This is a genomic window from Rhodococcoides fascians NBRC 12155 = LMG 3623, assembly GCF_001894785.1.
Classification (GTDB): domain Bacteria; phylum Actinomycetota; class Actinomycetes; order Mycobacteriales; family Mycobacteriaceae; genus Rhodococcoides; species Rhodococcoides fascians.
Genome location: NZ_BCWW01000003.1, coordinates 340,963 through 398,633, shown reverse-complemented (window position 1 = coordinate 398,633; position 57,671 = coordinate 340,963). Strand labels below are relative to the sequence as shown.

Genomic DNA, 57,671 nt, shown 5'->3' with positions numbered 1-57,671 from the left:
ATCCAACGCTGGTCCGGCCCGACGAACCAGCGCACCATGTGCGGCACCATCAGCCCCACGAACCCGACCGGTCCCGCCGCCGCAGTCGCTGCTCCGGCCAACAGGGTCACCGCAACGACCCCGACGGTCCGCGTCCGAAGCGCATTGGCTCCCAACGACCGGGCCAGCTCGTCGCCCAGTGCGATCGCATTGAGCGGACGCGCGACGAGCGCCGCAAGACACAGTCCGAGTACGACGAACGGGCCGGTCGCCGCCGCGATGTCGAGGCCTCGACCCGCCAACGAGCCTGCGCCCCAGAACCGCATCCTGGCGAAGGCGTCCGGGTCCAGCAGCAGCATCCCGGAGGTGACGCCGCCGAGCACCGCACCGAGGGCAATACCGGAGAGCGTCAAGCGAATCGGAGTGGCACCCGCTCGTCCCACCGAACCCAGCGCGTACACCGCGACGGTGGCGAGAACGGCACCGACGAACGCGAACCACACATAGAACCGAACGTCGGTCACGCCCAACACCCCGACTGCGAAGGCGACGAAGAGTGCCGCTCCGGCATTGACGCCCAGAATGCCCGGGTCGGCCAACGGGTTGCGCGTCATCGCCTGGATCAGCGCGCCCGCGACGCCGAGCGCGGTACCGACGAGCACACCGAGCACGGTCCGTGGAACTCGGAGCTCGCGGACGATCACCGCGTCGGTGGAACCGTTCGAAGACCACAGTGCGTGCCACACGTCACCGACAGCGATGTTCTCGGCTCCCACAGCGATACTCACCAGGCACAGAATCGCGAGGACGACGACGACGAGAATCAGACCGGCGGTCCTGCCGGCATCGGTTCGGGCCAGACCACCGACGAGAGCCGGAACATCGCTCTGTTCCGGCTCGTCGCCCGCAGTGATACCCCGCCGTTTCACACCACCGAACGCACCCTCGCACCCACCGCGGACTTGACGATCTCACCGCTGCGCACAGCGATGTTGGACAGCAGAGAGGACGTCAGACCGTGGGTGTGCTCGGTGCCGCCCTGCAGGTAGATCGAACCCGCTGTCGATCCGCGCGTGACGAGCCGGTAGTCCCGCGTCACGCGAGGACCGTGCGCATCGAATTCGACGGCGTCGAACAACGGCCCGAGGATGTCGGGCAGATCGAGGGACGTGAAGCCGGTGGCATAGACGACAGCGTCGCACAGCACGTCCTCGGCCAGTCCTGTCGGCCCGTGTTCCACCGATGCCCGCACGCCCGACGCCTCCTCCGTGACATCGGCCAGTCGGGAGGCTCCGTGCACGAACAACCGGCGCTGTCCGCTGACCCGCTCGGCATACTCGCGCGCGTACAGCTCCTCGATCAGGGGCAAGTCGACGGCGGAGTAGTTGGTTCCGCGGTGATAGTGCAGCAGCTGATCGCGCAGAGAATGCGAGGACGAGTAGAAGTCGTCGACGGCGGTCGGATCGAAGATGCGGTTGGCGTAGGGGCTGTCGTCGGCCGGACTGTACCCGTACTTGCGCAGTACCGCATGCACGGACGCGTCCGGATAGGTCGAATGCAGGTAGTCGACCACTTCGGCTGCGCTCTGCCCGGCACCGACGACGACGAACGTGCGGTGAGTGCGCGACGGCAGCCGGTCGAGGTGGCCGAGCAGGTCGTGATTGTGGAATTGCCGCGCCGACGCGCTGACTCCGTCCGGCAGGGCCGCGGTCAGGCCGCCGGCGAGCACGATGTTGCGGCCGCGGACGGTCCCGGTGCGCCGCCCCTCGGTGCGGACGCCGTAACCGTCACCGGTGTCGACGACCGCGGACGCCCGCGTGCCGTAGTGCACCGCGGCGTCGACTTTGCCCGCGGCCCAGGACAGGTAGTCGTGGAACTCGAGCCGGCTGGGGAAGAACGTCTGCAGATTGATGAAGTGGTTGAGCCGGCCCCGTTCGGCGAGATACGACAGAAACGTGTACTCGCTGCTCGCATTGCGCTGGGTGGCAAGGTCTTTGAGGAAGGAGATCTGCATGGTGGTTCCCGGCAGCAACATTCCGGGGTGCCAAGCGAACTCGTCCTTCGACTCGACGAAGCACGACGTCAGGCGCTCGGCCGGAGCACACTGTCGATTGTGTTCCTCGATCGCGATGGCCAAGCCGAGGTTGGAGGGCCCGAAGCCGACCCCGACGATGTCGTATTCGCCGTCGAGGTCGCTGCTGTAGTCGTCGCTCGGGCTCATCGGATGCTCGCCCCCGACATCTGATCGAGCGCACCGGGGACCGGTTCGGCAGGGTCCACTCCGAGGGCAACGATGCTGTTGTCCGAGTCGACGTGCACCACGGAGGGACTGTGTGTGGGCAGCTCGGCGTTCTCGACCTGACGGAACGACATGATGATCACCAGATCACCCGGAGACACCAGATGGGCCGCGGCACCGTTGATTCCGATCACGCCGGATCCCGGATGGCCTTCGATCACGTAGGTGACCAAGCGAGCGCCGTTGGTGATGTCGACGACGTGGACCTGTTCGCCCTCGATCAGATCGGCCGCCTGCATCAGAGTCGAATCGATCGTGATGGACCCGACGTAGTGCAGATCGGCGTGAGTGACAGTGGCACGGTGGATCTTTCCACCCAGCATGGTGCGGTGCATCAGGCGTCGTTCTCCTTCTTACGGACGAGATATGGGGCAACGCTGGCGAGCTTCTCGCAGGTCTCGTCGAATTCACGTTCGGGCTTGGACTGGCCGACGATGCCGGCTCCGGCACGCAGCCATGCGGAACCCTGCTGCTCGTAGACGGCGCGCAGCACGAGTGCTGCTTCGAATTCTCCCGTCGATGATGCCTTCACGACGGCACCGGAGTACAGGCCGCGCGGTGAGTCGTCGAGCCGACCGATGGCGTCGATGGCCTCCTTCTTCGGGATCCCCGACGCCGTGACGGCCGGAAACAGGGCACCGAAGGCATCCCAGCAGGACAGGTCCTCGCGCAGGCGTGCGCGCACGGTGGACGCGAGATGTTGGACACTTCCCCGTTCGCGCACGCTCATGAAGTCCGAGACGGCCGTCGACCCCGGGCTGGCGATCGATTCGAGTTCCTCGAACGAGGTACGCACGGACACAGCGTGTTCGGTGATCTCTTTCGGATCCTGTTCGAGATCGGACTTCGCTGCCGAGTCGGCATCGGAACCGAGTCCGAACGCTCTCGTTCCCGCGAGCGGCTCGGTGGTGACGATCCCGTGTGCGTCGACGGAGGCGACCAATTCCGGGCTGAAGCCTGCGGCACGCAGATCGCCGAGATGCAGCAGAAAAGAGCGGGCCGGAGTGTTCGCCGTACGCCCGGCGCGGTAGGTGCCCGGCATGTCGAGATCGAATGGGATACGCACGCTCCGGGACAGAATGACCTTGGCGTAGTCGCCCCGTCGGATTTCCGTTACGGCCTGTTCGACGCGGCCGCGGTAGTCGTCGAGATCTCCGCCGACGTCGAGAGCGTGCACGGTCGGCAGCTCGTCGCCGCCGATCGCGTCGAGCGCGGCCAGTACCGAGGCGCGGTCCTCGTCGCTGCCGGTCACCTCGACGGCATCGTGTTCGCGGCCGAAGCGGACCTCGACGCGGGGCACCACCAGGTGCGCGAGGATGTCGTCGGCGTCGCGCCCGGCGGCAGTGGACCGATCGACGTCGTGCAGGTGCTCCGCGAACCCGAAACCGACGAATCCGTAAGCGTTCCACTGTTCTCGGGTCAGGCCCGTGCACGCTTCGCTCAGAGCCGCTGCCGGGTTACCGGACCAGCTCCGCTCGGTCGGTTCTCCGGCCCCCCAGGTGGTGGTCACGAGGTGGGGCCGAAGCACGATGCGAGCGACCACGCCGCCCGCGAACACCCAGCGTCCCCGGTCCTCGTACACGACGTACTCGTCGAACAATCCGGACTCCGCCAACGCGACGACCGTACGCAGTCCCCGCTGCAGTTCGGTCCCCTCGGCCGTGTCCATCGTCGTTTCTTCGACAACGGTCATTGTGTGTGCACTCCTGACGGTGAATCGGTCCGTGACCGCGCATTGCGCGCAACGTCTGCGGTCGGCATCGGCGCGCGCCTTCGATAGGGAACGCTAACCTAACCGACTCGGCAGCACAACGGCTTCCTCGGTGTCAGCGAACACGGCGTAGATCGAGCACCGAGATACCCCAGCCGACCAGCGTCGACGCCGCGACCTCGAGGCCAGCATCGGCTGCTACGCAGGCAAATTCGGCTTTCGTTCGTACACCGCTGCCGTGCATGCAGAGCATCAGCAGATCGAATTCCGACTGGTCCTCGTTGAACGACCCGTCGTTGGACAGTCGCTCGACGACCACCAATTTTCCGTTGTCGGCCAATCCTGTTGCCGCGTTGCGCAACAGCAGTGCGAGATCGTCGTCTCGATAGTGTCCGGTGACCTCGAGCAACAGATACGCGTCGAATCCGTTCCCGTGCTCCACATGCGGCTCGGACATCACGCTCTGCGGGTGATTCACCACTCGCCCTTCGAGTTCGGGCCATTTCCCGAGGTCGCGTCGAATCAGGTCGAGTTCGCTGGGCAACCCGAGCACACCCGCCGATACTCCGTCGTACCGGGAGAGAACGGAACCGAGCACCACTCCGGATCCTGCCCCCGCCACCAACAGGGTCGAGACCCCGTCGAACGAATAGTCCTGCACCAGAGCAGGACCCAGGAACGCGGCCTCGTCGGCGATGTGGTTGTGATGCAGTTCGGCGAGCCGCGGGGACGCCTCGAGGTCTTCGGTCAACGTGTTGCCGGTCAGCAGGCTCGCGCTGGCGGTACCGGTCCGCAGGCTGTCCACCAGACCTGTGATCGACAGTTCCACCCGTGCCTCGATCCCGTCCAGGTCCAGCCAGTGCGAGATCCAGTCGTCGCCGAGCATCGCCTCACCGATATCGCCGAGAATCAGATCACCGGTGGAGTTCTCGGCGAGGACGTCGACGGCACGCAGATAGCGCACGAATTTCGCGAGGGCGCGCGCGTCCGTCTCGGTGGCTTCCGCCAGCGATTCGACGGAGCACGCCCCTCGGGACACGTGCAACGGGATACGTAACGTGTTGGCCGCCCTGAAAGCGAAGGGCGACAGTATTTCCGCACGTTCGGCGAGCCTGTCGAACGGCTCGGACTCACCGCCGCTGAGGTCGGGCACCTCGGGATCGTCGGCGCGGGTCAGAACCTCGGCGCGACGCCAGTACCCGGTTACGTCGACCATCTCCGGCGGCAGGCCGCGGTCCTCGCGCAGATACCGACGGATTCCCTTGAGAGCGGTCGCTTCCCCTGCCACCCAGGCGAACACCGTTCCGTCCCACCAGGGTGCCGCCCGCACCGCACTGTCGAGCAAGTCGCCGGTGCCGGCGGTGACGCCGTCACGGTGGACCCACGTGATCTCGGCGTCGGCGGCCGTCGGCAACGGCAACTCTCGCTCGACGTCGGCGACCTCGACGAACACCCGAATTCGCCGGCCCGGCAATGCCTCTTCGAGATACCGAGCGATAGCAGGTAACGCGGTCTCGTCGCCGACGAGCAACACCCAGTCGACATCGGCCGGAGCATGGCCCGACCGCACCGGTCCGAGCAGGCTGATGGAATCGCCGACGCGGCAACGCCGACCCCACGTCGACGCGATGCCGGTGTCGTGGGTGACGAAGTCGAGAGTCACCTGCGCGGTCTCGGGATCGACGCTGCGCACGGTGTAGTTGCGGGTCACCGGACGCGGATCACGCGGCCATTCGACGGTGCGCTCGTGCTGGGCCGGAAGCACCACCGTGCCGTCGGTCTCCGCCGGGAAGAACAACCGAACGAAGTCGTCGAATCCTTCGCTGCGCAACGCCGGGAACCGGTAGTCGCCGCGCGAGAACTCGCGCAGCTGCGGCCCACCCAACACGATTCGGCGCATACCCGAACCCAGCTGACGTGTTTCGATCACCGTTGCCGTGCGCAGGACTTCGGGAAAGACGACCTGAAGTCGATGGGACCTTGCCACGGTGGAACACGCTCCTGTCGTCGAAAGTGAATACGCCTGTGCTCGCGTCGAGTGGGCCGCCCGAGTGTTGTCAGCCCTGAACGTTCTCGGCGGCAGTGTTCAGCGCCGAGGCCACGTCGTCGAGGATGTACGGGATCGTCAGCACCGTCAGGCCACCGAACGCGAAGTTCTTGTCGGCGCTGAGGGCCTCGGTGGAGGCGGTACGCCCCTGCGAAAGTACGGGCTGCGAGGCCACGGCGGGTTCGGCCAGGAACCCGGCGAGAGATTCCTTGTCGTACGCCACGACGAACAGCACGTCGGACTTCAGCAACGACGCCTGTTCGAGGCTGAGCTCGAAGTACACGGCGTCGGGGTCCTTGGCCGGGTCGGCCTGTTGGATGGTGGGCTCGTTGACGAGACCGAGCTGCTCGAGGAACTCGACTCGTACGTCGTTGTCCTTGCTGACGGCGAAAGTGCCGGGTGCGTTGGGCAGCGCGACGGTGACCGTCTTGCCTTGCAGCGCAGAGTACTTCGTCGCCGCATCGGCAATCGAGCCCTCGACTCCGGAAACCAGGTCGGCGGCCTCCTTCTCCTTGCCCAGCGCCTTGCCCGCGATGGTCAGCTGGTCCTCCCACGACGTGGTCCACTGCTTGTCCGGGTACGCGACGACGGGCGCGATGTCGGAGAGCTTGTCGAACTCCTCCTGGCTCAACCCCGAGTACGGCGCGAAGATCAGATCCGGTGCGGCGGCAGCGAACTGCTCGACCGGAACCGCTCCGGTGCCGTCACCGGAGAGCAGTGTCGGCGCGTCGCCGCCCAGGTCGGCAAGAGCCTTCGCGTCCCACGGCAGAACGCCGCGTTCGTCCGCACCGTACTGGGCACCGTCGAATGTAGGCATCGCAACGGGTACGACTCCGAGGGCGAGAATCGCGTCCTGGTTCGACCAACCCCAGGTCGCGATCCGCTTCGGTGCCTCGGGGATCGTCGCGGATCCGAGTGCCGAGTCGATCGTGACCGGAAATGCGGACTCCTGCGCAGACGTCGTGGAGTCGGCGGCAGGCGTCTCCTCGGTGTCGCTGCTGCATCCGGCGGCGAGGGCGATGGTCAGCCCTCCGGCGAGCGCGATCGACGCGGCGCTCCTCATCCACTTCGTACGAACCTTCATCGTTCTTCGGAACCTCTCGACTCGACCACGCACTGACTGCGTCCACACCCGACCGGGCGAGGCGACTGACAAGGTAGCACTAATGAGGTTACCCTTGCCTCATTAGCCCGTCCTCGGACTCCCTGTCCTACACGATTCGACACGCGGCCGACAGGGCCTCCCGCCAGAGCCCGGCCAGGTCCTCCACACCGTCGAGCACTCCTGCCGGCCACGTGTACGTCACACCGAGTACCGACGCCCCGTCCTGTTCGTGCACGTAGCTGTCGACGACCAACGCATAGCCGCAGGGCGTCTCGGTGCCGGGCGTGGTGTCGAGACTGCTACGCAGTCGGCTGGCCCCGAACGGACCGCCTGTCGCGGTGTCGAAACGGCCCAGATAATTGAATTCGATGTCGGCCGTGGGCATGTGCCGCAGCACCGCACCCGCCTCACCGCTGCACCACCGCAGCATGCCGTACGTCGACCCGTCTCCCGGCACCGAATCCCTCGACCTAGCCGCGTCCGTCGCGATCGTACGCAGAACCGATTCTGCGGCAACAGGATCGGACCGGTGCGACATCAGGGCGCGATGGTCGGTCGCGTCAGCGGTCAGGCGGAGCGGGAACACAGCCGTGAGCCATCCGACCACGGAAGTGCCGTCCACCCGATCGGACGCGATTCCCGACCGCCCGTGCCCCTCCACGTCGACGACGAACGACTGCGGACCCGCCGCACCGCTGTCCATCCACTCGACTGTCGCGGCCGCGAACGTTCCCAACAACAGATGTTCGACGGACACCCCGAGCCGCGGGCGGGCTGCGGCGAGAATCCGCGCGCTTTCCTGAGGGGACAGCGCGAACGTGGTGGTGCGTACGCCTGCACCGGTATCGATCGACGGATCGACCGAACGCACCATCGGAACCCGTTCCGCCCCGTCGCCGACGCGTGTCCAGTACTCCAGATCGGCGAGCACCTCGACAGAGCCGGCGAGGCGGTGGATCTCGTGCGCCCACTGCCGCATGGAGGGCCCGATCGGGCCGCGATCCGCCGACAACCGCTGCTGCCACGCAGTCGTGATGTCCGGCAGCAGTATTCGCCAGCTGACCCCGTCGACCACGAGGTGATGCAGCGTGATCAGGAGCTCACCCGAGGAGTCGGTGTCACCGTGGTGGCGCAGCCACACCACATCGACCATCCGGCCGATCCGGGGATCGAGCCGACCACGTGCCGCGCGTGACTGGGCGGCAACACGCTCTGCGAGCAGCGATTCGGTGAGCCCGTCCACATACTCGGTACGGACCCACTCGGCCACGTCGGCAGTACCGTCCGGCAACACGGTGAACACGGACTCGGAGCCGGGACGACGCTCGAAACTCGAATGCAGGATGGGGTGCCTGGCCACCACGAGATCGAGAAGCTCGATCAGCGAGTTCTCGGTCAGATCGGCGGGAGCCTCCAGCAACACCGCCTGCGAGATCTCGTCGACGGACCCATCGAGGCTGTCCATCCAGCGGAGGATCGGTGTCAACGGGACTTCTCCGTACGGCGACAGTTCCTCGACGCCGGAGGCCATCGGTTGCGCCGACTCCGCTTGCTGAGCAAGTGCTTCCGGCGTGCGCCGAGCGACGATGTGACGGGGCGAGACCGCCATGCCCACCGTCCGCAGCCGCGCCGACAACTCCATGGCCATGATGCTGTCGCCCCCGAGATCGAAGAAGTCGTCGTCCGCGGAGACCTCCGGCACATGCAGCACAGCGGCTACTGCGCGGCATATCTCCCGCTCGACGTCGGTGCGCGGCGCGCGCCCGGAACCGAGGGTCGGGACGGGGTCGGGTAACGCGGCCGCATCGAGCTTTCCGTTCGGCAGCACAGGGAACGCATCGAGCACGGTCACCGACGATGGAACCATGTACGACGGAAGGAGTTCGCCCAGACCCGCGCGCACGGCGCTCACGTCGATCGTCCGTCCCGGCGCAGCAACGACGTATCCAGCGAGGGTCGCCTGCCCGGTACTGATACCCGACGTATGCACCAGCACCCGCGCGTCTGCGACGGCATCGATCTCTCGCAATCGACTTTCGACTTCCCCCACTTCGACGCGGTGCCCGCGGATCTTGACCTGGTCGTCCGCGCGACCGGCATACCTCAATGTGCCGGATTCGGTCCACGACACGAGATCCCCGGTCCGATAGAGCCGAGTACCGTCCGCGGCGAAGGGATCGGCAACGAAGCGGTGCGCGGTGCGCCCCGGCGCGTTGCGATACCCGCGCACCACGCCCGGACCGGCCAAATAGAGCTCGCCGAGCGCCCCGGGAGGCGCGAGCCGAAGACAGGCGTCCAACACGTATGCCTTCAGGTTGGTCACCGGCCTACCGATCACGGGCTCGGGCGACAGATCCGTCGATGTGAACACCGCATCGACGGTGGCCTCGGTGGGTCCGTAGAAGTTGTAGGCGACCACAGATTCGTTCGCGCGCAACCTGTTCCACAGGTCGACCGATACCGCCTCGCCGCCGACCCCGACCGACGTGAGTGTGTCGATCGATCCCGACCGCATCATCTGTTCGAGCAACGAGGGTACGACCTCGATGAAATCCACCGACAGCGTTCGCAGTCGCTCGGTGAGTTCTCTCGGGTCGAGAACGACCTCGGGATCGATGAGATGTACTGTGTGCCCGCCGAACATCCACAACTGCGGTTGCCAGGATGCGTCGAAGGCCATCGACCAGGCATGCGCCACGTTCAGAGTGTCCGTGCCCGCGCGCGCCGCCGTCGGCAGATGCACGCTCTCGCGATGGGAGTGATAGAGATTCGCCAGTCCTCGGTGCGGTACCGAGACTCCCTTGGGCACACCGGTCGTACCGGAGGTGTAGATGAAGTACACCGGGTGGTCGGGATGCAATGCGGACCGACGCTCGGAATCGGTGACGGCAATCCTGTCCATCGACGACGGCGTCAGGGCCTCGACCGCCGATGCCGTCACCGTGATCACCGGCTGCGCATCGTCGAGAATCTGCCGCGCGCGTTCGGTGGGCCAGTTCGGGTCGATCGGGAGGTAGGCGGCCCCGGACTTCATGACCCCGAGGATCGTCGCCATCGTCGTCACGGTTCGTGGGGCCTCGACGGCCACGATATCTTCCGCGCCGACACCGAAACCGAGGAGCCATCGCGCAATTCGATTGGAGACGCGATCGAGCTCGGCGAACGTCAGAGCCGTGGCGGCGTCTGCAACAGCAACGGTGTCCGGTTGCAACGCGACGCGGTCGGCGAACAGGTCCACCATCGTCCCGTCCGGATACCGACGCTGCGAGCCGGCGTACTCGGTGCGGAGAATCCGAGTCGTCGTCTCGTCGACGAGAGACAGTGCGGCGATCGGCGGGTCGCCTTCGTCGGCGAACGCACCCAACACCGAGGTCAGTGCGGACGCCACTGCGCGGGCGCGAGCCACGGGCACCGAGTCGCTGCGGTATTCGACCACCAGCCGCATCCGTTCGCCCGGATGGACCGTCAACACGAGCGGGTAGTGCGTCACTGTGTGGAATCCGGCGACCGACACCGAGAAGTTCTCGGCATCGACACCCGAAGTGTCTGCAGCAGCGAAGTTCTCGAACACCACGAGTGTGTCGAACAGCGTTCCCCGCCCGACGGCCTTCTGAATGTCTGCCAGGCCCACGTGATGATGCGGAGCCACGGCGATCGAGAAGTCCCGCAGACCAGCGAGCACGGTCGACAGACGTGCATCGGGTCCGACGTCGACACGGACGGGAACGGTGTTGATGAACAGTCCGACCATGTCTGCGACGCGATCGAGGTCGGTGGGACGCCCCGAGACCGTCGAGCCGAACACGACCGACGGGGAATCCGTGAATGCCGAGAGCACCACGGCCCATGCTGCATCGACCAGTTCGCTCAGCGTCGACGATCGACGACGCGCCGACTCGATGAGCCGGGCGGTGTCCTGCGCACTCCACTCGAGGTCGATCTCGTGCGCCTCGGAACGTACCGACGACGATGCCGATGCCGATGCCGATGCCGACGCTGCCACCATCGTCGATGCCACGTCCGCGCCGAGCGCGCGACGCCACGCGTCGACGGACGAGTCGTCGCGGCCCGCGAGCCACCGCAGGTAGTCGTCGAACCGCGCAGGTTCCGGCAGTGCCAGGCCTCGGTAGAGCTTGAACAGCTCGGTACCCACAGTGCCCATGGACCACCCGTCCACGAGAAGATGGTGGACGGTCAGCACCACCCGGTGACGATCGTTCCCGCAGTCCAGCAGCAGAATTCGGACGAGTGAGTCCTGCTCTATGTCGAACGCACGCCTGTCCTGGTCGATCAGGTCACGGGCGGTAGGCGATGTCGGATCGTCGACGACATGACGACGGAGTACGACTCGACCCGTATCGCGGATCGCGACGGTCGCCCCAGTGCTCAACGTCAGAAAGCGCGAGCGCAGCGCTGGATGACGGTCGAGGAGCGCATCGAGTGCGCCCTCGAGACGTCGCGGATCCAGCAGCCCGTGCACCTCGAATTCGGTGGCGATGACGTAGATTTCCTCCACTCCGTCGCCCGAGGCTACGGACTGGAATGCCAAGCCCCGCTGCAGCGGAGTGGCCGGGCGAGCTGCCTCTGGATCGATTCCATGAGAGCGCAATTCGGCTACATCGGCATCGGTCAGCAGCGCTACCGAACTGTCGGGCCGGTCGACGATCGCAACGGCCCGGGCGCTTCGGCCCCGCTCCACCAGCCCTGCGACCGTTCGACACTCGAAGACGTCTGCGGTGGTGATCGGAAGTCCGGCGGTGCGCGCGTGATGGACGAGGGTGATGGCGGTGATGCTGTCGCCGCCGAGCGAGAAGAAGTCGTCGTCGACGCCGATGGACTGGGCGCTCTCCGCACGGGTGGTGTCTGCGAACAGCGCCGCGAGCGCTCGCTCGTCCTCGGATGCAGCAGGTCGCGATCGGCTGGGACCACCGTCGGGTATTCCGCGCTCCTGCAGAACTTTTCGATCGGCTTTGCCGTTGGGGGTTCTGGGAATACTGTCGACGGCCACCCAGAATGCGGGCACCAGATAGTCGGGAACCCGGCGACGAAGCGCCTCCTGCACCGACGCGGTGTCGACCGAGTCGGGAGTCACGTAGGCCACCAGCACACCGACGCCGTCACCGTCGGACACAGCGACCACGGCGCACTCGTCGACCGAAGGGTCACTGGCCGTCCAACTTTCGACCTCCCCCAGTTCGACGCGATGGCCTCTGATCTTGACCTGACGATCGTCTCGACCCAGAAATACCAGGACGCCGTCGACGAGACGGGCACGGTCCCCGGTGCGGTACATTCGCGCGCCATCGCCGCCGGGATCTGCGACGAAGCGAGTCGCGGTCTCGGCCGGTTTCCCGGAGTATCCGCGGGCGAGCTGCACGCCCGACACGTACAGGTCGCCAGGAACGGCGTTCCGAACCGGGCGTAGCCGAGAGTCGAGCAGCCGCAGTGTGGTGTTGTCCACCGAGGTTCCGATGACCGCAGGGTCGCCGTCGACCCGCTGGACGGCGACGTCGCCTGCGACTTCGGAGGATCCGTAGGAATTGTCGATCGTGGCGTCCGGCGTCACCGCTCGGATCACGTCGATCATGTGGTCGGTCAACGGTTCTCCGCTGAGTATCCAACCGGTCACCGAAGCGCAGTCCGACGGTGCCGTAGCGGCCAACGCGGCAGCCAGAGAACCGATGGCGGTGACCTGTTCGGCACCGGACCGTCCGATGAGCGAGGCCACGGCACCCGAATCGCCGTACTGGTGATCCTGTGCGAGTACCACACGTTGGCCCGCGAGAATGCCGGTGAGCAACTCCGTCGCGCCGTCGATGAACGCCAGCGAACTCTTGGCAACTCGGCTGCCCGGTCTGCCCCACCGCGTCACCGCCCACTGCAGCCGGTTGGCCAACGCGTTCCTGGTGCCGACCACACCCTTGGGCGTTCCGGTCGAACCCGACGTGTACACGAGATAGGCCGCGCACTCACCCGGGACGCTGCGACCGAACGGCGGCGTCCAGTCCTGTTGTCGTACAGCGGTATCGACACGGACCGCAGTCTCCATATCCGTCAGTGCCGCGGGGGTCGCATCGTCGATCAACAGCAGGTCGTGCCCGGAATCGGACAGGATCAGTTCGATCCGCTCACGCGGGTAGCGAATGTCGACGGGTACGAACGCTGCGCCGACGTCGATGGTCGCCAACAGCGCCGCCACCATGTCGAGACCTCTGCTCACCGCAACAGCGACGCGGCTTTCGACACCGATGTGGTGCACACGCAGCAGTGCGGACACCTGTCCGACCCGCGTGGACAACTGCCCGAACGTGATGTGCTCGCCGCCGATCAGCAGTGCCACGTCGTCGCGGGACTGCTCGAAGCGCGCTGCCAGAGCGGTCTCGATCGGCACCACGGTTCGGTCCGGTCCGACGCTGCGCCCCTGGCCATGTGGGGCGGCCACCAGTCGAGTGACGTCGATGTCCGACACTGTCGTCATCCGATCGAGCATCTCGACGAACGTCTCGGCGTACATGGCGGCCTGCCGCCGGCCGACAGCGGCCTCGTCGTGCAGTACGAACGCCCACAGAGCAGGATCGGGGCCCACGATCAACGCCATCGGGAAGCTCATGTGCGCACCCAGCACCGTGATCTCGTCGACGGTCCCGCTCGTCTCGGGTATCGGTGCGGGATAGTTCTGGTACACGACTATGGTGTCGAACAGCTCTCCGCCGCCGACTGTTCCGGCGATGTCGGACAGCCCGAGGAACCGATACTCGTCCAGGTCGAGGTGGTCTGCCTGCACGCGTGCGAGCATCTCGGTCGCCGTTGCAGCCGAGTTCCACCGCAGGCGGACCGGCACGGTGTTGAGCAGCAAACCCACCATCGCCTCGGCACCATCGAGATCGAACGGCCGCAGCGACGTCGCCATCCCGAAGGCCACATCGTCGGAACCGGTTCTCGCCGACAGCATCGCCGCCCAGGCTGTCTGCACGACGACGTTCGTGGTCACGCCGGTACGACGCGCGTATTCGGACACCCGCTGGGCCAACGCATCGTCGATATCGACGTCCAGGCGCGAGCGCGTGCTCGCGCTGGACCCATTCGCTCGGTCCCCGGCAACGAGAGTCGCGGACTCGAACCCGTCGAGGTAGTCGGCCCACCGCTGACGCGCAGTGACGTTGTCCTGCAACGCTGTCCACGCGAGATAATCGCCGAAGTCGGGTGCAGGCGGCAACTGCGCCCCCTCGCCCGATTCGTAGAGAGCGATCAGCTCCCTGACGAAGATGGCCTCGGACCACCCGTCCATCAGCGCGTGATGGTAGGTGAGCAGAACTCGCGGGGCGCGCGCAGAAGTGGAGTAGGAGAAGCGAATCAGCGGCTGCTCGAAGAACGCGAACCCGGCCGAGCGGTCTCGTCGGAGATGATCATCCCACTCGTCGTCGACGGCCGTGACGACCGGCGTCGACGCGCGTGGTACCACCCAGACCAGATCACCGTTACGGCGTTGCCGCAGCAGCGCTCTGATGTTCGGGTAACGATCCAACAGCAGCTCGAGGGCACGATCGAGCCGGCCTCGATCCACCGCGGCGGACAGGTCGAGCACCGTCTGTGACAGGTACGGATCCTGCGCTCGCTCGGCGAGCGTCGATTGCAGGTACATCCCGACCTGCAGCGCGGTGAGTGGGAGTACGGCGGCGATCTTGGACTGCGACGTGGCCGCGGTATCGGTCGTCATGTCTGCTCACATACTGCTTTCGAATTCGTCGAGCTCGTCCTGGGACAGTTCCACCGTGGCAGCGGCGTGGACAGCGGGGCGTGCGTCGGCGTCCGGTGTGAGCTCCGCCCCGAACATTCGCACCGTCCGCTTGCGCATCACCTCACGCGGTGCCAGCGGAATCGAGGCCTTTCGCGCCCGCGATGCCACGGCCAGGCAGGTGATGCTGTCGCCGCCGAGCGCGAAGAAGTCGTCGTCGATCCCCACGCGTCCGACACCCAGAACCGCCGCGACGATCTCGCACAACATCGTTTCCACCGGCGTTCGGGCCGGTACGAACGTGCCTCCTCCCACGGCGTCGACGGTCGGAAGAGCCCGCACATCGAGCTTGCCGTTGATCGTCATCGGAATGCGTTCCAGGGCAGCGAACAACGTCGGCACCATGTACTCGGGCAACGTCGCTGCCAGCCGGTCTCGAATGGAACCGAACAGCACGGACGTGTCGGTCGTACCGCCGTCGCGAGGAACGACGTATGCGGCCAGGGCGCGAGTACCACTCCCGATCTGCACCGTACGCACCACCGCGCCCATCACACCCTCGCATGCGGCCACGGCGCGTTCGACCTCTGCGGTCTCCACTCGATAGCCGCGAATCTTCACCTGGTCGTCCGCGCGACCGAGGTAGTCGAACAGACCGTCGGCTCGAATGCGAACCAGATCACCGGTGCGGTACATCCGTGCGCCCGGAGTCAAGGGGTCGGCCACGAATCTCGTTGCTGTGTCGCCGAATCGGTTCACATAGCCGCGCGCAAGACCGACACCGGAGAGGTACAACTCCCCCACCGAACCGATCGGGACCGGCCGTAGCCACTGGTCCAGGACGGACGCACGTGTGCCCAGAATCGGTGCTCCGATGGACGGCCCGACGCTGTCCCTTGTTCCGGTACCGAGCGCGTTGATCGTGTACTCGGTAGGCCCGTACAGGTTGTAGCCGATGCCGTCGAGCCGACTCCACAGTGCATCCGGTACCGCCTCACCACCCAGCAAGACCAGGGGAATTCGATGTCCGTCGCGTTCGTCCAACAGTCCGAGATCGAGCAGATGTCCGGCATACGTGGGCGTCACGTTGACCACGTCGATTCTGTTCTGCTCGCAGTAGTGAGCCAATGCCTCACCGTCGCGGCGTAATTCCTCGTCGCAGATGTGTACCTCGTGACCTTCGACGAGCCACAGCAACTCCTCCCACGACATGTCGAAGGAGAACGACACCGTGTGTGCGATCCGCAGGGTGCGGTCTCCTGCCACGGCGACGGTGGGAGCGAAGATCTCGTTCCGGTGATTGATCTGCATGTTCGTCAGACCGCGATACGGAGTGACGACGCCCTTCGGTGTTCCGGTCGAGCCGGAGGTGTAGATGACGTAGGCGGGGTGCTCGAGTCGGCCGACGGTGCCGGACGCAAAACCGACCGACGCTGTGGCCGCCTCGACTTCCGACGCGTCGATGTCGTACGCCAACTCTGTTGCGACCTCAGGGGAGTCGACGACCATCCGTGTGGCGGTGGTGGCCAATCCCCGGCTCTCCGTGTCCACCGTCGTCACCAGAACGGCCGGTTGCGCGTCGGCCAACATGACGTCGAGACGCTCTGTCGGATAGTCGAGTTCGAGGGGCAGGTACGCGGCACCGGTACGCAGCACCGCGAACAGGGCCACCACCATCTCCACCGATCTCGGCAGAGCGAGGGCCACGATGCGTTCGGGAGCGGCACCCCGGCGAAGCAGCGCCAGTGCGCAGGCGTTCACCCGCCGGTCGAGGTCGCCGAAGGTCAGCCGCCGGTCTCCGAACACCAACGCGATGTCGTCGGGAACGGCCGCGGCGCGTGCGGCGAGCAATTCGGCGATCGTGTTGTCCTGCAGTCGTTCCGATCGGCCGTCGAACTCGTTCTCGACGACACTCGGCATGTCGCCCGGGGCAGACGGCCAGCGCGAGATCGGCAGATCGGGCTGCGCTGCAACGGTATCGAGTGCCGATGCGAACGAGTCGAGCAGCGATCGGGCACGCTCGTCGTCCACAGAATCGGGTAGATACGTCACCGACAGGTTCAGTTCATCGCCGGGATCCACTGCGATGGACACCGGGAACTCGGACCCATCGACGGTCGAGATGTGTCGCACGCGGCGCTCGTTCCCCGCCGACGTCGATTCTTGTCGTCCCGCAGGCCCGGCAGCGTTACGCAGGACGAGCAGGGTGTCGAACAGAGCCCCCGCACCGATGGCCTGCTGAATTCCACCGAGACCGAGGGTGTCGTGCGGCATCAGGTCGAGACGCTGATCCTGCACGCGCGCAGCCACATCGGTGACCGAATCGAATCCACCTGCCGTCACCCGGATCGGCACCGTGCTGATGAACGCGCCGATCGCGGTGTCGGAACCGGCCACATCCATGGGCCGACCGGCGACGGCGGTACCGAACACCACATCGGACCGCCCCACCACACGCATCAACACACTCGCCCAGGCCGCTGCGAGAACCGTGAACAGAGTCGAACCGGATCGACGTGCGTGCAGATCCAGCGCGCCGGACACCGCTGCCGTCACTCTGCGTTCGATCCTGCGGGGTGAACCGTCCCCACGGGTGGCCTCCGCGGCCACCGAGGTCGGGCTGTCGATATCGCCGAAGTACCGCTGCCACGCCTGCTCGGACTCGGCACGGTCGCGAGAAGCCAGCCAACGCAGATACTCACGGTAGCCGTGGTCCGGCGGAACGGGCGTGCCGTTCTCGTCGTGCTGCTCCAGGACTCGAGCCACGAGCAGTGCCGAGGATCCGCCGTCGAAGCACCCGAACCAGTAGGTGGTCAACAGTCGGTCGACCCCTCCGGGAAGGTGCACCAGGGTGACCCGAAACAGTGGCGGCGCAGCGATGTCGAACGAGAGCGCCCGGTCGTCCGCGAGAATCCGGCTCCATCGATCGTCCACCTCGCTCGCAGGGCACGCACGGAGATCCACCACCGTCAACGGTGCCTGCACCGCAGAGAGCACGACCTGGGCCGGCGCGGTGTCGTCCGGCGTCACGAAGGCCGTCCGCATCGCCGCGGTGGTATCGACGACCGATTGCAGAGCTCGCCTGATCCTGTCGTCGTCGAGGACGCGGTCGACCTCGACGACGGTGCGGACGGTGTACAGCTCGGTGGCATCGGCGTCGACACCTACCTGGAAGACGAGCCCGAGCTGCAGTGGTGACAGTGGCCAGACGTCGTCGATGGATCCGAATTGCTCCCTCAACGACTCGAATTCGGCGGACTCGACGTCTGCGAGTGGGCCGCGGCTCGCCTCGGGTGCGGCCTCGTCGCCTCGGGCACGCCGCAACCGCTCCTGCACCAACCTACGTCTGACGTCGTCGAGATCCATGGGTTCCTTCATCGAGTCGGCTGCTGTTGCGTGCACTGTGTGACGAGCAAGGACTTGTCCACTTTGCCGATGGCGGTGACGGGCAGCGATGTTCGTGTCACCACGCGATCGGGCAGTTTGAATCCGGCGCAGCCGGCCGCCGTCAGGAAGGCCCGCACGTCGGCGACGGTCGGACCACTTCCGTTCGGCACCACGACTGCGCAGACACTTTCGCCCACAGCGGCATCGGGCACCCCGATCACCGCGACCCGCGCTACTGCAGGATGGGTGAGCAGCAGGTCTTCGAGCTCGTCGGCCGCGACGTTCTCGCCGTTTCGGGTGATCACGTCCTTGATGCGACCGGTGACGACGAGATGGCCGGACTCGAGCTCGCGCACCTGATCCCCACTGCGATAGAACCCATCAGGGGTGATGGCAGTCGTATTATGTTCTGCCGCAGAATAATAGCCATTGATGGTGTAGGGGCCCCGCGTCAGCAATTCACCGACTTCCCCGGGCGATACATCGTTTCCGTCCGCACCGACGACGCGCACCTCGTCCAGATGGGACAACGGCCTGCCTTGCGTTCCGATCACCAGTTCCGCGCTGTCCTCGGCTCGGGTGTAGTTCAGTAGCCCTTCGGCCATGCCGAACACCTGCTGCAGCCGGCATCCGAGCGCGGGCTCGACCAGCTTGGCGACCTCAGGTGCCAGCTTCGCTCCCCCGACCTGCAGCAACCGCAAGCTGGACAGGTCTGCATCCTCCCATTCCGTTGCCTCGCACCACAGATGAGTCAACGTCGGAACCAGCGCCGTGATCGTCACGCGATACCTCTCGATCAGCGCGAACGCGTGGTCTGGGCTGGCACTGCCGGAGAACACCACCGTTGCCCCTACCCCGAGGGCACCGAGCAGCCCGGGGCATGCGAGCGGAAAGTTGTGTGCGGCAGGGAGAACGGCGAGATACACGTCCTCGGGCCCGAGATCGCAGACCTCCGCACTGGCCCTGGCGTTGTATTCGTAATCGTTGTGCGTACGGGCAATCAGCTTGGGCAATCCCGTCGTGCCACCGGAGACCAGCAGTAAGGCAGGATCGGTCGGCCGGGCGCGCGGAAACTGTCGGGGCACCCCGGCCACCGCGGACAGAGAGGTATGGGACCCGCCGCCGTTCGATTCGGGTCCGGAACTGTCGACGAAGACGTGCCGAACACTCGTCACCGACGCGAGAACCTCATCGGCGAGTTCGCAATAGTCGAAGTCGCCGTCCCGATCGGAGATCACGTACGCCACCGCCGATGCGGTGGCGGCGAGATGGGTGATCTCACGTCGGCGATGTGCAGGCAGCGTCAGCACCGGGATCGCTCCGCATTCGAGCAAAGCGAACAGCACGACCGCAAAGTTCACGGAGTTCGGCAATTGCACGACCACCCGGTCGCCCGGTTCGATGCCGCGATCGGCGAATCCGGCTGCGACGCTCCGCACTCGTCGAAGCAGCTCGTCGTACCTCAGCTCCGTGCGATCGTCGACGACCGCCCTCGAAGGGCCGAACTGCGTCGCCCACGTTGCGAACACCTCCGGAAGGGTTTCACCTCGCCACAACCCGGCGTCGAGGTACCTGCGGGCACGCTCGTCGCCGAACGGTACGAAAGCGTCGACGTCGGCGTCCGGCTCGGCAAGTTCGGTCATGTTCTGCACCATGGATTCTCGTCCTCCGGGAATGCGAAGCGGGTCAGGAATGGTGTTCGAGCGCGGCCGACAGTTCGTCCTCCGACATCGCTTCGACCGACAGGAAGATCTCGGCGGTGGCCTCGAGGAATTCTGCGTCACCTTCTGCGCCGATCATCCGGTCCGCGAGCCCGGCCACGGTGGGTGCCGCGAACATCATGCGCACGGTGACCGACGTGATGTCGAAGGACTCGCGAATGCGGGCGACGATGGTCGTCGCCAGGACGGAATCACCGCCGAGCGCGAAGAGCGTGTCCGTCACACCGATGCCGTCGACGCCGAGTACCTTCTGCCAGATCAGGGCGAGGGCGCTTTCGAGGTGAGTTCTGGGCGCAATCCGGGCATCGACCCGTTCGCTTTCTCCCGCTGCGCGACACAGCCGGACGACGGCAGCGGAGTCGATCTTGCCGTTGACGGTCAGCGGCAGCGCGGAGACCGTCACGATCTGCTCCGGCACCATGTGCGCTGGGAGACGCTCGGCGGCCCTGGCCCTCACGGCCGCTACCGTCTCACGGGGATCCGCGTCTCGATCGGTCGGCACCACGGCGGCCAGCAGGATCGGAGCTGCGGTGCGGTCGACAACGGCTGCGGCACTGGCCACCTCGTGATCCGCGGTGAGTGCCGCTTCGATCTCTCCGAGTTCGATCCGAAATCCGTTGATCTTGATCTGGTTGTCCACACGGCCCACGAATTCGACCATGGAGCCGGTCTCGGCCATCGAGCCGGGGCAGTACCGAACCAGGTCTCCGGTGCGGTACCAGCGGTAGCGGTCGGCCTCGACGAAGCGCTCGTTCGTACGCTCGGGATCGCCCAGATAGCCGTCGGCGAGACCGACGCCCGCGACCCACAACTCACCGGGCACCCAGTCCGGCACCTGGTTCCCACGCGCATCGACCACCCGAAGCGCCATCGACGCGAGCGGCACCCCGAACGGGACCGTGCGCCAGTTCGGATCGACGTCCACGACCTCACAGATGCTGTTGTGGATCGCGGTTTCCGTAGCGCCACCGAGTCCGGCGAACCGACATCCGGGAACCGCCGCCGTCAGCCGCCGGTAAAGGTCGATACTCACCTTGTCGCCGCCGAGCATGACGACCTCGAGCGAACCGCCCACATCGTCACCGGTGGACAGGATCATGTCCAGCAGCGGGGGCACGCAGCTGATCACCGTGACGCGGCGCGCACGAATCAGAGCGGCCCAGCGCTGCGGATCCTTGCGCTCGTGTTCCTGGATTAGCACGGCCGTACCGCCGGCCGCGAACACCGAGAACAGGTCGAACGTGCACAGGTCGAAGTCCAACTCGGACAGGCACAATGGACGGTAGCCCTCGCTCAGGTCGAAACGTTCGGCCAGATCCATGATCGTGTTCATCGCAGCGCGATGCGAGACCACAACACCTTTCGGTTCACCCGTGGAGCCGGAGGTGAAGATCATGTACGCGGGCGCGGTGTCGGGGCCGAGGTGCGGGGCGGGCCGAGGCTCACTCAGGATCGCGTGGGACACCGCGAGACCGTCGTCGCCCGACCCGCCGATCGTCACCGTGAACCCCGCTTTTCGGGCGATCAGCGCAGCACGGCTCGACGGTTGGTCGACGCCGATCGGTACGTACACCCCGCCCGCGGCGAGCACACCGAGAACTGCGACCACTTGATCGGGCCCCTTCGGCAGCGTCACCCCCACCGTGTCGCCCACCCCCACGCCGCGATCGGTCAGCGCAGCAGCTACTTTCAGAGCACGATCTCGTAGGTCTCCGTACGTCATCGACTCGTTCTCGCCCCACTCGAGCGCCAGCGCGTCGGGATGCTGCGACGCGCGATCGAAGAAGGCGCGGTGCAGAGTCTCGTTCCCGGCCGACTGCGACGCGTCCGTTCGGGGTACATCGGCTGACGGAGTTCGCGACATCAGCTGACGCGGTGGAACCAGCTGACCCACAGGCTCCGCCCACACGGAGTCACCGTCGACCACGAGTGCGCGAACCAGCGTCTCGAACGCGTCGAACATCGCGTCGGGAACTCCTGGGAGGAACTCGTTCTCGCGTATGTCCCAGTTGACCAACACGCCACCGTCGAGTTCGGTGATCTGCGCGTCGAGAACCACCTGCGGCCCCTGCGACATGATCCACACCGGATCACCGAAGACCTGCCGCGCGCGAGCGTCGAACAACTCGCCCAAACCGAGCGCGCTCGTGAAGACGACGGGAGCCAGCACCGGCTCTCCTCGACGGCGGCCGAGGTCGCGCAGCACCTCGACCCCGGAATAGTCGGCGTGCGAGGCGTCTTCGTGCAGTCGGGACCGGATCCGACGGGAACGTTCGACGAACGAGAGCGGCTCGCTCAGATCGACTTCCAGCATGACCGACGACGAGAAGTCACCGATGAGATTCTCGACGTCGGGATGCGTCGGAGCGCGATCGAACATGGGCACGTTGAGCAGAAACCGTTGTTCACGAGACCAGGCACCGATCACCTCGGCGAACGCCGTGGCCACTGCCACCGCCGGGGTGACTCCGTGGGCTCTGGCGTGCGTCTGGAGATCACCGTATGCCGCGGAGTCGAGATGAAATGCCCGACGCAACGCTACCGGAGCGCCCGAATCATGTTCCAGCAACGGAAGAGTCGGCGCACCGGGCAGTGAGTCGAGGCGCTCGGACCAGTAGCGTTCGGCCTGAGCACGGGCGCTGCGTCGATCGATCGGGCGATCGGCGAGGTACCGCGAATAGCTGTACTCGATTGCCCGGAGGGGATCGCCGTCGTAGGCCCGCGCCAGGTCTGCAACCAGAATACGGAAACTCACTGCGTCGCCGGCGATCATGTCGATGTCCAGGTGCAGACGCGTGCGACCGTTCGGCAGGAGCGACAGATCGGCCGAGAACATCTCGCCCGCTTCGATATCGAGCATCTGGTGGGTCAGACGGAGCCGCGTTTCTTCGAGGCGGTCGGTCGGGTCGGACTCGGATCGTAGGTCGTGGACCGTCAACCCGCGCCACCCCGAGGTCGGTTCGATGCGCTGCTGTCCGTTGTCCGAAATCCGGGCCCGCAACATCTCGTGCCGTTGCGCGACGGCATCGAGCGCCGCACGTAGTCGATCGGGATCCACTGCCTCGCCGTCGAATTCGGTGTAGAGATGCGGTGCGACCCCGCCGAACCGCTGCTCGGCACTGCGCCCGATCCAGTAGGCGTGCTGCAACAGTGCGAGATCGAACTCCGACGTGTCCGGTTCGACCACAGTCGATTGCCGCTCGGGGTTTCGGGAACTCGATTCGGCCGAACCACCGATCAGTTCGGACCAGGCAGAAACGTTCGGCTGCGCAGCGAGCTCGGCAAACGTCACCGTCGACCCCTGCTTGCGGAATCTCCCGACCAACCGCATCAGAACGATCGATTCGAGACCGAGCTCGAACAGATCCGCGTCCATCGACACAGCCCCGGGTTCCGCACCGATCAGTTCTGCAACCACCGCCCGCAGTTCGTCCCGTCCGATTCCCCGCTGATCCATCCGGTGAGTCCCCTTCGATCGACTGTGTTGCGTATGCGCGCGACCAGGCGATATCCAGAGCCCGTCCATAAGGAAAGGCTACCCTCGCTTAGTCGACCCTGAGGAGGCTAGCATCTGTGGGCCACCGCGAGGAGGGTGCCCTCGGCCCCTACCTCGACACCAGGAAGAACGGCGCTCCACTCGACATCGGCCATCTCGGCCTCGACGAAAGCAGACACGTGACACCGACTTCGGGCAGATTCGGCTCCGCACCCCGCGCCCTCACCGGAGGCATCGCGGTGCTCGTGCTTCTCGCCGCTGCCGCGTGCAGCAGTGGCACCACCGGCAGCGACGACGCCGGCACCCAGGCCGTCGACCTGAACGCGAACCCCGCCGCGTGCAGTGCGAACGACCGCGTCGATTCGGTCGACCGAGCGTCCGGACCGTTCACGTACACCGACGGCCGCGGACGGACCGTTTCCCTCGATGCACAACCGACCAGAATCATCGCCGACGAGGAATCCGCCGCTGCGCTGATGTCGTACGGAATCAAGCCGATCGCCATCTGGTCGACGACGCCGATGGGGACCAGCCCGATTCTGAGTTGCTCCGATCTGACGGGCATCGAATCGGTCGGCGAGACCTGGGGCACCTTCGATTTCGAGAAAGCCGCCAGCCTGGACCCGGATCTCGTCATCGGTGAGTTCAACCCGAGATTCGGCCAGTTCGGCAAGTTGACCACGACGGCCGATTCGTCCAAGGCCGACACGATCGATCGGATCGCTCCCACCCTGGGGGTCACCTTGGACACGACGTCGACCGCGAAGACCATCGAGAACTACGCCGGGTTGGCGTCGTCGCTCGGCGTCGACCTCGACACCCCACAACTGGCAGACATCAAGTCCGACTACGACGCTGCTGTCACCAACTTCAAGAAGGTTGCGTCCGAACGTCAGGACCTCACCGGAGTGGGAGTCTGGCCCCTCGACGTCGCCTACGTACTCGATCCGTCGGCGGATCCCGACTTCAGCGACTACGAAAGCTGGGGCCTGAAGATGTACACCCCCGACGGCACCGACGACGGTTACTGGAAGAAGGTGTCCTGGGAGAATGTGTCGAGCGTCGATGCCGATGTCGCGTTCGTCTACCACGACGTTGCCAACGCATCCGACGTGAAGCTTGCCGACATCCCGAGCCGTTACCCCGGCTTCGACACCATCTCCGCCGTCGAGAAGCAACAGATGGTGCTGTGGGACTACGGCGCCAACAAGAGCTACAGCCGCTACACCAACACCATCGACGTCTACGCCGATGCACTGTCCAAGGCGCAGAAGGTCACTGCCGAGTAAGCGCGGCCGCGATCTCCGCCGCCAGTCGGTCGAGTTCGGATCGATGCGGCGACGACGGCCGAGCCCGCAGGCCGAATCCGTCGCCGATCATGCGCGGGATGACGTGCAGATGCACGTGGAAGATTTCCTGACCTGCCACCGTGCCGTCGGCGAGGAACAGGTTCACCCCGGCGACGCGCGGATTGCTCGCTCGCACAGCGGCAGCCACCTTCTGCCCGACGACGAACAGATGCGCACCGATCTCGGGCGGCAACTCGGCCAGCGTCCGATACTGCTGCTTGGGCACCACGAGCACGTGCCCGGTGGTGAGAGGCCTGATGTCCATGAACGCGATCGCGGTGTCGTCCTCGTGGACGCGCGACGCCTCGGCGGTCCCGGCAATGATCTCGGAGAAAATCGTGTAGGGGTTCACGGCATCGAGCCTAGGCGTGAGCGCAGACCGCACGAACGACACCGCGACTGCTGAAACTGCACGACTGACTCGACCCGACTACTGTTTGCCGATGAGCATCGGCGGGGTTCTCTTCGACATCGACGGCGTACTCGTCACGTCGTGGCAGGCGGTACCCGGGGCAGCCGCGACGCTGAAGTACCTGGACGACAACGACATTGCACGCGCGTTCCTGACCAACACGACCTCGAAGACGCGCGAGCAGATAGCGGCGGCATTGCGCGACGTCGGACTCGACGTCCATTCCGACGAGATCGTCACCGCCGCGTCGCTCACCGCGGATCATCTACGCGAGAACTACCCGGATGCTCGGGTGGTCATGATCAACAACGGCGAGATCGCGGCCGATATGCCGGGCATCGAATTCGTCGAGGAGTCTTCCGGGGATCCGGATGTCGTGGTCGTCGGCGGTGCCGGCCCGGAGTTCACGCACGAGCGTCTCAGTCGCGTCTACGACTGGCTGTGTCGCGGCATTCCCGTCGTCGCGATGCATCGATCGTTGATGTGGAGTACCGGTGGCGGGTTGCGCATCGACACCGGCATGTACCTCGCCGGGATGGAGCAAGCGTCCGGACACGCCGCGAAAGCCATCGGCAAGCCCGCTCCCCTGGGCTTCCGCACGGCGTCCGAGCGGATGGGCGTCGACCCGGACGACGTCGTCATGGTCGGCGACGACCTCGACAACGACGTCCTCGCCGCCCAGGTCGTCGGCATGACCGGTGTCCTGGTTCGTACCGGAAAATTCCGTCAGGACGTGCTCGATCGACGCATCACCGACGAATTCGCGATGGAACCCGATCACGTGATCGATTCCGTCGCAGACCTGCCTGACGTCCTGATGTGAGTGGAAACTCGTAGCCCACTACGAGTTTCCACTCACAACAGAGAACTCAGAGAATCGGCGACGGGCTGTAGGCCGCACCGGCTGGGAACTTCGCGATCAGCCGCTCCACGGCCGAGACGACCGCACTGACCTGTGCGTCCGCTGCACCGACGAAGGCCGTCTTGTCGGCCAGCGCCGCATCGAGTGCAGCGCGGTCGAGCGGTAGGCGGTCGTCGGCAGCCAGGCGATCCAGCAGGTCGGGCTCGAGTCCCTGCTCACGCATGGCCAGCGCGACGGCGACGGCGTGTTCCTTGATCGCCTCGTGCGCGGTCTCTCGGCCGACGCCTGCACGTACGGCGGCCATGAGCACCTTGGTCGTCGCGAGGAACGGCAGGTAGCGATCCAGTTCCTTGGCGATGACGGCGGGGTACGCCCCGAACTCGTCGAGCACGGTCAGGAAGGTCTCGATGAGACCGTCGATGGCGAAGAACGCGTCGGGCAGCGCGACGCGACGCACAACGGAACAGAAGACGTCGCCCTCGTTCCACTGCGCTCCGGCGAGCTCGGCAGCCATCGATCCGTAGCCGCGAAGCACCACCTGCAGGCCGTTGACGCGTTCACACGAGCGCGTGTTCATCTTGTGCGGCATCGCCGAGGAACCGACCTGGCCGGGCTGAAAGCCCTCGGTGACCAGCTCGTGGCCCGCCATCAGGCGGACGGTGTGTGCGAACGACGACGGCCCGGCACCCACCTGGACCAGCGCGGACACGACCTCGTGATCGAGGGAGCGTGGATACACCTGGCCGACGCTGGTGAGCGTGTGCCGGAAGCCGAGATGATCGGCGACGATGCGTTCGAGTGCGACGAGCTTCGCCGAGTCTCCGCCGAACAGATCGAGCATGTCCTGCGAGGTGCCCATCGGGCCCTTGATACCGCGCAGTGGGTAACGCGCGATCAGTTCCTGCAGCCGGGACAGTGCGAGCAGCAGCTCGTCGGCGGCCGACGCGAAGCGCTTGCCCAGCGTGGTGGCCTGGGCGGCGACGTTGTGGCTACGGCCGGCCATGACGAGGGAGGAGTATTCGGCGGCGCGTTCGGCCAACCGCTTCGCCACGGCGACACCGTGCGTGTGGACGTGTTCGAGCGAACGCAGAATCTGCAGCTGCTCGACGTTCTCGGTCAGGTCGCGGCTGGTGAGTCCCTTGTGGATGTGCTCGTGACCGGCGAGGGCGTTGAACTCCTCGATGCGGGCCTTCACGTCGTGCCTGGTGACGCGTTCCCGCTCGGCGATCGATGCCAGGTCGACCTGGTCGGCGACAGCTTCGTAATCGGCGATCGCCGCGTTGGGCACGTCCACTCCGAGCGAGGACTGTGCGCGCAGCACGGCAATCCACAGTTGCCGTTCGAGCGTGATCTTGTATTCCGGAGACCACAGCTCCACCAGTTCGGGGCTTGCGTAACGGGTGGCCAGGACATTCGGGATGCTCACGAGCGTCCAGCTTACGTGGCCCAGTTGTCGGTCTTGGAAGACGACTGCACTGTTTCGAAAGTGGACTGCCGCCACCGACCTCCCGCGATCATCGCCGCGTGGAATAAGAGCACCGCATTCCGATGTTGCAGCCGCCGTGAGCCGAACAGTGAAGGTCGACATCTGGTCCGACATAGCGTGCCCGTGGTGCTTCGTCGGTAAGCGCCGTTTCGAGGCAGGTGCTGCGGAGTTCATCGCCGATGGCGGGGCGCTCGAAGTGGAGTTCCACTCGTTCGAGCTGGCACCCGACACACCGGTCGACTTCGACGGCAGCGAGGTCGACTTTCTCGTCTCCCACAAAGGCATGCCGGCCGCCCAGGTCACGCAGATGTTGGGGCAGATGACCGAGCTGGCCGCAGCCGAGGGGCTTGCGTACGACTTCGACGCCTTGCAGCACACCAACACCGTCAAGGCGCACGAACTCCTGCACTTCGCCAAGTCGAAGGGCAAGCAGGGCGAGATGAAGGAACGGCTGCTGGCGGCCTACTTCGAGGAGGGCCGCCACGTCGGACGCGTCGACGACCTCGCCGACCTGGCCGCGGAGATCGGTCTCGATCGTGACGAGGTGGTCGAGGCGCTGAAGTCCGAGGAGTTCCTGCCCGCCGTGCGCGCGGACAAGGAGCAGGCCATCGCCTACGGAATCAGTGGTGTGCCGTTCTTCGTGATCGACGGTCGCCTCGGTGTGTCGGGCGCGCAGGAACCGTCGGTGTTCGCCGACGTCCTGCAGAAGGCCGCGGCCGGCTCATGAGCGGCCCTTTGGAGATGGTCGGCGACGACCACGGACTCGTCTGCGAGGACGGTGTGTGCGAGGTGCCGCCGATCCGAGACGCAGACTCGGGCGAGAACGACTTCGGGTTGAACACACCGGCCTGAGGGGGCCGGCCTGAGGGGGCCTGAGTCAATCGGCCGACACCTGTTCCGCCGGTGCCACGATGTCGATGACGGCCAACAGCATGCTGCGCGCCATTTCGCGCGGATCGGGATCCACCTCGCTGAGCGCGCCCACCACTGCACCGTCGACCACTGCCACAAGTCGTCGTAGCTGCTCTTCCTGCACGGTTCGCCCCGATCGACGCAGCACATCGGTCAGCAGGTCGTCGATCTGGGCACGCAGCCTCAGCTGCACCTCACGAAGTTCCGGATGCCGAGCCGACGCGATGAACCGCTCGTATCTGGCGACCAGTTGCTCATGTCCGCCCTGCGGCCCGATCAGCAGGTCGACGATGAGATCGACCGTCGACTCCATCTTCTGCGAGCACTTGCCCTCGTCGTCGATACGTCCGCGCATGACGTCGATCTCGCGGGTCCCGACGACGTCGACCGCGGCGGCCACCAAGTCGCCGAGCGACTCGAAATAGTAGGTGGTCGACGCCAACGGCAGTCCGGCGCGAGCGGCAACCGACCGGTGCCGAACCGCGTCGAATCCACCCTCGACCAGCAGGTCTGCAGCCGCCGACGCCAGAGCGTGGCGGCGGCGCACTCCCTTCGGAGTCGCACCCGACACCTTGTGCTGCGACTCGGTCGGACCTGCGGACATTCCAGTCATCGTGCCAGCTCGCAGCCGTTCGTCGGACTGCTTTCGCGCTATGGAATTGTCAGTGTTCGTGGCTCATCGACCTATCGACCTTCGCTCCGACACCATCACTCGACCAGATTCGATCATGCGACAAGCAATGGCCGACGCCGAAGTGGGTGACGACGTCCTCGACCACGATCCGACGATGGCGGCGCTCGAGGAAAGAGTGGCGGATCTGCTCGGCTTCGAGGCGGCGCTGTGGGTGCCGTCCGGTTCGATGGGCAACATCATCGCGCTGATGCTCCATCTGCAGCGCGGAGACCGCTTCCTGGCCCCCGAACACGCCCACGTCCTGGGCTCCGAGCTCGGCACCGCCGCGTGGTTGGCGGGCGGAATGCCCGAGGCACTTCCCCACGACGGTGGCCCCGGACGCCCCCTTGCGTCGACGGTGCGTACGGCAGCCGGCGGCGTCGGACCGTACTTCGCCCTGCGGACCACATTGCTCTCACTCGAGAACACACACAATTTCGCCGGCGGTGCCGTGCTAGGACCGGACGAGTGGGCGGAACTCGTTGCTGCCGGACGTGACTCGGGGTTGAGGATTCACCTCGACGGGGCTCGACTGTGGAATGCCGCTGTGGCACTCGATGTTCCGATCGCGTCGTTGACCACCGGCGCAGACACGGTGCAGGTCTGCCTGAGCAAGGGGCTCGGCGCACCCGTCGGCTCGATGCTCGTCTCCGATGCGGCGAGAATCCACGAGGCCCGGCGTGTGCGAAAGATGTTGGGCGGCGGCGTGCGTCAGGGCGGGGTTCTGGCTGCGGCAGGGCTCGTCGCCCTTGATCGAATCGGCGATCTCGCCGAGGATCACACAAATGCCTCGACGCTGGCACGCGGCCTTCGCGATCGGGGCTGGGAGGTCGCAGAACCCCAGACGAACATCGTGCTCGCCGCCGTCGCCGATCCTGTTAGGACGGTGACCGAGCTGGCAGATCTGGGCATCGCCGCCGTCACCGTCGCCGGCAAGGTGCGCTTCGTGACGCATCGCGACGTGTCCGCCGCCGACATCGACGAGGTGCTGGAGCGGCTGCGCCGCATGTGAGCGCAGCGCTTTCCTGTCGTTCCGCAGGCTCCACTCCTGCCTCGTAGCCTGCTAGGAGTTTCCATTCACATGCGACGTAGTCGCTCCAACGCTTCTTCGACGTCGGACGTGGTGCCCGCGAACGAGAATCGCACCGTGTGGTTCCCGCGGACGGTGTCGAAGTCGACGCCGGGTGCCAACGCGACACCGGTCTCGGCCAGCACGCGGGCGCACCAACTACGAGAGTCGTCGGTGAGATGCGCGATGTCGGCGTAGACGTAGAAGGCACCGTCGGCCGGAGCCAGATCGGTGATACCCAACGCAGGCAAACCGTCGAGCAGGATCCTGCGGTTGACGGCGTACCGCTCGACATGCGAATCCAGCTCGCGGCGCGACTCTTCGGCGAACGCCGCAACAGCCGCCACCTGCGAGATCGCCGGCGGGCAGACCGTCATGTTCGATGCCAATCGTTCGACGGCCCTGCGCAGTCGGGTCGGAAGCAACATCCAGCCCAACCGCCATCCCGTCATCGAGAAGTACTTCGACACAGATCCGATTGCCACGGATTCCTTCGATGTCTCCCAGGTACTGGCCGTGTGCGCCTCGCCGTAGGAGATGCCGTGGTAGATCTCGTCGGAGATCAACAGTGTTCCGTGCTCGTCGCACCAGCGCGCGATGGCGGCCAGCTCGTCGGGGTCGATGATCGTGCCGGTGGGATTGGCCGGACTGGCGACGATGAGCCCGGCAGGCGGCTCCGGTAGTTCGTCGAGCATCGCGACGGTGGGCTGGAATCGTGTCTCCTCCACACAATCCAGTTCGACGACGCGACAGCCCAACGCCGCCAACGTGTTTCGATATGCCGGGTACCCGGGCCTGGCCATGACGACGGTATCCCCCGCGTCGAACGCCGCGAGGAACAACAACGTGAATGCGCCCGACGACCCGGTGGTGATCACCACGTCGTCCGCCTCGACGGTGATGCCGTACCGCGTGCTGTGGTATTCCGCGATCGCTTGCCGTAGCGGCAGAATGCCCAGCGTTTCGGTGTACCCGAGCAGATGCGCATCCAAAGCGTCTCGGGTGGCGCGCAACACCGGCTCGGGTGCCCTGGTCGACGGCTGACCTGCGGCGAGCGACAGCACATCACCGTGAGTACGCGCCCGCTCGGCCGCCGCGGCGAACACATCCATCACGTGGAACGGCTCGACCTTCGATCGCTGCGATTCACTGTGCATTCCATCGACACTACTGACTCGAGTGTGCACAATTCCGCGGCAGGCATGGGATTGTGCGGGCCGAACAGGTGAGCTGGGTGCCCACAATTCCGCGGCAAGCACGGGATCCCGCCTCCGACCACAAATAGTGGACACTCAGCACAGTTCGGCCGAACAGGTGAGCTCGCTGTCCACAATTCCACGCCAGGCACGGCATCCCGCCTCCGGCCACAAATAGTGGACACTCAGCTCAGTGCCTTCCGGCGACGTCGCACGGTCTCGATGATTTCGCGCACCACGGCGTCGAGGTCGGTCATCACCAACGCGGCCGAGTATCGCAGCACGAGCCACCCGTCGAGTTGCAGTGCGTTCTGGCGCACTCGGTCGTTGGTGAACACCCCCGGCGCGCTGTGGAATTCACGGCCGTCGATCTCGATGATCACCCGGGCTCGACGGTCCAACAGATCGGCGAAGTACTGCCCCACCGCCGCGTTGATCTCGAGAAAGTAGCCTGCCGCGGTGAGTGCGCGGGCCACCAGTCGTTCCGGTTCGGAGAGCGTGCGTGGGCAGCACTGTCGCAGCTGCTTCTTCGCTTCGGTGACTCCTGCCATTCCGGCCGACTTCGCGCATTGCGCCGCCAATCCGCGTTTGCTGACGGACCCGCTGAGCGCTGCGTCGACGAACGGTTCCAGGGCTGCTCCACCGAGTGACGCCGACACGTCGACGATGCACTGCTCGATCGTCACGACAGGGAGGGCGTCGACGAAACTCGTCTCTCGAATGGTGCGACGATACGCGCGCAGCCACGAAGGGCACCGCGCTCGCGTGCTGCGGGGCACGGTGATGTGCACCTGTTCGGGTTCGTAATCGATCAGGTTCCACCACCACGCCGCAGTCAGGTGGCTGAGCACTGCATCCGGTTGCCACAGCGTTGCGGCCACGCATCGGTCTCGGAACGACGGCTCGCCCGTGCAGTAGACGCCCGGTAACAGCCGAGTCAGTGTGCCGACCCTGGCCCGATAGTCGATTGCCCCTGCGCTGACGCCACTGTCCAGTAGTTGCTGCCTCGTGAATACCCCCATGGTCGAACAGCTTTGCGCTCGAGAACTGTTCGCGGGAGCCCGATGCGAGAAATGTGGACAACGCGAATGCCTGTGGACAACTGGGCTCAGTGTCCACTTTCAGCCCCGGCCATTGGGATCCCGTGTGCTATGCCAAATAGTGGACACTCAACACACCTAGCCCCAGCAACGGGACTCAGCGTCCACTCTCAGCCCCGACGATTGGGATCCCGTGTGCTACGGCAAATAGTGGACACTCAGCACACCTAGCCCCAGCAATTAGGCTCAGCGTCCACTCTCAGCCCCGACGCTCGGGATCCCGTGTGCTATGCCAAATAGTGGACACCCAGCACACCTAGCCCCAGCTACTGGGCTCCGCGTCCACTCTCAGCCCCGACCATCGGGATCCCGTGCACGACGGCAAATTGTGGACACTCAGCACACCTGCTTTGCGTGCATCGACCTACAGCGAGATGCGCCCTTCCACGGCAGCGAGGCCGATGTCGGTGCGGAAGTGACTGCCCGGCAATCGGATTCCGGCGATCCGGGAGTAGGCGTCATCTCGGGCGGCGGTGAGGTCGAATCCGGTGCCGACGACGCTCAGCACGCGTCCGCCCGCGGAGACGACGGCGCCGTCCTTCACAGCGGTGCCGGCATGCAGGACGCCTTCGCCCTCGGAGCCGAGGATCTCGTCACCGGTGCGGGGGCGACCGGGGTAGTTCTCGGCGGCGATGACGACGGTGACCGCCGCGCCGTCCTTCCAGCGCAGAGGCGCCAGTGACGCCAGCGTGCCGGTTGCCGTCGCGTTCAACACCTCACCCAGAGGTGAGTCGAGCAGTGCGAGTACGGCTTGTGTCTCTGGATCACCGAAGCGACAGTTGAATTCGACGACGGCCGGGCCGTCGGCACCCATCGCGAGACCGGCGTACAGCAGACCCGAGAACGGCACTCCACGCTTCACCATCTCGGCCGCAACGGGTTTCACCACGTCACGGACGATCTCGTCGACCGCACCTTCGGGCAACCATGGGAGTGGGGTGTACGCGCCCATGCCACCGGTGTTGGGGCCGGTGTCTCCGTCGCCGACGCGTTTGTGGTCCTGCGCGGGCAGCAGCGGCACCACGGTCTCGCCGTCGACGAGGCAGAACAGGGACACCTCGGGGCCGTCGAGGAACGACTCGAGCAGTACCGGGTGACCGTTTTCGAGGAGTTCGGCGGCGTGGTCGCGAGCGACGAGGCGGTCGGTGGTGACGACGACGCCTTTGCCTGCTGCGAGTCCGTCGTCCTTGACGACCCAGTTGGGGCCGAATCGGTCGAGGGCGGCATCGAGCAGTGCGGGCGAGTCGACTATTTCGCTGTGTGCGGTTCGCACGCCGGCCTTTGCCATGACGTCTTTGGCGAACGCCTTGGATCCTTCGATGCGTGCGGCGTCGGCCGACGGGCCGAACGTGGCGATGCCGGCCTCGCGCAGAGAATCGGCCACTCCGAGAACCAGGGGCACCTCGGGCCCGATGACGACGAGATCCACCTCGAGCTTCGTGGCCAGTGCTGTCACCGCCTCACCGGATGCCACGTCGACGGCGTGCTGTTCGGCGAGCGTGGCTGTGCCTGCATTGCCGGGAGCGACGGACAGTTTGTCGACCGACGGGTCGGCCTTCAACGCAAGTAGAAGGGCGTGCTCACGAGCACCGGAACCTATGACGAGTACGCGCACAGTGCATCAGACTATCTGCTCGACACCGTCGGGCCCCGCACCTGTCGTGATGCGGGGCCCGTCGGGGATGGCGAGATTACTGCGTCAGGTCGTACAGCGTGACGTTGTCGACGGTGGTCGCGGTGAAGTTCTCGGTCACCCATGCCGAGATTTCGGCCGAGGAACCCGACTCCCTGCCGCCCATACCGCCGCCTCCGATGAAGTAGTGGATTCGGCCGTCGGCCACGTACTGCTGGAACTCGGCCAGCGTCGGCGACGGGTCGGTTCCGTTGAAGCCGCCCACGGGCATGACGGGATCCTCGGTGGCCAGTTGATAACCCGCCGCGGTGTTGGCACCGATGGCCGCCGCCACCCAGGTGTACGAACCTGCGTCCTGTTCGAGCATTGCGGTGACCTCGGCGGTCGGGGTGCTGCCTTCGAGCAGTCCACCCATACCGCCGCCCATGCCCATCTCGGCTCCGCCCGGCAGCTGGCCGGCCTGACCCGGGAGTCCCGCCGGTGGCTGCATTCCGGCCGGCATCTGTGCACCGGGAGGCAGCTGCATTCCACCCGGCAGACCACCCTGCCCGCGCCGGCCCTCACCCATGCCGCCGAATCCGCGCATACCGGTGTTCGGCCCGGCGGACACGATCGATCCGGTGTGCGGGGTGCCGATCGTGTCCACCGCGTACGCCGTCGGCCCGGCCAGTCCGGCGAACATCACCGCGAGAATCGCGACCGCGGCGAGCCTGCCGCGAGTGAGGGCCGGAATCAGCAGAGCCACCACCGCCACCACACCGACGACCAGGATCGCCCACTTCAGCCACGGCACGAAGCTCGCGCTACGGCCGAGCAGCACCCACGCCAGTGCGACGGTCGACGCCACCGCGAGCGCCATCGCGATCCGGACCCACAACCGCTGTCGTTCGCGCCACAGCATCACACTGCCGATACCCACGAGCGCAGCGACGGCAGGCGAGAGTGCGACCGTGTAATACGAGTGGAAGATGCCGGCCATGAAGCTGAACGTCAGACCGGTGACGAGCAGCCATGCGCCCCAGACGATCAACGACGCGCGTTGCGCATCGGTGCGAGGGGCTTTGCCTCGCAACACCAGTCCCGTCACCAGCAGCAACAATGCGGCAGGTATGAGCCAGGCGATCTGGCCGCCCTGGGAGGCGTCGAACATGCGGAGGATGCCGGTCTCGCCCCACATCGACCCGCCGCCACCACCGCCGCCCGGGGTGACGCTGCCGGTCTCGTTGCCACTGAGTCGACCCAACCCGTTGTAGCCGAGAGTCAGTTCCAGAATCGAATTGTTCTGCGAGCCACCGACCCACGGCCGCGAGGATGCCGGCCAGAATTCGACGATCAGCAACCACCAACCGGCCGAGACGATCATGGTTCCGAGTGCGGCGAACAGTTGCAGCACTCGAGTGCCGAGTTTGGGCGGCCCGGCGATCAAGTACGTCAAGGCCAGCGGCGGTACGACGAGCATCACCTGAAGCTGCTTGGTGAGAAAGCCGAATCCGACGAACATACCGGTGATCAACAGCCACTTGGTCTTTCCCGATTCGACGCCTCGCAACATGGCCCAGACGGCGGCGATCATCAGTAGCACCAGCAACGCGTCGGGATTGTTGAACCGAAACATCAGTGCGGCAACGGGAGTCAGCGCCAGCACCAGTCCGGCGAGCAGCCCGGCGGCCGCACCGAATCGGCGGACGACGACGGCTCGTAGCAGCGCAACGGAGGCGACTCCGAGGAGCGCCTGAGGCACCAGCATCGCCCAGGTGTTCAGGCCGAACACCCGCACCGACAACGACATCAGCCACAGTGACATCGGCGGCTTGTCGACGGTGATGGAGTTGGCCGCGTCGGAGGACCCGAAGAAGAAGGCCTTCCACGACACCGAACCTGCTTGTATCGCTGCGGAATAGAACGAGTTGGCCCAACCCGAAGCACCGAGTCCCCAGATGTATGCCACGCCGGTGCCGATCAACAGAGTGATCAACCCGAGAAGTTCCCACCGCCGGGAGGTCGCCGGCTCGGTCGGCGCGGCCGCGGACGGCCGTTCGATCGTCGTGGTCATCGGTTCTCCCCCGAAGGATCGGACACCGAAAGATCGGACACCGAAAGATCGGACTTCGGACTACGGAAGACCCACCGCAGTGCGACGAATCGGCACACGGTAGCAACGAGATTGGCGACGACGAGAACGGCCAGTTCGATGTGCCGCGACACGTCCGGGGACCAGGCGTGCAGTATCGCGAGCGAGCCGCTCGTCATCAGCAGCGCGAAGCCGAAGATCGCCAGACCCTGCAGCTGATGCTTGCCCGCGCCCGCGGGCCCTCGGACGCCGAAAGTGAAGGCGCGGTTGGCCGCAGTGTTGAGTACGGCGGTGATCAGCAGTCCGGCGAAGTTCGCGGCCTGTGCCCCGATCATGGGATGCAGCACCAGATACAGCAGTGCGTAGGCCACGGTGCTCGCGACACCGATGATGCCGAATCGCACCAGCTGGCCGATCATTCCGTGCGGTACACCGGCCACCAGCGGCTCCCGTCCCAGGCTTCGACGCAGTTCGGCGACGGGGAGCACTCCGGTCGCAAGGGCACGACCGACGCGCCAGCATCCCTGCAGATCCTTGACGGCGGTATCGAGGAGGTGGACGCTGCTGTCGGGGTCGTCGACCCAATCGACCGGCACCTCGTGAATCCGTAGGCCGACCTTCTCGGCGATGACGAGCAGTTCGGTGTCGAAGAACCATCCGGTGTCTTCGACGAGTGGAAGCAGTTGTCGAGCAACATCGGTGCGCATCGCCTTGAACCCGCACTGAGCGTCGGAGAAGCGGGCGCGCAGCGAGGTGCGCAGGATGAGATTGTAACTGCGCGAGATCAATTCACGTTTCACTCCGCGAACGACCCGGGACGACCGGTTCAGCCGAGAACCGATAGCGAGGTCCGAGTGACCCGACAGCAGTGGAGCGACGAGCGGCATGAGGGCGTTGAGGTCGGTGGACAGATCGACATCCATGTAGGCAACGACGTCGGCGTCGGACGCGAGCCACACCGCTTTGAGCGCCCGCCCACGTCCCTTCTCGTCGAGGTGATGAACCCGAACTCCGTCGATCTCGTCGGCGAGCCGATGCGCCACCGCGAGGGTGCCGTCGGTACTTGCGTTGTCGGCGATGGTGATCCGCGACCGAAACGGGATCCTTTCCTCGAGATGCTCGTGCAGTCGACGAATGCACTGCTCGAGATCCGCCTCTTCGTTGTACACCGGGATGACCACCTCGAGCGTGGCCGTTGCGTTCGAGCCGGGCCGGTGGCCTGCTGCTCGGGCGAGGTAGTTCGTTGTCATGAGGCAACACTCGTGTGTGCAGCTGGACCCACGCTGCGACGAACCTGGCAATCACCTGGGAGACGCCCCAATAAGGCATTCTGTCCCCATGGCTTCTATTTTCAGCAAGATCATCGCAGGTGAGATTCCCGGACGGTTCGTCTGGCAAGACGACGACGTCGTGGCGTTTCTGACGATTGCCCCCGTCACTCAGGGTCACACGTTGGTGGTTCCGCGTGCGGAGATCGATCAGTGGCAGGACGTCGACGGTGCCGTGTTCGCCAAGATCACTGCCGTCGCGCAGATCATCGGTCAGGCTGTCAGGACGGCGTTCGACGCGCCCAGGGCCGGCCTGTTGATCGCCGGACTCGAGGTGCCGCACCTGCATCTGCACGTGTTTCCGGCGTACGACATGGGCAATTTCGATATCTCCGGTGCGGATCCGAACCCGTCCGCGGAGTCACAGGACGATGCTGCCGACAAGCTTCGAGCAGCGCTACGCCACCTCGGGCACGAGGCTCACGTCCCTAACTGATGCGCCTCGCTCAGCGCAGGGGCGTCAGCAGCCGTCGGCGCGTTCGTAGCTGCGTCGATACCGCGTCGGATCGGTTGTCCGGGTCGTAACCCGGTCCGATGTCGGTATCGATGTCGCGTGGGCCGGGTGCGACGCCACACTCGGGGCACAGTCCGAGCGGTCCCAGATCTGTCCCGCAGGTCGCATGCAGAAATCGGCGACGTGTGCCCGTGGGCTTCGGGTTCTGTTTCTCACCCCAGTAGCTCAGGGCGTAGACGGCCGGCCACAGTCCTTCGAGGGCGTGCGTCGGGACGTAGTCGTCGTGGCCGCCGCCGTGGGCTCGGGCTTGCCGGTCGAGCAATCCGGCGTCGACCAGGGTGCCGAGCCGTTGAGCCAGAACTGCCTTGGAAATGTCGAGGTGGACCTGGAAGTCGCCGAAGCGTCGGACCCCGAAGAAGCTGTCGCGCACGATGAGCATGGTCCAGCGCTCGCCGACGAGTTCGAGCGCGCGGGCCAAGGGGCAGTCCTGGCGGGCGTAGTCGGTTCCGAGTGCCATGCGCCGATCGTACAGTCTGTTGACCGAACCAAGTTGGCCGTTTACAGTTCGATCACCAGACCAGAGAGACGACGATGACCGACACTGCACCCACGCCCGCCGGCACCACGAACGGCACCCGCGCACTGGCCATCGCCGCATCGGGCACCTTGTTGACGCTGATGGCGTTCACCGCTCCGCTCGCGACGATCAACAGCACCGCGCTGGACTTGATGTCGGACGCAGCGGGTCGGACCTGGATTCTGAGCTCGATGAGCATCGGCCTCGCCGCCGCGTTGCTCACCACCGGGACCGTCGCAGACGACTTCGGCCGTCGCCGCACCTTCGTACTCGGAGCAGCCGTTCTGGCCGTCGGCGCCATCGTTTGTGCCGTCTCTCCCAACACCCTGATCTTCGTGCTGGCCCGCATCCTGCAGGGTCTCGGCGGCGCGGCGGTCGTCGCGTCGAGCCTCGGCATCATCGCGCACACGCACCCCGCGGGGCCGGTGCGCGCCAAGGCCAGCGGAGTCTGGGGTGCCAGCGTCGGGGCCGGTATCGCGCTCGGACCGCTACTCGCCGCGCTTCTCGACCGATGGGCCAGCTGGCGGGAGGCGTACGTGGTCCTCGCGATCGCCACTCTCGTGCTCGCCGTCGTCGCGCAGCTGCGCGTCGAAGAATCCATGTCCGACGCCCCGCGTGGGCTCGATCCCCTCGGTGCGCTGCTGTTGGCCACGGGCATTGCCGCGTTGCTGGCTGCGTTGGTCGAGGGCAGGCAGGGCTGGACCGCCGTCACTCCCATCGTTCTGTTCGTCCTCGCCGCACTACTCCTGGCCGCCTTCGTGATCCTCGAATTACGCAGCGCAACAGCGATGCTGGATCTCACCCTCTTCCGCCACCCTCCGTTTCTCGCCGCCACGGTCGCCGCTCTGGCCACAGGCGGCGGAATCATCGCACTGATGTCGTACATGGCCGGGTTCGTGGGCACCGCGCTGGGCATCGATGCCCTCGGGGCAGCAATTCTGCTGTTCGCGTGGTCTGCGACCTCGGTCGTTACCGCCCTGCTGGCTCGGCGAATCCCGGCCGCGGTCAGCGGCCGGACCCAGCTCGCCGCCGGACTGATCGGAGTGGCACTGGGCATGGTGATGCTGACGGGCCTCGCCGCGGACGCCGGCTGGCCTCGGCTGCTGCCGGGACTGCTCGCGGCGGGCGTCGCCAGTGGCATCCTCAACGCCGCGCTGGGGCGCGAGGCCGTGGCCAGCGTCCCGGTCGGACGCGGCGGTATGGGCAGCGGGGCCAACAACACCGCGCGCTACGTCGGATCCGCTATAGGGGTCACCGTCGTTGCTGTGGTTGCCGTGCCGGCCGGCGATCATGCCGCGGCCGCTCTGGTCACGGGGTGGAACACCGCGGCTCTGCTCACCGCGGCCATTTCGCTCGTCGGAGCTGCGGTCGTAGCGATGTCACGCACCCGGCGGTAGCGAGTACTCCTGCTCTGGACGCCCGGTCGATCCGTACCGCAGTTGCATTCGCAACCGCCCCTTGGACACCAGGGTGGCCAGATACCGCTGGGCCGTCGCTCGCGATATGCCGATGGCCGCAGCAACTTCTCCGGCCGACATCGGCTCCGCCGTTCCGCGCACCGCGTCGAGCACCAGGTCGCGGGTGACCGACTGCGAGGCCGGTAACGGAGCCGCAGCGCGCGGGCGGAGGGCGTCGAGCCCACCGTCGATGTCCGCCTGAGTCAGTTCGTCTGTACGGTCGAGCGCGCCGCGGTATGCAAGATACCCGGTGAGGCGATCGACCAGCGCCGAGCGCGGAAACGGCTTGATCAGATACGTCCATGCGCCCGCGGTCATCGCCGAGCGCACCGTGTGCTGATCCGCAGCAGCGGAGAGCACCACGGCGTCACACGGCAGCTCTCGCACCAGGTCGATACCGGACCCATCCGGCAGATAGACGTCCACCAGTGCCAGGTCGAACGACTGTGTCGTCAGCAGCTCGCGTGCCTGGGCGATACTCGTCGCCACTGCGGCCACCTCGTACCGGTCGAGCGAATTCACCAGTGCGGCATGCAGATCTGCGACCCGGAAGTCGTCGTCGACGACGAGAACTTTCATTGCGTCACCTCTTCGATCAGTAGTGCGTCGGGAATCGAGGCGATGAACACTGCGCCCCCGCGGTCGTTGTCGGCGGTGATCTGCCCGCCGGCATCGGCCAACGTCACCTCTCCGCCACGGGTTCGCGCGATCTGTCGGCTCAGTGCCAGTCCCACGCCTCGGCCACCCGGCGTGTCCGCCGTCGATTTGGTCGAGACTCCCTCGACGAACACCTGCTCGGGTGCCAACGCAACGCCGTCACCCGAATCGACGACGACGATATGCAGGGTCGAATCCTCCTGCACCAGCTCGACTTCCACTTCGGCAGGTCGACGTGCACCGAGCCGTGCTGCGTCGATGGCGTTGTCGATCAGGTTGCCCAGCACGGTGGTGACATCCACCGGTCCGACCAGTTCTCCACCGACCCAGGTGTTCTCCCCCAACACCAGTCGCACGCCACTCTCGCGCGCGTGTGCCGCCTTGGCCGTGAGGAAGGAACGTAGGTAGGCGTCGGAGACCGCATCGATGCCCTCGACCGCCTCCGATCTCGGTCCGACACCGAGAATCTCGTCGATGTACTCCGACGCCCGATCGGGGTGGCCCTCGTGCAGCAGCCCACTGACCAGATGCATCCGGTTCGCGAACTCGTGTCGCTGGGCGCGCAGCACCGCGGACATCGACTGCACCGCGTCGAGTTGACGCGTCAGTGCCTCCACGTCCGTTCGATCTCGCACGGTGAGTACCGTCCCCAGATCTCGATTGTCACGCAGCACCTTTCGCGCAGCCGCGATGACGACGACCTCGTCGACGGCCGCGAGTACCGGCTCGCCCGTCGGCATCTCGATGACCTCGAGCAATCTGGGTGTCAGACCGACGTCCTCCACGCGCATTCCCGGCTTGCCCTCGATCGAGAGCAAGGTGCGCGCCTCGTCGTTGACGACGGTGACGATGCCGTCCGGATCGATGGCCACCACGCCTTCGCCGATGCCGTGCAGCACCGCCTCCTGCTCGCGCACGAGCTCGGCGAGTTCCTCGGGTTCGAGGCCCAGGGTCAGCCGCTTCCACCTGCGCGCCAACAGGATCGACCCGAGCACACCCAACAGCAGCACTGCGCCGGTGACCAGTGCGCCGTTGATCAGATCCTTCACCAGCTCGGTTCGCACTGCCGTCGTGGAAATTCCGACGCTCACTTCGCCGATCACGACGTCTGCCGAGCCCGGAGCCAGGATGGGCACTTTGGCACGGACGGAGTCGCCCAGTGTGCCGCGTTGGGATTCGACGACCTCGTTGCCCGCCAACGCACCGGACGGATCGGTACTCACCCGTTGCCCCAGGACGGTCGGATCCGGATGTGCCAGACGCAGTCCCCGGTCGTCGGTGATGACGACGAACAGAGCATCGGTGCGCTCCCGGGCGCTTTCGCCCGTCCGTTGCAGTGCACCGCCTGCCAGCACTCCCGCCGGCGCAGCATCGGTCCCCGCGGTGTCCGCGGCCGAGAACTGCCCCACGAGCGAACGCACCTCGGGGTCGGAGGCCACGGTCCGCGCGACCGCGAGTGCCCGCTCGCCGTACTCCTCGCTGGCCTGTTCGCCGCTACTGATCGCGAATACTCCGAACGCCACTGCCAGCGCCACCGCAACCAACGCGGCCTGCAGCAGCAGCACTTGAGTCCTCAATCGCACCAGCCAAGGCTAGAGCGAGAGCTGCTCGAGCACAATGCGCAAAAGGCTCTTTACGTTGCTTGCGCGGGTAGTGCGCACAACGGCGAACATGTGATGCCGGTTACGTAACTTCAGTCACAACACGTAGTCCAACCGGACCCACCTCACACATTTCGAGAAGGAGTGCACGATGTTGGTGATACTCGGCTTCCTCATGGTAGCCGCCTTCATGTTCTTGATCTTGACCAAGAGAGCCACGCCCGTCGTCGCACTCACCCTCGTCCCTGTCATCTTCGGTCTGCTGGCCGGCGCGGGACTCGGCATCGGTGACATGATCACCGACGGCATCAAGTCCCTGGCCCCCACCGCGGCCCTGCTGTTCTTCGCCATCATCTTCTTCGGAATCATGATCGACGTCGGACTGTTCGACCCACTGGTGCGCGGCATCCTGCGTGTCGTACGCAACGACCCGATGAAACTTGTTGTCGGAACGGCCATTCTGGCCATGGTCGTCTCGCTCGACGGCGACGGCTCGACCACCTTCATCATCGTCACGTCCGCACTGCTGCCGCTCTACCTGAAACTCGGTGTCAGCCCGGTCATTCTGACGGTCGTCGCCGGACTCGCCAACGGCACGATGAACATCATCCCGTGGGGCGGCCCGACGGTTCGCGCTGCGTCAGCTCTGGGAATCTCCCCGTCCGACGTGTTCGTTCCGATGGTTCCGTCGATGATCGTCGGCCTGATCATCGTGCTGCTCTTCGCCGTTCACCTCGGCATCATGGAGCGTCGACGCATCGGCAAGCTGATCTACGAACCCGAACTTGTTTCCTCGGGCGGCGGCGGAAGCATCCGTAACGGCGGCAAGGGAACCGGCGGAGCGGGAACCGGCGGATCGGACGGCTCCGGCGAATCGGGTCAGTTCTTCGACGGTCTCGACCCCAATCGCGACACGCTGCGCCCGAAGTTGCTGTGGTTCAACGCTGCTCTGACGGTCGTTCTCCTCGTCATCCTGGTCATGGACATTCTTCCCATCCCGGTGCTGTTCATGATCGCTGCCTCGATCGCGCTGACGGTCAACTTCCCGAAGGTCAAGGAGCAGGGCGACGCGATCGCTCGGCACTCGTCCTCCATCGTCTCCGTCGTCGCCATGGTGCTCGCCGCAGCAATCCTGACGGGCGTCTTCCAGGGCACCGGCATGGTCGAGGCCATGGCCGAGTGGCTGCTCAACGTCATCCCGCCGGGAATGGGCCCGTACCTGGCCGTCATCACCGGCATCCTGAGCATCCCGCTGACGTTCTTCATGACCAACGACGCGTTCTACTTCGGCATCCTGCCGGTGCTCACCGAGACCGCCGAGAAGTACGGCATCGACCCGGTCGAGATGGCCCGTGCCTCGATCACCGGTCAGCCCGTCCACCTGCAGAGCCCGCTGGTTCCGGCCATCCTGCTCCTGGTGACCCTGGCCGGAGTCTCGCTGGCCGATCACCACAAGAAGGTGTTGTGGCGAGCGGTGGTCGTCTCCCTCGCAATGCTGGCGGTCGGCATCGTCCTCGGTCAGATTCCGTTCGGCTGATCGCTCACCCCCACCTTCCTGAAAGAGACACCGTCATGACTGTTGGCGTACTGCACAACAATTCACCCGAGGGCCGCGCAGCACTCGCGGCCGCCGTTCGAGAAGCTCGGATCAGAGAGACCGATCTGGTCGTCCTGCACGCACTGTCGGGATCGGCCGAGCCGTCCGCCGAGGCAGGCGAAACCGCTGCGGTCTCCACCTCGGTAGAGACCGCCTTGGCCGACATCGACAACGCCGAGGCCGTGGCCTGGACCGTGGCGGTGGGTCGACCCGATCCCGACGCCGTGAACACTCTGCTGACTCTGGTGGAGGAGCAGAAGTCCGAGATCCTCGTCGTCGGCTCCCGACACCGCTCGGCAGTCGGCAAGTTCCTGATGGGACAGACGATTCAGCGCCTGCTGCTCGAAATTCCGGTTCCGGTTCTACTGGTCAAGTCCGGAGCGTGAATGTTGCCGACAAGGTGACGACCGTAGTGCGGCACAGCCTCCGATGGATCGGCCTCGCGGCCGTATCCGTCGGGGGCTGGGCCCTTTTCGCGAGTCTGGGCCTCACCGCGCCGTCGCTGTTCGCCGCACTCGTCGTCGCCGTGGTGTTCGCACTGACCGGGTTGGGTCCGGCCGCAGTCCCCCGTCCCGCGTCCATGGCAGCGCAGGGCACGCTGGCGGTGACGATCGGACTCATGCTCGACACCGACACCCTCGCTGCGCTGGGAGAGAACTGGCTCCCCGCGGTCACCGTCGGGTTGGCAACCCTGATCGTCAGCGCCGGCTGCGGCGCCCTGCTGGCACTGCACCGCGACGTCGATCCGGTGACCGGAGCACTGTCCCTGATTGCCGGTGGCGCAACAGGTCTGGTGTCGGTCGCCCGCGAGCTCGGCGGCGACGAGCGCATCGTCGCCGTGGTCCAGTATCTCCGCGTGGCGTTGGTGGTCGTCACGATGCCGTTGATCGTCACCTTCGCCTTTCACACCGACACCGGTGGCACCTCCGGTACCGACAAGGCGTCGACGACACCGTGGTACATCGGCACGGCCTTTCTGATCGGTGCCGTCGTCGTCGGAATCCTGCTCGCGAAGGCGATCCGACTCCCCGCCCCCGCCACGCTCGGACCGCTGATCGTCGCCGGAGCCTGCGAGCTACTCGGCTGGCCCGTCGACATCGCCGTCCCGGAAGTCCTACTGCCGCTGGCGTTCATCGTCATCGGATGGCAAGCGGGACTTGCCTTCACCGTTGCCAGCCTGCGGGCCATCGGACGCATCTTCCCGTGGGCCGCGCTGCTCGTACTCACGATCGGTCTGATCTGCGCACTCCTGGGCTGGGCGCTGTCCGCCGTCACCGGAGTCAGCATGTTGACCGGCTATCTCGCGACGACGCCCGGCGGACTCGCCGCAGTGCTCGCCGTGTCCGCGACGACGGGATCGGACGTCACGTTCGTCGCCTGCGTTCAGGTGATCCGGCTGGTGTCGATGCTCGTGGCCGCGCCCCTCGCTGCTGCCGCGTACACCAAGATCGCCGAACGCAAGAAGGATCGGTCCATGGCCGGGTGAGCGGATCAGTCTGCAGCCCTGGGTAGTTCGACCCGGAACGTGGCACCCGCGCCTGGAGTACTTCGCACGTCCACGGTCCCGTTGTGGGCGGCGACCAGGGCTGCGACTATGGACAGGCCGAGCCCACTGCCCCCGCTCTCACGGGTCCGGGACGAGTCGGTGCGATAGAAGCGCTCGAAGACGTGAGCTGCTTCCTCCTCACCCAGCCCAGGGCCGGTGTCTTGCACCTCGAGCACCACCGACTCCTCGGTGGTGCCCACGCACACCGTGATCGACGCGGACTCGGGCGTGTGCCGCACTGCGTTCCCCACGAGGTTGGCCAACACCTGACGCAGCCGGGCATCGTCGCCGGCGACCTCCGGAATACCTGGTCCTGCCGATACCTTCAACGAGATGTCGCGTGCGGGCGAGACGGCCTTCGCATCGTGCACGGCATCGGCGGCGATGGTGAGCACGTCGACTCGACGTACCTCGAGGGGACGCTGGGCATCGAGTCGCGCGAGCATGAGCAGATCCTCGACGAGCAGTCCCATGCGCGCCGATTCGCCCTCGATCCGCGTCATCAACAATGCGATGTCGTTCATCGCCCCCTGCCGGTACAGCTCGGCGAATCCCCGGATGGTCGTCAGCGGAGTCCGCAGTTCGTGGCTGGCGTCGGCGACGAACCGGCGCATCCGATCCTCGGACGCCCGCGCCGCTTCTTCCGAGGCGGCGGTCGCCGCGAACGCCCGCTGTATCTGCGAGAGCATTCCGTTCAATGCCGCCGACAGTCGACCGACTTCCGTTCTCTCACTGCGGTGGGGCACCCGCCGGTGCAGATCGCCTGCGGCAATCGCAGCTGCCGTCGTCTCCACCTCACGCAACGGCCGCAAGCTGCGCCGCACCACGAAGTAGGCCACCACACCCAACACCACCAATACCGCTGCCCCGATGTACAACTGGAGCACCATCAGTCGGCTGACGGTCTGCTGATTGGGACCCAGCGGAATTCCCACAGTGGTGGATCCGTCACTGTTGGTCACCGTCAACACGCGCCACTGTTTCCCTGGGTCGCTCTCGGAGCCGACCGTCGTCGGGCGATCGGCGGTGACACCGGACAGATCCGGAACACTTTCTGCCACATCGTTGATGGGTCCCCGTACGGTGCCGTCGTTCGCCACGGACCGGACGTAGAAATTCGACGGCGGGCGACCAGGATTGGGCTCGCCGATGGGTGGAAGTGGGCGGGAGTCCGGTTGCGCCCAACCCCGAGATGCCTCGACCAACTGCTGATCGAGGCGACGCATCAACGACGTCTCCAACGAGGACGTCACCGCGACACCCGATGCCAGCAGTCCGAGCCCGACCAACAGCAGCAGGGCAGCAACCAGAGTGAAGCGCAGCGGGATGTCCCCCAGCCGTGAGCGGAAGCCGGTCACCGCGGCTGCCGCATGACGTAGCCGACGCCCCGCAACGTGTGGATCAATCGGGTATCGCCCGTGTCGACCTTACGACGCAGATACGACACGTACGACTCCACCACTCCCACCTCACCGCCGAAGTCGTAGTGCCACACGTGATCCAGAATGCGGGGCTTGCTCAGCACTGTTCCGGCATTGACCATGAAGTACCGCAGCAGTGTGAACTCGGTCGGCGAGAGCGAGACCGGCTCGCCTGCCTTCCACACCTCGTGGGTGTCGTCGTCGAGTTCGATGTCCGCGAACGCGACTCGCGACGATTCCGTCTCCTCGGTCCGACCGGACCGGCGCAGAATCACCCGGAGCCGAGCCACCACTTCCTCGAGGCTGAACGGCTTGGTGACGTAGTCGTCCGCGCCGAGCGTCAGACCGGTCACCTTGTCTTCCACGGAATCTCGCGCCGTCAGGAACAACGCCGGAGCATCCACTCCGTCTGCGCGCAGCCTGCGCAGCAGACCGAAGCCGTCCATGCCCGGCATCATGACGTCGAGGATCAGTGCCTCGGGCCGAAAGGTACGCGACTTGTCCAGGGCCTCGGGGCCGGAGGACGCCGTCGCGACCTCGAATCCCTGGAACTTGAGACTGACCGCCAACAGCTCGACGATGGTCGGTTCGTCGTCGACGATCAGTACACGCGCTTCGGGGGTTTCGCTCACGGTGTCCATCATCGCGCGCGTTGCTGCTCGTCCGCTGGACTCTCGCTGTGAGGTTGCTGTGAGCCCCGACAGAGAGGGGCCCCAAGAGAGGGCATGATGGAGCGCGATGCTCCCTGCGAACACCGATCGCCGCACGAGGCGCAGGCCGACGGTCACTTCCATGCACGTATTCGCAACTCTGCTCGTGTTGGGCATCGTGACAGGTCCGTACCTCGCCGAGTGGGTCGCTGCCTCCCCTGCCCTGCGAACCGGAGCCACCGTCTTCACCGGGATATTCGTGCAGGCAACGCCGTTCCTGGTGCTGGGCGTGCTCGTCAGCGGCGGCATCGCCGCGTTCGTCTCCCCGGCCGTGCTTCGACGTGTGGTCCCGAGAAACGAGCCCGCGGCCGTCGGTGTGACCGGACTCGCCGGGATGGCATTGCCCGGGTGCGAGTGCGGAGCTGTTCCCGTCTCCCGGCGGTTGATGGATCAGGGAATGCCGACGTCGGCGGCTCTGGCATTTCTGCTGTCGGCACCGGCGATCAACCCCGTCGTTCTCGTGTCGACTGCGGTGGCCTTTCCGGGTGAGCCGGCGATGGTTCTCGCCCGGTTCCTCGCCTCGCTCGCCACGGCCGTGGTGATGGGCTGGCTGTGGACGCGATTCGGTAAGGCCGAGTGGATCACCGCGCGGCTGGCGGATCGCGGTCACGATCACGAAGGCTCGAAGTGGGAGACGTTCCGCGAGTCGGCTCGTGCAGACCTGCTGCAGGCCGGGGCGTTTCTGGTGTTCGGTGCCGCGGCGGCCGCGGCCCTGCACCTGGTGATTCCCGATCGGGTCTATGCGCACCTGGCCGGTCAGCTGCTGCTGTCCATCGTGGTGATGGCGGTACTGGCGGTTCTGCTGGCGCTGTGTTCGGAGGCCGACGCGTTCGTCGCGGCCAGTATGTCGATGCTGCCGCTGCTCCCGCGCCTGGTCTTCCTGGTGGTCGGTCCGGCCGTCGATCTGAAGTTGATGGCGATGCAGGCAGGCAGCTTCGGGCGCAGTTTCGTCGTCCGGTTCGCACCACTGACCTTCGTCGTGGCGATCGTGTGCGCCTCGATCGTCGGCGGACTCCTAATCGGCGCACGATGAAGCGCGAGGTGCAGAACGTCCTGCTGTTCCTTTTCGGCGGAGCGATCGTGAAGATCTCGCTCGACGGCAGCTTCGTTCGGTACGTCAAACCGTCACTGCATCCGTATCTGCTGATCGCGGGCGTGCTGATCGTCGTCCTCGCGGCAGCCTCGATCGTCGCCGACATCCGGCGCGGTGGGCCGACAGACGGCCACGATCACGACGCACGCCCGTATTGGCTGCTGCTCGTGCCGATTGCGGTGATCCTCCTCGTCGCCCCGCCCGCGCTCGGTGTCTCGGCGGTCGGCGACCGATCCGTGGACGCCGTCTCGACCCACGAGAAGACACCCTTCCCGCCGCTACCCGACGGGCAGGCCCCCGACGTCCCGTTGCTCGACGTCGTGCAGCGGGCCGTCCGAGATTCGGAGGGCAGCCTCGACGGCCGGGAGATCAGTGTCACCGGATTCGCCGTGGCGACCGCGAACGGTGGGTCGCCGCGCGTCGACGGCACAACCGACGGCCTCGACCTCGCCCGTGTCCTGATCATCTGCTGCGCGGCCGACGCACGATCCATCCGAATTCACCTGGACTCCAATTCGACTGTCCTCGAAGAGGTTCCGGACGGAACCTGGCTGCAGCTCACCGGCACCGTCGACGCATCGACCGCGACCGAAGCCACCGCCTTCACCCCCACGATGACGGTCTCGACGGCCCGGCGCATCGACCCGCCGACGAACACGTACGCGTACTGACACCGGAAAATTCGCGTCCCCGCCGAAGAAAAATTGGTACCGTCGTACAGGTCACTTCCGACAATCGGACGAGGCGCGCCGTACCCGAACAGCGACAAGACGGTGCCGAGAGGTGATTTCTCATGGCATGGCTGATTCTCGTCGTTTCCGGCGTTCTCGAAGCGATCTGGGCGACTGCGCTCGGTAAGTCCGAGGGCTTCTCCAAGCTCGGACCATCGGTCGTTTTCGGTGTCGCGGTGGTGCTCAGCATGATCGGTCTCGCGGTCGCGATGCGGTCGTTGCCCACCGGAACCGCGTATGCGGTGTGGGTGGGAATCGGTGCCACCTTGACCGTGGCGTACGCGATGATCACCGGTGCCGAAGCAGCGTCGTTCCTCAAAGTCGTACTTCTGGTCGGCATCGTCGGCTGCGTTGTGGGACTGAAGGTTCTTCACTGATTTTCCCGGCTACAAGCAGTTACAGTAAAACGATGAACTGGGTGTCAGCGATCACACTGCCCGCACGGGCCGGCTTGGCCATCGCCGAGCAGGCGATCGGCGTCGCAGAGGTCGCGTTGGCGACCACCAGGATGGCGTTGGCCACCGGCGCGTCCGGCACGGCCGGCGTGGCGTCGCTCGCCAATCCGCGCGGCGGCACGATGCAGCTGCTCACCCAGCTCGGCCAGCTCACCTCCGACGACCGCGCGTTGGACAACGCCCTGAAAGAGGGCGGGCCACTCGACCGCCTGCTCGCCCAGGGCGGCGTCGTCGATCGACTCACGTCCGAGGACGGCACGCTCGAGCGTCTGCTGTCTCCGGGTGGGCCGGTCGAACGCATTCTCGCTCCCGGCGGACCGCTGGACCGACTGCTTGCTGAGGACGGACCGCTCGAGCGGTTGCTCGCCGAAGGCGGTCTTCTGGACAGGATCACCGCCACCAACGGCCCACTCGAACGCCTGACGGCGAAGGACGGTCCGCTCGAGGTGCTGACGCGTCAGGACGGTCTGATCGAACGGGCCATCGCGGAGAACGGCATCCTCGAGACGATGCTGGCCGAGGACGGTGCCGTCGAGCGTCTGACGGCCAAGGGCGGGCCGCTGGACCAGTTGGTCAAACTCTCCGAGACGCTGACGTCCGTGGCTCCGAACATCGAGCGTATGAGTATCTCGATCGACATCCTGCAGGATTCCGTGGAGATCCTCTCGGCGGCGGTGCATCCACTCGGCGAGCTGGTCGGCCGGCTGCCGAGCCGCTGGCTCAAGAGCGGTAAGCAGTCGGTGCACGAGCTGCACTGACGGGCCGCAACTTCGGCGCTTCGCCGAGAGTCGTAGGCGACAAATGTTAGCGCTCACACTGCTCACGCGGGGTGCAAAAAGAAATCTTTGACAATGCCGATGTTATCGCTCACACTTTCGTTTTGATGTGATGCGAACCACACGGGACCACCCGACGGCCTCCGCTTCACGGTCTACCTCACAACACAGGGAGAAACGATGAAGTTTCGAAAGCTATCCATGGCTACGGCCGCGGTGGCCCTCACCCTCACGCTCGGTGCGTGCGGATCGAGTACCAAGACCGCAGACGAGGCTCCGGCCGAGGGCGGCAGCACCGCAGGTGCGTTGATCGGTGTCACCATGCCGACGAAGTCCTCCGCCCGTTGGATCGCCGACGGCGACAACCTCAAGAGCGCGTTGGAGGGCCAGGGATACAAGGTCGACCTGCAGTACGCGGAGAACGACATTCCCACCCAGGTCAACCAGATCGAGAACCAGATCACCCAGGGCGCGAAGCTGCTGATCGTGGCCTCGGTGGACGGCACCGCCATCACCACCCAGCTGCAGGAAGCCAAGGACAACGGCATCGGTGTCATCGCCTACGACCGGCTCATCCGCAACTCCCCGGACGTCGACTACTACGCGACGTTCGACAACTACAAGGTCGGCGTCGACCAGGCCACCTCGCTGTTGGTCGGCCTCGGGCTGAAGAACGAGGACGGCACCGACAAGGCCGACGCACCCGCCGGCCCGCTCAACATCGAGGTTTTCGCCGGTTCGCCCGACGACAACAACGCCACCTTCTTCTTCGACGGTGCCATGGAGACCCTGAAGCCGTACCTGGACAAGGGAACTCTGAAGATCGGTAGTGGCGAGTCCGACTTCGGAACCGCTGCCACCCTGCGCTGGGATCCGGCGACGGCACAGAAGCGCATGGAAGACCTGCTGACCAAGACGTACTCCTCGGGCCAGAAGGTTCAGGGCGTGCTCTCCCCGTACGACGGTCTGTCGATCGGAATTCTGTCCGCGCTCAAGAGCAACGGCTACGGAACCGCCGGTCAGCCCTACCCGGTCGTCACCGGACAGGACGCCGAGGTGCCGTCGGTCAAGTCGATCATCGCCGGTGAGCAGTACTCCACGATCTACAAGGACACGCGCCAGCTGGCCGAGGTCACGATCCAGATGGCTCAGGCCATGCTCAACGGTCAAACTCCCGAGACCAACAACACCACCGATTACGACAACGGCGAGAAGGTCGTTCCGGCGTACCTGCTGCAGCCCGAGATCGTCTACAAGGACAACTACGAGAAGCTGCTCGTCGAGGGTGGCTACTACACCGAGGATCAGTTGAAGTGAGTTCGGCGATGACGAGCCCGATTCTGGAGATGCGCGGCATCACCAAAACATTTCCCGGCGTCAAGGCGCTACAGGATGTCACTCTCTCGGTGAATCGCGGCGAGATCCACGCGATCTGCGGCGAGAACGGAGCAGGCAAGTCGACGCTCATGAAGGTGTTGTCGGGTGTGTACGCACACGACACATTCGACGGCGACATCGTGTTCGACGGTCGAGAGTGCTCGTTCTCCGACATCCGGAGTAGCGAGGCCGAGGGCATCGTCATCATCCATCAGGAACTCGCACTGAGTCCGCATCTCTCCATTGCCGAGAACATCTTTCTCGGCAACGAGCGGTCCAAGCGCGGGTTCATCGACTGGAACCGAACGAATTCCGAGGCCGCAGCCCTACTGAACCGGGTAGGGCTGCGGGAGAATCCCGTCAACGTCGTGAGCGATCTCGGCGTCGGCAAGCAGCAACTCGTCGAGATCGCCAAGGCACTGTCCAAGGACGTGACCCTGCTGATTCTCGACGAACCCACTGCGGCACTCAACGATTCCGACTCCGCACATCTGCTGGATCTGTTGCGCGGTCTACGGGACGAGGGCATCACGTGCGTGATCATCTCGCACAAGCTCAACGAGATCGCGGCCATTGCCGACCGGACCACGATCATTCGGGACGGCAAGACCATCAAGACGCTGGACATGCGAGACCCGGACGTCACCGAGGATCGCATCATCTCACTGATGGTCGGCCGCGATCTCGAGCACCGGTTTCCGCCCCACGAATCGACTGTGGGAGAGGAAGTTCTGCGCATCGAGGACTGGACCGTGCACAGTCCGACCCAGCAGGGCCGAACCGTCGTCGAAAAGGCGAACCTCACGCTGCGGCGCGGTGAGATCGTCGGCCTCGCCGGATTGATGGGTGCCGGCCGTACCGAGTTGGCCATGAGCGTCTTCGGCCGAAGCTACGGGATCGACATCTCGGGACGGCTCTACAAGTACGGCAAGGAAATTCACGTCAAATCCGTCAACGATGCCATCCATCACGGCATCGCGTACGCCACCGAGGACCGGAAACGGTACGGGCTGAACCTGATCGACGACATCAAGCGCAACATCTCCACCGCGGCGCTGGACAAGTTGGTGACGGGAGGCTTCGTCGACGCCAACCAGGAATACAAGGTCGCCGAGGGCTTCCGCAAGAGCATGAACATCAAGGCACCGAACGTCTCCGCCGTGGTCGGCAAACTCTCCGGCGGCAATCAGCAGAAAGTCGTGCTGAGCAAATGGATCTTCAGCGATCCCGACGTGCTCATCCTCGACGAACCGACGCGAGGAATCGACGTCGGCGCGAAATTCGAAATCTATTCGATCATCAACCAACTCGCCGACGCCGGAAAGGCAGTGCTGGTGATCTCGTCCGAACTTCCGGAACTTCTCGGTCTGTGCGACCGGATCTACGCGCTGTCCGCCGGCCGGATCACCGGTGAGGTCGACCGCGAGGACGCAACCCAGGAATCTCTCATGCATCTCATGACCCGTGGAACAGGAGTACTTCGATGAACCAGCTGTCGACCGTTCGGGGGCTGCTCACGCGAAACCTCCGACAGAGCGGAATCTTCATCGCGTTCGCGCTGATCATCGTGCTCTTCACCGTGCTGACCGGAGGTCAGCTGTTGGTGCCGCAGAACATCAGCAACATGGTGGTGCAGAACTCGTACATTCTCATTCTGGCCATCGGCATGGTCGTCATCATCATCGCCGGCCATATCGACCTGTCCGTCGGATCGGTGGTGGCGGCCACCGGAGCCATCGCCGGTGTCCTCATGGTCCAACAGAACGTGCCGTGGCCACTGGCGGTGCTGATCACGTTGATCGTCGGCGGCCTGATCGGTGCCTGGCAGGGTTATTGGGTCGCGTACTTCGGCATTCCCGCGTTCATCGTCACCCTCGCCGGAATGCTCGTCTTCCGCGCGGTGACTCTCATCGTCCTCGGCAACCAGGGCATCGGGCCGTTCCCCGGACCGGTACGCACACTGTCCAACGGCTTCCTGCCCGGCTTCATGGGCAATGTGGGACTCGGGCCATTGGGTGGGGCGGACATCTTCACGTTGCTCGTCGCGATTCTCGCGGTCGCTGGAATCGTGTTCAGCCAGTGGCGTTCCCGAACGGGCCGGCAGAAGTACGGCCAGACCGTGGACGCGATGCCGCTGTTCCTGATCAAGATGGCGTTCGCCGCCGCTCTCGTGCTTGCGATCGCCGTCCAGTTGGCTCGTTTCAAGAACCTGCCGTACGTGCTGATCCTGCTCGCCGTGTTGGTCATGGGTTACTCGACGTTGGCCGGCAAGACCGTATTCGGTCGGCACGTGTACGCCATCGGCGGCAACATTCACGCCGCGTCCCTGTCCGGTATCAAGGTCAAGCCGGTCACGTTCTGGATCTTCGTCAACATGGGTGTCCTTTCGGCTCTGGCCGGAATCATCTTCGCCGGACGCCTCAACCAGGCCGGTCCTACTGCGGGCAACGGCTTCGAGCTCGACGCCATCGCGGCGGCGTTCATCGGTGGCGCAGCCGTACAGGGCGGCGTCGGCCGCATCGTCGGGGCGCTGACCGGTGGACTCATCATCGCCGTGATCAACAGCGGCATGTCGCTGATCGGATCACCCAGCGAGAGAGTGCAATTGGTGAAGGGTCTGGTGCTGCTCGCCGCCGTGGCGTTCGACATCTGGACCAAGCGTCGTGCGGCGAGCGGTAAGGGCGGCAAGGGAGACAAAGCCGCGTCTCCCACCAGTTACCTGGGCGTACCAGTACCCGCTGAGATGTTCTCCCCCGGCGAGCCCGGAAAGCCGGCACCGCCGACCTCTGCATCGATGACGAAAACGACGTGATCCGGGCGGTGACGCGCCGATCCGGTCCGGGCATGCTGAGATGGTGTTCGACCAGCGAAGGAGGATGCGTGCGATGACGCCGACCCGCGGACCGGCCATGACCGACGTCGCTCGGCTCGCGGGTGTGTCCCACCAGACCGTCTCTCGGGTCATCAACGGCCATCCCAACGTCACCGAGGCGACCAGAACGAGGGTCGAGCAGGCGATCGCGGAGCTCGGCTACCGGCCGAACACCGCAGCTCGCGCTCTGGTCACCGGCCGCAGCAGCACCATCGGGATCGTCGGCACCGGCAACGCTCTGTACGGGCCGGTGTCGACGCTCTACAGCGTCGAACAGGCCGCACGACAGGCCGGATACTCCGTCGTCGTCGGCGTCCCCACCTCGTTCGACGAGGTGGCGATCAGCACCTGCGTGCGCAGGTTGCAGAAGCAGGGCGTCGACGGCGTCGTCGTCATCGCGCCGTTGAGCACCGACGGCGGCGACATCGCCGAGTTGGCCGCCGAACTGCCACTGGTGGCCGTCGAAGGATCGCCGGAAGGCGATCTGGCGGTCGTCTCGGTCGATCAGGTCGCCGGCGCGCAGTCCGCCACCACACATCTGCTCTCACTCGGTCACCGCGCCGTCTGGCACGTCGCAGGCCCCTCGGGTTGGTACGAGGCAGCCGACCGCGTTATCGGGTGGCGCTCGGCCCACGAGCAGGCCGGCATCGAACCGCCACTCGTTCTCGCCGGCGACTGGACCGCGAAGTCTGGCTTCGAGGCCGGTTGCCGATTGGCCGAGAACCCCGACGTCACAGCGGTGTTCGCCGGAAACGACGCGATGGCGCTCGGGGTGTTGCGCGCCCTCGAAGTGCACGGCCGAAAAGTTCCGACGGACGTCAGCGTGGTCGGTTTCGACGACGTTCCCGACGCGGAGTTCTTTTCCCCTCCCCTGACGACGATCCGTCAGGAATTCAGCGAGGTCGGCATCCGCAGTGTCGAAATACTCTTGGCCCAAATCGATTCCGGCAACCGCAGCACCCGTCGCTCGCGCATCGAGCCGAGCCTGGTGATCCGGTCCAGCACTGCCGAGGCCCGTGACGCTCACATCCGCAGCTGAATCTCCACCAACAATCGCGCGTCCGGATCCGACAGATCCAACTCCAGAATCTGCTCGACGCGCCGGATGCGGTAGCGCACCGTGTTCGGGTGAATGTGCAGCCTCTCCGCTGCCGCACGCACGTCACCGAAGCACGCCAGATACGTCTCGAGGCTCTCGCGCATCGCGCCGTCGTGGGTGGCGTCGTACCGATCCAGCGCTGCGATGCGCGGGTCCCGCAACTGCTCGTGATTCGAGATGATGTCGACGACCTCGCCCAGCAGCACAGACGTTCTCGACTCTGCGAGCGTGGTGACCCGAACGTCGCCGGTGGTCGCGTCCAATACCCGGTCGACCTCGAACCGGGCTGCGGCCACCCCGTCGAGATCGGCGATCGGCGCGGCCACCGCGGCGCGCAAGCACAGTCCGGTTCGAGTCTCGATGCGCGACACGGCATCTGCGGTCCACACCGGAATCGCCGTCCCCGACGCAGCTCCGGAGAACAGTACGTAGATTCTCTCGCCGATGACGGTCACCAGCGAGTCTCGCCTGAATGCGCTGGCGTGCAACCGGATCGACGGAGCCAGACCGGTGATGTCGAATTCACCACAGGCGGCGAATCCGACGACCGCGGCCGTTCCCGTGGTCGGAATCGACAGCGCCGCGGCCAGCGACGGAATGTCCACGCCGCCACCCCGCGCGCCGAGCAGTCGCTGAATCTGCAGCGCCTCGTTGGTCGGGGCGTTCGCGATACGGGTGATCAGCCGGGCTGCGACCGCCGACGCTCCGCGCAACACTGCATCGGCGTCCACAGACAGCGGACGAGCTCCTTCCTGTACCCAGATCGTTCCCAGTGTTGTTGCTGCGCCGCTGATTCGACGTATTCCGACGGCAAGGCGTCGACGGATACCGAGTTCGGCATCGGCCGGTACGTCGATGACGTCGTCGGTACGGCGGAGTCGGTCGAACACCCCGCGCTCGTGCAGACGGCGAAGGTAGTCGGCCGGTCCTTCTCGCCCCAGGATCGACAGGGTCCGCAACTCGTCGGCCGAGTCGTCCGATGCCGAGTACGCCAATACGTGCGAACGCTCGTCCTCGATGCTCACCATGCCCTTGGTCAAGGACGCGACCGTCTGCGCCAGCTCGTACAGATCGGTGTCCGCTCCGAACAGCCCGTCCTCCGATGCCGGTGCGCGGGACTGGTCCAGGACCCCGCGCATCGTCGACAGCAGCAGTTCCCAGCGGGTCTGGTGGTGTACCGCAACCAAGGCGATTCCGGTCTCTCGGGCGGCGTGGGCCAACGCGGTCGAGTCGGCCACCTTGGTCAGCACCGCAAGGGGCCTGTCGACCACCGGACGCAACGCCAGATCGTCGAACCACCGCAGCGCATCGGTCTCGGTGACGCCGACCAGCAGGGTCAGATCGGCTGCCGTTCCCGGTGGTCGACGAAGGTCGTCGCCGTCGAGCAGGGCCACGGACTCGACAGTGATCTCGGTTCCCGCCGGCGCGACCACGAGCTCGACCACGGCGTTGTGCAGCGACGTCAGCAGAGAACGCAGCGTCACAGTATTGGCCATGCGGACAAGTACACCACGAATTCTTTGGCCGATGAGCTGATTGAACGGGACGTCGAGGCGACTTCAATGAGCAGCACACACCCGAGTGCGAGGAGTCACCATGGACGCGGTCACATCAGTTCCCACCCCGGTCAACGAGCCGGTCAACACCTATGCCCCCGGAAGCGCCGAGCGCGCCAGG

The 57,671-nt window shown here is 65.6% G+C and carries 43 protein-coding genes and 1 riboswitch (2 of these 44 only partly in view); of the genes, 19 read left to right on the top strand and 24 right to left on the bottom strand.

Annotated elements, in window-relative coordinates; genetic code table 11:
- The 10 genes from RFA01S_RS09625 to RFA01S_RS09580 form a co-directional block, all read right to left on the bottom strand.
- Positions 1 to 893: the 5' portion of a FecCD family ABC transporter permease gene (locus RFA01S_RS09625; RefSeq protein ID WP_032367936.1), read on the bottom strand. The gene continues 166 nt to the left of window position 1, outside the view; 893 of the gene's 1,059 nt are visible here — the first part of the coding sequence; it begins with the start codon at positions 891 to 893; its stop codon lies beyond the left edge, outside the window.
- 11 nt (positions 894 to 904) lie between these two features.
- Positions 905 to 2,200 carry a lysine N(6)-hydroxylase/L-ornithine N(5)-oxygenase family protein gene (locus RFA01S_RS09620; protein ID WP_032407155.1) on the bottom strand — a complete coding sequence of 432 codons (1,296 nt, stop codon included), beginning with the start codon at positions 2,198 to 2,200 and terminating at the stop codon, positions 905 to 907.
- Positions 2,197 to 2,613, bottom strand: coding sequence for an aspartate 1-decarboxylase (panD, locus tag RFA01S_RS09615; RefSeq protein WP_027495817.1), 417 nt, complete (start codon positions 2,611 to 2,613; stop codon positions 2,197 to 2,199). The genes RFA01S_RS09620 and panD overlap by 4 nt, the downstream gene beginning before the upstream one ends.
- Positions 2,613 to 3,971, bottom strand: a complete 1,359-nt coding sequence (locus RFA01S_RS09610) for a salicylate synthase (protein ID WP_027495816.1) — start codon at positions 3,969 to 3,971, stop codon at positions 2,613 to 2,615. The genes panD and RFA01S_RS09610 overlap by 1 nt, the downstream gene beginning before the upstream one ends.
- A gap of 133 nt (positions 3,972 to 4,104) precedes the next feature.
- Positions 4,105 to 5,976 carry a siderophore-interacting protein gene (locus tag RFA01S_RS09605; RefSeq protein ID WP_032407156.1) on the bottom strand — a complete coding sequence of 624 codons (1,872 nt, stop codon included), beginning with the start codon at positions 5,974 to 5,976 and terminating at the stop codon, positions 4,105 to 4,107.
- Positions 5,977 to 6,046: 70 nt separating this feature from the next.
- Positions 6,047 to 7,120, bottom strand: a complete 1,074-nt coding sequence (locus RFA01S_RS09600; protein WP_027495815.1) for an ABC transporter substrate-binding protein — start codon at positions 7,118 to 7,120, stop codon at positions 6,047 to 6,049.
- A gap of 127 nt (positions 7,121 to 7,247) precedes the next feature.
- Positions 7,248 to 14,858, bottom strand: a complete 7,611-nt coding sequence (locus RFA01S_RS09595) for a non-ribosomal peptide synthetase (RefSeq protein WP_032407157.1) — start codon at positions 14,856 to 14,858, stop codon at positions 7,248 to 7,250.
- Between the two features lie 6 nt (positions 14,859 to 14,864).
- Positions 14,865 to 18,254, bottom strand: coding sequence for a non-ribosomal peptide synthetase (locus RFA01S_RS09590; RefSeq protein ID WP_139278425.1), 3,390 nt, complete (start codon positions 18,252 to 18,254; stop codon positions 14,865 to 14,867).
- Entirely contained in the window at positions 18,251 to 19,906 is a 1,656-nt protein-coding gene (locus RFA01S_RS09585) for a (2,3-dihydroxybenzoyl)adenylate synthase (RefSeq protein WP_027495812.1), read from the bottom strand. The genes RFA01S_RS09590 and RFA01S_RS09585 overlap by 4 nt, the downstream gene beginning before the upstream one ends.
- Before the next feature lie 43 nt (positions 19,907 to 19,949).
- On the bottom strand, positions 19,950 to 23,441 hold the full coding sequence (locus RFA01S_RS09580) for a non-ribosomal peptide synthetase (RefSeq protein WP_032407159.1): 3,492 nt from the start codon (positions 23,439 to 23,441) through the stop codon (positions 19,950 to 19,952).
- Between the two features lie 116 nt (positions 23,442 to 23,557).
- On the opposite strand from RFA01S_RS09580, the gene RFA01S_RS09575 reads away from it, so the two are divergent.
- Positions 23,558 to 24,769, top strand: a complete 1,212-nt coding sequence (locus RFA01S_RS09575; protein ID WP_032407160.1) for an ABC transporter substrate-binding protein — start codon at positions 23,558 to 23,560, stop codon at positions 24,767 to 24,769.
- Here the strand turns inward: RFA01S_RS09575 and RFA01S_RS09570 are convergent.
- Positions 24,756 to 25,181, bottom strand: a complete 426-nt coding sequence (locus tag RFA01S_RS09570; protein WP_027495809.1) for an HIT family protein — start codon at positions 25,179 to 25,181, stop codon at positions 24,756 to 24,758. The two genes, RFA01S_RS09575 and RFA01S_RS09570, sit on opposite strands and share 14 nt — an antisense overlap.
- 91 nt (positions 25,182 to 25,272) lie before the next feature.
- Here RFA01S_RS09570 and RFA01S_RS09565 point away from each other — a divergent pair, with 91 nt between their 5' ends.
- Positions 25,273 to 26,064 carry an HAD-IIA family hydrolase gene (locus tag RFA01S_RS09565; protein WP_032407378.1) on the top strand — a complete coding sequence of 264 codons (792 nt, stop codon included), beginning with the start codon at positions 25,273 to 25,275 and terminating at the stop codon, positions 26,062 to 26,064.
- Positions 26,065 to 26,110: 46 nt separating this feature from the next.
- Here the strand turns inward: RFA01S_RS09565 and purB are convergent, their stop codons facing one another.
- The gene (gene purB / locus RFA01S_RS09560) at positions 26,111 to 27,529 is read right to left on the bottom strand and encodes an adenylosuccinate lyase (RefSeq protein WP_032407161.1); all 1,419 of its coding nucleotides are present in this window, start codon (positions 27,527 to 27,529) and stop codon (positions 26,111 to 26,113) included.
- A 136-nt stretch (positions 27,530 to 27,665) separates the two neighbouring features.
- On the opposite strand from purB, the gene RFA01S_RS09555 reads away from it, so the two are divergent.
- Both RFA01S_RS09555 and RFA01S_RS28145 read left to right on the top strand, forming a co-directional pair.
- A complete protein-coding gene (locus RFA01S_RS09555; RefSeq protein WP_032407162.1) occupies positions 27,666 to 28,316 on the top strand; it encodes a DsbA family oxidoreductase in 651 nt (216 codons plus the stop codon).
- Positions 28,313 to 28,441, top strand: coding sequence for a hypothetical protein (locus tag RFA01S_RS28145; RefSeq protein ID WP_255182292.1), 129 nt, complete (start codon positions 28,313 to 28,315; stop codon positions 28,439 to 28,441). Before RFA01S_RS09555 ends, RFA01S_RS28145 begins: the two co-directional genes overlap by 4 nt.
- Positions 28,442 to 28,466: 25 nt before the next feature.
- Here RFA01S_RS28145 and RFA01S_RS09550 read toward each other — a convergent pair whose 3' ends face one another.
- The gene (locus RFA01S_RS09550; protein WP_032367536.1) at positions 28,467 to 29,114 is read right to left on the bottom strand and encodes a TetR/AcrR family transcriptional regulator; all 648 of its coding nucleotides are present in this window, start codon (positions 29,112 to 29,114) and stop codon (positions 28,467 to 28,469) included.
- Positions 29,115 to 29,172: 58 nt separating this feature from the next.
- Between RFA01S_RS09550 and RFA01S_RS09545 the strand changes: the two genes are divergently transcribed.
- Positions 29,173 to 30,186 (top strand): threonine aldolase family protein, encoded by a 1,014-nt coding sequence (locus RFA01S_RS09545; RefSeq protein ID WP_238325097.1) that lies wholly within the window; start codon positions 29,173 to 29,175, stop codon positions 30,184 to 30,186.
- Between the two features lie 65 nt (positions 30,187 to 30,251).
- Here RFA01S_RS09545 and RFA01S_RS09540 read toward each other — a convergent pair whose 3' ends face one another.
- The 5 genes from RFA01S_RS09540 to RFA01S_RS09520 all read right to left on the bottom strand — a co-directional run bounded on the left by RFA01S_RS09540 (position 30,252) and on the right by RFA01S_RS09520 (position 37,493).
- Positions 30,252 to 31,400, bottom strand: a complete 1,149-nt coding sequence (locus RFA01S_RS09540) for a pyridoxal phosphate-dependent aminotransferase (protein WP_032407164.1) — start codon at positions 31,398 to 31,400, stop codon at positions 30,252 to 30,254.
- A gap of 224 nt (positions 31,401 to 31,624) precedes the next feature.
- Positions 31,625 to 32,461: a DUF559 domain-containing protein gene (locus tag RFA01S_RS09535; RefSeq protein WP_032407165.1), complete on the bottom strand. Its 837-nt coding sequence runs from the start codon at positions 32,459 to 32,461 to the stop codon at positions 31,625 to 31,627.
- Positions 32,462 to 32,903: 442 nt separating this feature from the next.
- A complete protein-coding gene (gene purD, locus RFA01S_RS09530) occupies positions 32,904 to 34,154 on the bottom strand; it encodes a phosphoribosylamine--glycine ligase (RefSeq protein WP_032407166.1) in 1,251 nt (416 codons plus the stop codon).
- A gap of 76 nt (positions 34,155 to 34,230) precedes the next feature.
- A complete protein-coding gene (locus RFA01S_RS09525; protein WP_032367531.1) occupies positions 34,231 to 36,225 on the bottom strand; it encodes a glycosyltransferase family 39 protein in 1,995 nt (664 codons plus the stop codon).
- Positions 36,222 to 37,493 (bottom strand): bifunctional glycosyltransferase family 2/GtrA family protein, encoded by a 1,272-nt coding sequence (locus RFA01S_RS09520; protein WP_052060664.1) that lies wholly within the window; start codon positions 37,491 to 37,493, stop codon positions 36,222 to 36,224. Before RFA01S_RS09520 ends, RFA01S_RS09525 begins: the two co-directional genes overlap by 4 nt.
- An 88-nt stretch (positions 37,494 to 37,581) precedes the next feature.
- Here RFA01S_RS09520 and RFA01S_RS09515 point away from each other — a divergent pair, with 88 nt between their 5' ends.
- Entirely contained in the window at positions 37,582 to 38,007 is a 426-nt protein-coding gene (locus RFA01S_RS09515) for an HIT family protein (protein ID WP_032381608.1), read from the top strand.
- A gap of 10 nt (positions 38,008 to 38,017) precedes the next feature.
- Here the strand turns inward: RFA01S_RS09515 and RFA01S_RS09510 are convergent, their stop codons facing one another.
- Positions 38,018 to 38,542 (bottom strand): winged helix-turn-helix transcriptional regulator, encoded by a 525-nt coding sequence (locus RFA01S_RS09510; protein WP_032407167.1) that lies wholly within the window; start codon positions 38,540 to 38,542, stop codon positions 38,018 to 38,020.
- Positions 38,543 to 38,616: 74 nt separating this feature from the next.
- Between RFA01S_RS09510 and RFA01S_RS09505 the strand changes: the two genes are divergently transcribed.
- Positions 38,617 to 39,999 (top strand): MFS transporter, encoded by a 1,383-nt coding sequence (locus tag RFA01S_RS09505; RefSeq protein ID WP_032407168.1) that lies wholly within the window; start codon positions 38,617 to 38,619, stop codon positions 39,997 to 39,999.
- Here RFA01S_RS09505 and RFA01S_RS09500 read toward each other — a convergent pair.
- Together RFA01S_RS09500 and RFA01S_RS09495 are read right to left on the bottom strand one after the other, a co-directional pair.
- Positions 39,982 to 40,638, bottom strand: coding sequence for a response regulator (locus RFA01S_RS09500; protein ID WP_032388913.1), 657 nt, complete (start codon positions 40,636 to 40,638; stop codon positions 39,982 to 39,984). The two genes, RFA01S_RS09505 and RFA01S_RS09500, sit on opposite strands and share 18 nt — an antisense overlap.
- Positions 40,635 to 42,299, bottom strand: a complete 1,665-nt coding sequence (locus RFA01S_RS09495) for a sensor histidine kinase (protein ID WP_032386394.1) — start codon at positions 42,297 to 42,299, stop codon at positions 40,635 to 40,637. The genes RFA01S_RS09500 and RFA01S_RS09495 overlap by 4 nt, the downstream gene beginning before the upstream one ends.
- A gap of 169 nt (positions 42,300 to 42,468) precedes the next feature.
- Between RFA01S_RS09495 and RFA01S_RS09490 the strand changes: the two genes are divergently transcribed.
- The 3 genes from RFA01S_RS09490 to RFA01S_RS09480 are packed head-to-tail and all read left to right on the top strand — an operon-like array spanning position 42,469 to position 45,400.
- Positions 42,469 to 43,854, top strand: coding sequence for a CitMHS family transporter (locus RFA01S_RS09490; RefSeq protein ID WP_032367524.1), 1,386 nt, complete (start codon positions 42,469 to 42,471; stop codon positions 43,852 to 43,854).
- Between the two features lie 35 nt (positions 43,855 to 43,889).
- On the top strand, positions 43,890 to 44,300 hold the full coding sequence (locus RFA01S_RS09485; RefSeq protein ID WP_027495792.1) for a universal stress protein: 411 nt from the start codon (positions 43,890 to 43,892) through the stop codon (positions 44,298 to 44,300).
- On the top strand, positions 44,297 to 45,400 hold the full coding sequence (locus RFA01S_RS09480) for an AbrB family transcriptional regulator (RefSeq protein WP_052060665.1): 1,104 nt from the start codon (positions 44,297 to 44,299) through the stop codon (positions 45,398 to 45,400). Before RFA01S_RS09485 ends, RFA01S_RS09480 begins: the two co-directional genes overlap by 4 nt.
- Positions 45,401 to 45,405: 5 nt before the next feature.
- On the opposite strand, the gene RFA01S_RS09475 is transcribed toward RFA01S_RS09480, so the two are convergent.
- Entirely contained in the window at positions 45,406 to 46,818 is a 1,413-nt protein-coding gene (locus RFA01S_RS09475; RefSeq protein WP_032407169.1) for a HAMP domain-containing sensor histidine kinase, read from the bottom strand.
- A complete protein-coding gene (locus tag RFA01S_RS09470; protein ID WP_027495789.1) occupies positions 46,815 to 47,522 on the bottom strand; it encodes a response regulator transcription factor in 708 nt (235 codons plus the stop codon). Before RFA01S_RS09470 ends, RFA01S_RS09475 begins: the two co-directional genes overlap by 4 nt.
- Positions 47,523 to 47,619: 97 nt before the next feature.
- On the opposite strand from RFA01S_RS09470, the gene RFA01S_RS09465 reads away from it, so the two are divergent.
- The 8 genes from RFA01S_RS09465 to RFA01S_RS09430 all read left to right on the top strand — a co-directional run bounded on the left by RFA01S_RS09465 (position 47,620) and on the right by RFA01S_RS09430 (position 55,934).
- Positions 47,620 to 48,624 (top strand): permease, encoded by a 1,005-nt coding sequence (locus RFA01S_RS09465; protein ID WP_032407170.1) that lies wholly within the window; start codon positions 47,620 to 47,622, stop codon positions 48,622 to 48,624.
- On the top strand, positions 48,621 to 49,355 hold the full coding sequence (locus tag RFA01S_RS09460; protein WP_032407171.1) for a TIGR03943 family putative permease subunit: 735 nt from the start codon (positions 48,621 to 48,623) through the stop codon (positions 49,353 to 49,355). Before RFA01S_RS09465 ends, RFA01S_RS09460 begins: the two co-directional genes overlap by 4 nt.
- 45 nt (positions 49,356 to 49,400) lie before the next feature.
- Positions 49,401 to 49,464: riboswitch (guanidine-III (ykkC-III) riboswitch) on the top strand.
- A 13-nt stretch (positions 49,465 to 49,477) separates the two neighbouring features.
- Positions 49,478 to 49,792 carry a DMT family transporter gene (locus RFA01S_RS09455; protein ID WP_027495786.1) on the top strand — a complete coding sequence of 105 codons (315 nt, stop codon included), beginning with the start codon at positions 49,478 to 49,480 and terminating at the stop codon, positions 49,790 to 49,792.
- Positions 49,793 to 49,824: 32 nt separating this feature from the next.
- Positions 49,825 to 50,628: a hypothetical protein gene (locus RFA01S_RS09450; RefSeq protein WP_032407172.1), complete on the top strand. Its 804-nt coding sequence runs from the start codon at positions 49,825 to 49,827 to the stop codon at positions 50,626 to 50,628.
- Positions 50,629 to 50,826: 198 nt separating this feature from the next.
- Complete coding sequence (gene chvE, locus RFA01S_RS09445; protein WP_027495784.1) at positions 50,827 to 51,963, top strand: multiple monosaccharide ABC transporter substrate-binding protein; 1,137 nt, start codon at positions 50,827 to 50,829, stop codon at positions 51,961 to 51,963.
- An 8-nt stretch (positions 51,964 to 51,971) separates the two neighbouring features.
- Positions 51,972 to 53,510 (top strand): multiple monosaccharide ABC transporter ATP-binding protein, encoded by a 1,539-nt coding sequence (mmsA, locus tag RFA01S_RS09440; RefSeq protein ID WP_032407381.1) that lies wholly within the window; start codon positions 51,972 to 51,974, stop codon positions 53,508 to 53,510.
- Entirely contained in the window at positions 53,507 to 54,835 is a 1,329-nt protein-coding gene (gene mmsB, locus RFA01S_RS09435; protein ID WP_027495782.1) for a multiple monosaccharide ABC transporter permease, read from the top strand. Before mmsA ends, mmsB begins: the two co-directional genes overlap by 4 nt.
- Before the next feature lie 73 nt (positions 54,836 to 54,908).
- A complete protein-coding gene (locus RFA01S_RS09430; RefSeq protein WP_032407382.1) occupies positions 54,909 to 55,934 on the top strand; it encodes a LacI family DNA-binding transcriptional regulator in 1,026 nt (341 codons plus the stop codon).
- Here RFA01S_RS09430 and RFA01S_RS09425 read toward each other — a convergent pair.
- The gene (locus tag RFA01S_RS09425; RefSeq protein ID WP_032407173.1) at positions 55,919 to 57,490 is read right to left on the bottom strand and encodes a PucR family transcriptional regulator; all 1,572 of its coding nucleotides are present in this window, start codon (positions 57,488 to 57,490) and stop codon (positions 55,919 to 55,921) included. The genes RFA01S_RS09430 and RFA01S_RS09425 overlap by 16 nt on opposite strands.
- A gap of 100 nt (positions 57,491 to 57,590) precedes the next feature.
- Here RFA01S_RS09425 and pruA point away from each other — a divergent pair, with 100 nt between their 5' ends.
- Positions 57,591 to 57,671 carry the start of an L-glutamate gamma-semialdehyde dehydrogenase gene (gene pruA / locus RFA01S_RS09420; protein ID WP_032371593.1) on the top strand. The gene runs 1,569 nt beyond the window's last position, so the window shows 81 of its 1,650 coding nt (coding positions 1-81); its start codon is at positions 57,591 to 57,593; its stop codon lies off the right edge, out of view.

Excerpts from the sequence above, each read along its gene's own strand:
- RFA01S_RS09620 (WP_032407155.1), bottom strand. The coding sequence starts at position 2,200 with ATGAGCCCGAGCGACGACTACAGCAGCGACCTCGACGGCGAATACGAC.
- panD (WP_027495817.1), bottom strand. The coding sequence starts at position 2,613 with ATGCACCGCACCATGCTGGGTGGAAAGATCCACCGTGCCACTGTCACT.
- RFA01S_RS09610 (WP_027495816.1), bottom strand. The coding sequence starts at position 3,971 with ATGACCGTTGTCGAAGAAACGACGATGGACACGGCCGAGGGGACCGAA.
- RFA01S_RS09600 (WP_027495815.1), bottom strand. The coding sequence starts at position 7,120 with ATGAAGGTTCGTACGAAGTGGATGAGGAGCGCCGCGTCGATCGCGCTC.
- RFA01S_RS09595 (WP_032407157.1), bottom strand. The coding sequence starts at position 14,858 with ATGACGACCGATACCGCGGCCACGTCGCAGTCCAAGATCGCCGCCGTA.
- RFA01S_RS09590 (WP_139278425.1), bottom strand. The coding sequence starts at position 18,254 with ATGAAGGAACCCATGGATCTCGACGACGTCAGACGTAGGTTGGTGCAG.
- RFA01S_RS09585 (WP_027495812.1), bottom strand. The coding sequence starts at position 19,906 with ATGACCGAACTTGCCGAGCCGGACGCCGACGTCGACGCTTTCGTACCG.
- RFA01S_RS09580 (WP_032407159.1), bottom strand. The coding sequence starts at position 23,441 with ATGGATCAGCGGGGAATCGGACGGGACGAACTGCGGGCGGTGGTTGCA.
- RFA01S_RS09565 (WP_032407378.1), top strand. The coding sequence starts at position 25,273 with ATGAGCATCGGCGGGGTTCTCTTCGACATCGACGGCGTACTCGTCACG.
- RFA01S_RS28145 (WP_255182292.1), top strand. The coding sequence starts at position 28,313 with ATGAGCGGCCCTTTGGAGATGGTCGGCGACGACCACGGACTCGTCTGC.
- RFA01S_RS09550 (WP_032367536.1), bottom strand. The coding sequence starts at position 29,114 with ATGACTGGAATGTCCGCAGGTCCGACCGAGTCGCAGCACAAGGTGTCG.
- RFA01S_RS09540 (WP_032407164.1), bottom strand. The coding sequence starts at position 31,400 with ATGCACAGTGAATCGCAGCGATCGAAGGTCGAGCCGTTCCACGTGATG.
- RFA01S_RS09535 (WP_032407165.1), bottom strand. The coding sequence starts at position 32,461 with ATGGGGGTATTCACGAGGCAGCAACTACTGGACAGTGGCGTCAGCGCA.
- RFA01S_RS09525 (WP_032367531.1), bottom strand. The coding sequence starts at position 36,225 with ATGACCACGACGATCGAACGGCCGTCCGCGGCCGCGCCGACCGAGCCG.
- RFA01S_RS09520 (WP_052060664.1), bottom strand. The coding sequence starts at position 37,493 with ATGACAACGAACTACCTCGCCCGAGCAGCAGGCCACCGGCCCGGCTCG.
- RFA01S_RS09515 (WP_032381608.1), top strand. The coding sequence starts at position 37,582 with ATGGCTTCTATTTTCAGCAAGATCATCGCAGGTGAGATTCCCGGACGG.
- RFA01S_RS09510 (WP_032407167.1), bottom strand. The coding sequence starts at position 38,542 with ATGGCACTCGGAACCGACTACGCCCGCCAGGACTGCCCCTTGGCCCGC.
- RFA01S_RS09505 (WP_032407168.1), top strand. The coding sequence starts at position 38,617 with ATGACCGACACTGCACCCACGCCCGCCGGCACCACGAACGGCACCCGC.
- RFA01S_RS09500 (WP_032388913.1), bottom strand. The coding sequence starts at position 40,638 with ATGAAAGTTCTCGTCGTCGACGACGACTTCCGGGTCGCAGATCTGCAT.
- RFA01S_RS09490 (WP_032367524.1), top strand. The coding sequence starts at position 42,469 with ATGTTGGTGATACTCGGCTTCCTCATGGTAGCCGCCTTCATGTTCTTG.
- RFA01S_RS09485 (WP_027495792.1), top strand. The coding sequence starts at position 43,890 with ATGACTGTTGGCGTACTGCACAACAATTCACCCGAGGGCCGCGCAGCA.
- RFA01S_RS09470 (WP_027495789.1), bottom strand. The coding sequence starts at position 47,522 with ATGGACACCGTGAGCGAAACCCCCGAAGCGCGTGTACTGATCGTCGAC.
- RFA01S_RS09465 (WP_032407170.1), top strand. The coding sequence starts at position 47,620 with ATGCTCCCTGCGAACACCGATCGCCGCACGAGGCGCAGGCCGACGGTC.
- RFA01S_RS09460 (WP_032407171.1), top strand. The coding sequence starts at position 48,621 with ATGAAGCGCGAGGTGCAGAACGTCCTGCTGTTCCTTTTCGGCGGAGCG.
- RFA01S_RS09455 (WP_027495786.1), top strand. The coding sequence starts at position 49,478 with ATGGCATGGCTGATTCTCGTCGTTTCCGGCGTTCTCGAAGCGATCTGG.
- RFA01S_RS09450 (WP_032407172.1), top strand. The coding sequence starts at position 49,825 with ATGAACTGGGTGTCAGCGATCACACTGCCCGCACGGGCCGGCTTGGCC.
- chvE (WP_027495784.1), top strand. The coding sequence starts at position 50,827 with ATGAAGTTTCGAAAGCTATCCATGGCTACGGCCGCGGTGGCCCTCACC.
- mmsA (WP_032407381.1), top strand. The coding sequence starts at position 51,972 with ATGACGAGCCCGATTCTGGAGATGCGCGGCATCACCAAAACATTTCCC.
- mmsB (WP_027495782.1), top strand. The coding sequence starts at position 53,507 with ATGAACCAGCTGTCGACCGTTCGGGGGCTGCTCACGCGAAACCTCCGA.
- RFA01S_RS09430 (WP_032407382.1), top strand. The coding sequence starts at position 54,909 with ATGACGCCGACCCGCGGACCGGCCATGACCGACGTCGCTCGGCTCGCG.
- RFA01S_RS09425 (WP_032407173.1), bottom strand. The coding sequence starts at position 57,490 with ATGGCCAATACTGTGACGCTGCGTTCTCTGCTGACGTCGCTGCACAAC.